Source organism: Bradyrhizobium sp. UFLA05-112, assembly GCF_053572325.1.
Genome location: NZ_JBANBK010000016.1, coordinates 17,284 through 74,954, shown reverse-complemented (window position 1 = coordinate 74,954; position 57,671 = coordinate 17,284). Strand labels below are relative to the sequence as shown.

Annotated in this window: 48 protein-coding genes and 1 pseudogene (1 of these 49 running past the window's edge); 24 read left to right on the top strand and 25 right to left on the bottom strand. The window is 62.4% G+C overall.

Annotated features, from left to right (window positions below; genetic code table 11):
- Positions 1 to 484 carry the 5' portion of a formyltetrahydrofolate deformylase gene (purU, locus tag SO180_RS12240; RefSeq protein ID WP_449379072.1) on the bottom strand. The gene continues 380 nt to the left of window position 1, outside the view, so the window shows 484 of its 864 coding nt (coding positions 1-484); its start codon is at positions 482 to 484; its stop codon lies off the left edge, out of view.
- A gap of 139 nt (positions 485 to 623) precedes the next feature.
- On the opposite strand from purU, the gene SO180_RS12235 reads away from it, so the two are divergent.
- Entirely contained in the window at positions 624 to 1,478 is an 855-nt protein-coding gene (locus tag SO180_RS12235) for a uroporphyrinogen-III synthase (RefSeq protein WP_449379071.1), read from the top strand.
- Here the strand turns inward: SO180_RS12235 and SO180_RS12230 are convergent.
- Together SO180_RS12230 and SO180_RS12225 are read right to left on the bottom strand one after the other, a co-directional pair.
- A complete protein-coding gene (locus SO180_RS12230; protein ID WP_449379070.1) occupies positions 1,475 to 2,155 on the bottom strand; it encodes a redoxin domain-containing protein in 681 nt (226 codons plus the stop codon). The genes SO180_RS12235 and SO180_RS12230 overlap by 4 nt on opposite strands.
- Positions 2,156 to 2,176: 21 nt before the next feature.
- A complete protein-coding gene (locus SO180_RS12225; protein WP_449379069.1) occupies positions 2,177 to 5,500 on the bottom strand; it encodes an adenylate/guanylate cyclase domain-containing protein in 3,324 nt (1,107 codons plus the stop codon).
- Between the two features lie 328 nt (positions 5,501 to 5,828).
- On the opposite strand from SO180_RS12225, the gene SO180_RS12220 reads away from it, so the two are divergent.
- Positions 5,829 to 7,091 (top strand): MFS transporter, encoded by a 1,263-nt coding sequence (locus SO180_RS12220; protein WP_449379068.1) that lies wholly within the window; start codon positions 5,829 to 5,831, stop codon positions 7,089 to 7,091.
- A gap of 19 nt (positions 7,092 to 7,110) precedes the next feature.
- Here the strand turns inward: SO180_RS12220 and SO180_RS12215 are convergent, their stop codons facing one another.
- Positions 7,111 to 7,785 (bottom strand): Crp/Fnr family transcriptional regulator, encoded by a 675-nt coding sequence (locus SO180_RS12215; RefSeq protein ID WP_449379067.1) that lies wholly within the window; start codon positions 7,783 to 7,785, stop codon positions 7,111 to 7,113.
- Positions 7,786 to 8,121: 336 nt separating this feature from the next.
- Between SO180_RS12215 and SO180_RS12210 the strand changes: the two genes are divergently transcribed.
- The 6 genes from SO180_RS12210 to SO180_RS12185 all read left to right on the top strand — a co-directional run bounded on the left by SO180_RS12210 (position 8,122) and on the right by SO180_RS12185 (position 15,415).
- Entirely contained in the window at positions 8,122 to 8,943 is an 822-nt protein-coding gene (locus SO180_RS12210; protein WP_449379066.1) for an ABC transporter ATP-binding protein, read from the top strand.
- Positions 8,940 to 10,871, top strand: coding sequence for a long-chain fatty acid--CoA ligase (locus tag SO180_RS12205; RefSeq protein ID WP_449379065.1), 1,932 nt, complete (start codon positions 8,940 to 8,942; stop codon positions 10,869 to 10,871). The genes SO180_RS12210 and SO180_RS12205 overlap by 4 nt, the downstream gene beginning before the upstream one ends.
- A 262-nt stretch (positions 10,872 to 11,133) precedes the next feature.
- Positions 11,134 to 12,027 (top strand): branched-chain amino acid ABC transporter permease, encoded by an 894-nt coding sequence (locus SO180_RS12200; RefSeq protein WP_449379064.1) that lies wholly within the window; start codon positions 11,134 to 11,136, stop codon positions 12,025 to 12,027.
- Positions 12,028 to 12,029: 2 nt separating this feature from the next.
- Complete coding sequence (locus tag SO180_RS12195; protein ID WP_449379063.1) at positions 12,030 to 13,103, top strand: branched-chain amino acid ABC transporter permease; 1,074 nt, start codon at positions 12,030 to 12,032, stop codon at positions 13,101 to 13,103.
- Positions 13,104 to 13,146: 43 nt separating this feature from the next.
- The gene (locus tag SO180_RS12190; RefSeq protein WP_449379062.1) at positions 13,147 to 14,430 is read left to right on the top strand and encodes an ABC transporter substrate-binding protein; all 1,284 of its coding nucleotides are present in this window, start codon (positions 13,147 to 13,149) and stop codon (positions 14,428 to 14,430) included.
- A 145-nt stretch (positions 14,431 to 14,575) separates the two neighbouring features.
- The gene (locus SO180_RS12185) at positions 14,576 to 15,415 is read left to right on the top strand and encodes an ABC transporter ATP-binding protein (RefSeq protein WP_449379061.1); all 840 of its coding nucleotides are present in this window, start codon (positions 14,576 to 14,578) and stop codon (positions 15,413 to 15,415) included.
- 60 nt (positions 15,416 to 15,475) lie between these two features.
- Here the strand turns inward: SO180_RS12185 and SO180_RS12180 are convergent, their stop codons facing one another.
- Complete coding sequence (locus SO180_RS12180) at positions 15,476 to 16,627, bottom strand: AGE family epimerase/isomerase (protein WP_449379060.1); 1,152 nt, start codon at positions 16,625 to 16,627, stop codon at positions 15,476 to 15,478.
- A gap of 84 nt (positions 16,628 to 16,711) precedes the next feature.
- On the opposite strand from SO180_RS12180, the gene SO180_RS12175 reads away from it, so the two are divergent.
- The 11 genes from SO180_RS12175 to pseF all read left to right on the top strand — a co-directional run bounded on the left by SO180_RS12175 (position 16,712) and on the right by pseF (position 28,269).
- On the top strand, positions 16,712 to 17,935 hold the full coding sequence (locus SO180_RS12175) for a phenylacetate--CoA ligase family protein (RefSeq protein ID WP_449379059.1): 1,224 nt from the start codon (positions 16,712 to 16,714) through the stop codon (positions 17,933 to 17,935).
- A gap of 205 nt (positions 17,936 to 18,140) precedes the next feature.
- A complete protein-coding gene (locus SO180_RS12170) occupies positions 18,141 to 19,523 on the top strand; it encodes a GHMP family kinase ATP-binding protein (protein WP_449379058.1) in 1,383 nt (460 codons plus the stop codon).
- Between the two features lie 13 nt (positions 19,524 to 19,536).
- Entirely contained in the window at positions 19,537 to 21,456 is a 1,920-nt protein-coding gene (locus tag SO180_RS12165) for an N-acetylneuraminate synthase family protein (RefSeq protein WP_449379057.1), read from the top strand.
- Positions 21,456 to 22,145, top strand: coding sequence for an acylneuraminate cytidylyltransferase family protein (locus SO180_RS12160; RefSeq protein ID WP_449379056.1), 690 nt, complete (start codon positions 21,456 to 21,458; stop codon positions 22,143 to 22,145). Before SO180_RS12165 ends, SO180_RS12160 begins: the two co-directional genes overlap by 1 nt.
- Positions 22,138 to 22,899 carry an SDR family oxidoreductase gene (locus SO180_RS12155; protein WP_449379055.1) on the top strand — a complete coding sequence of 254 codons (762 nt, stop codon included), beginning with the start codon at positions 22,138 to 22,140 and terminating at the stop codon, positions 22,897 to 22,899. Before SO180_RS12160 ends, SO180_RS12155 begins: the two co-directional genes overlap by 8 nt.
- Positions 22,896 to 23,744: a sugar phosphate isomerase/epimerase family protein gene (locus tag SO180_RS12150; RefSeq protein WP_449379054.1), complete on the top strand. Its 849-nt coding sequence runs from the start codon at positions 22,896 to 22,898 to the stop codon at positions 23,742 to 23,744. The genes SO180_RS12155 and SO180_RS12150 overlap by 4 nt, the downstream gene beginning before the upstream one ends.
- Complete coding sequence (locus SO180_RS12145) at positions 23,741 to 24,502, top strand: SDR family NAD(P)-dependent oxidoreductase (protein ID WP_449379053.1); 762 nt, start codon at positions 23,741 to 23,743, stop codon at positions 24,500 to 24,502. Before SO180_RS12150 ends, SO180_RS12145 begins: the two co-directional genes overlap by 4 nt.
- 14 nt (positions 24,503 to 24,516) lie before the next feature.
- Positions 24,517 to 25,356, top strand: a complete 840-nt coding sequence (locus SO180_RS12140; protein WP_449379052.1) for an SDR family oxidoreductase — start codon at positions 24,517 to 24,519, stop codon at positions 25,354 to 25,356.
- Positions 25,357 to 25,406: 50 nt separating this feature from the next.
- Complete coding sequence (gene pseB, locus SO180_RS12135) at positions 25,407 to 26,408, top strand: UDP-N-acetylglucosamine 4,6-dehydratase (inverting) (protein WP_449379051.1); 1,002 nt, start codon at positions 25,407 to 25,409, stop codon at positions 26,406 to 26,408.
- Entirely contained in the window at positions 26,405 to 27,583 is a 1,179-nt protein-coding gene (gene pseC / locus SO180_RS12130; RefSeq protein WP_449379050.1) for a UDP-4-amino-4,6-dideoxy-N-acetyl-beta-L-altrosamine transaminase, read from the top strand. Before pseB ends, pseC begins: the two co-directional genes overlap by 4 nt.
- Entirely contained in the window at positions 27,580 to 28,269 is a 690-nt protein-coding gene (pseF, locus tag SO180_RS12125; RefSeq protein ID WP_449379049.1) for a pseudaminic acid cytidylyltransferase, read from the top strand. The genes pseC and pseF overlap by 4 nt, the downstream gene beginning before the upstream one ends.
- Before the next feature lie 115 nt (positions 28,270 to 28,384).
- Here the strand turns inward: pseF and SO180_RS12120 are convergent, their stop codons facing one another.
- Complete coding sequence (locus tag SO180_RS12120; protein ID WP_449379113.1) at positions 28,385 to 29,572, bottom strand: HAD-IIIA family hydrolase; 1,188 nt, start codon at positions 29,570 to 29,572, stop codon at positions 28,385 to 28,387.
- A gap of 159 nt (positions 29,573 to 29,731) precedes the next feature.
- Here SO180_RS12120 and SO180_RS12115 point away from each other — a divergent pair, with 159 nt between their 5' ends.
- Positions 29,732 to 32,122 (top strand): hypothetical protein, encoded by a 2,391-nt coding sequence (locus tag SO180_RS12115; RefSeq protein WP_449379048.1) that lies wholly within the window; start codon positions 29,732 to 29,734, stop codon positions 32,120 to 32,122.
- 137 nt (positions 32,123 to 32,259) lie between these two features.
- Here the strand turns inward: SO180_RS12115 and SO180_RS12110 are convergent, their stop codons facing one another.
- The 9 genes from SO180_RS12110 to pseG all read right to left on the bottom strand — a co-directional run bounded on the left by SO180_RS12110 (position 32,260) and on the right by pseG (position 41,722).
- On the bottom strand, positions 32,260 to 33,006 hold the full coding sequence (locus tag SO180_RS12110) for a hypothetical protein (RefSeq protein WP_449379047.1): 747 nt from the start codon (positions 33,004 to 33,006) through the stop codon (positions 32,260 to 32,262).
- 187 nt (positions 33,007 to 33,193) lie between these two features.
- Complete coding sequence (locus SO180_RS12105) at positions 33,194 to 33,934, bottom strand: hypothetical protein (protein ID WP_449379046.1); 741 nt, start codon at positions 33,932 to 33,934, stop codon at positions 33,194 to 33,196.
- A 140-nt stretch (positions 33,935 to 34,074) separates the two neighbouring features.
- A complete protein-coding gene (locus tag SO180_RS12100) occupies positions 34,075 to 34,962 on the bottom strand; it encodes a class I SAM-dependent methyltransferase (protein ID WP_449379045.1) in 888 nt (295 codons plus the stop codon).
- Between the two features lie 34 nt (positions 34,963 to 34,996).
- Positions 34,997 to 35,881 (bottom strand): 2OG-Fe(II) oxygenase family protein, encoded by an 885-nt coding sequence (locus SO180_RS12095; protein ID WP_449379044.1) that lies wholly within the window; start codon positions 35,879 to 35,881, stop codon positions 34,997 to 34,999.
- A 121-nt stretch (positions 35,882 to 36,002) separates the two neighbouring features.
- Positions 36,003 to 37,511 (bottom strand): lipopolysaccharide biosynthesis protein, encoded by a 1,509-nt coding sequence (locus SO180_RS12090; RefSeq protein ID WP_449379043.1) that lies wholly within the window; start codon positions 37,509 to 37,511, stop codon positions 36,003 to 36,005.
- 3 nt (positions 37,512 to 37,514) lie between these two features.
- The gene (locus tag SO180_RS12085; protein WP_449379042.1) at positions 37,515 to 38,918 is read right to left on the bottom strand and encodes a surface carbohydrate biosynthesis protein; all 1,404 of its coding nucleotides are present in this window, start codon (positions 38,916 to 38,918) and stop codon (positions 37,515 to 37,517) included.
- On the bottom strand, positions 38,911 to 40,020 hold the full coding sequence (pseI, locus tag SO180_RS12080) for a pseudaminic acid synthase (protein WP_449379041.1): 1,110 nt from the start codon (positions 40,018 to 40,020) through the stop codon (positions 38,911 to 38,913). The genes SO180_RS12085 and pseI overlap by 8 nt, the downstream gene beginning before the upstream one ends.
- Positions 40,013 to 40,447 (bottom strand): GNAT family N-acetyltransferase, encoded by a 435-nt coding sequence (locus SO180_RS12075; protein ID WP_449379040.1) that lies wholly within the window; start codon positions 40,445 to 40,447, stop codon positions 40,013 to 40,015. Before SO180_RS12075 ends, pseI begins: the two co-directional genes overlap by 8 nt.
- Before the next feature lie 162 nt (positions 40,448 to 40,609).
- Positions 40,610 to 41,722 (bottom strand): UDP-2,4-diacetamido-2,4,6-trideoxy-beta-L-altropyranose hydrolase, encoded by a 1,113-nt coding sequence (pseG, locus tag SO180_RS12070; RefSeq protein ID WP_449379039.1) that lies wholly within the window; start codon positions 41,720 to 41,722, stop codon positions 40,610 to 40,612.
- A 128-nt stretch (positions 41,723 to 41,850) separates the two neighbouring features.
- Between pseG and SO180_RS12065 the strand changes: the two genes are divergently transcribed.
- From SO180_RS12065 to SO180_RS12050, 4 genes are all read left to right on the top strand, one after another.
- Complete coding sequence (locus tag SO180_RS12065; protein ID WP_449379038.1) at positions 41,851 to 43,251, top strand: capsular polysaccharide export protein, LipB/KpsS family; 1,401 nt, start codon at positions 41,851 to 41,853, stop codon at positions 43,249 to 43,251.
- A 15-nt stretch (positions 43,252 to 43,266) separates the two neighbouring features.
- Positions 43,267 to 44,016, top strand: coding sequence for a glycosyltransferase family 2 protein (locus tag SO180_RS12060; protein ID WP_449379037.1), 750 nt, complete (start codon positions 43,267 to 43,269; stop codon positions 44,014 to 44,016).
- Positions 44,017 to 44,168: 152 nt separating this feature from the next.
- Positions 44,169 to 45,131, top strand: a complete 963-nt coding sequence (locus tag SO180_RS12055) for a UDP-glucuronic acid decarboxylase family protein (protein WP_449379036.1) — start codon at positions 44,169 to 44,171, stop codon at positions 45,129 to 45,131.
- 102 nt (positions 45,132 to 45,233) lie between these two features.
- Entirely contained in the window at positions 45,234 to 46,466 is a 1,233-nt protein-coding gene (locus tag SO180_RS12050; protein WP_449379112.1) for a hypothetical protein, read from the top strand.
- 21 nt (positions 46,467 to 46,487) lie between these two features.
- Here SO180_RS12050 and SO180_RS12045 read toward each other — a convergent pair whose 3' ends face one another.
- The 10 genes and pseudogenes from SO180_RS12045 to SO180_RS12000 all read right to left on the bottom strand — a co-directional run.
- The gene (locus tag SO180_RS12045; protein ID WP_449379035.1) at positions 46,488 to 47,591 is read right to left on the bottom strand and encodes a DegT/DnrJ/EryC1/StrS family aminotransferase; all 1,104 of its coding nucleotides are present in this window, start codon (positions 47,589 to 47,591) and stop codon (positions 46,488 to 46,490) included.
- Between the two features lie 8 nt (positions 47,592 to 47,599).
- Positions 47,600 to 48,061 (bottom strand): acyltransferase, encoded by a 462-nt coding sequence (locus tag SO180_RS12040; RefSeq protein ID WP_449379034.1) that lies wholly within the window; start codon positions 48,059 to 48,061, stop codon positions 47,600 to 47,602.
- The gene (locus tag SO180_RS12035; RefSeq protein ID WP_449379033.1) at positions 48,058 to 49,119 is read right to left on the bottom strand and encodes a Gfo/Idh/MocA family protein; all 1,062 of its coding nucleotides are present in this window, start codon (positions 49,117 to 49,119) and stop codon (positions 48,058 to 48,060) included. Before SO180_RS12035 ends, SO180_RS12040 begins: the two co-directional genes overlap by 4 nt.
- Before the next feature lie 148 nt (positions 49,120 to 49,267).
- Positions 49,268 to 50,446, bottom strand: a complete 1,179-nt coding sequence (locus SO180_RS12030; RefSeq protein ID WP_449379032.1) for a glycosyltransferase family 4 protein — start codon at positions 50,444 to 50,446, stop codon at positions 49,268 to 49,270.
- A complete protein-coding gene (locus SO180_RS12025) occupies positions 50,439 to 51,371 on the bottom strand; it encodes an NAD-dependent epimerase/dehydratase family protein (protein WP_449379031.1) in 933 nt (310 codons plus the stop codon). Before SO180_RS12025 ends, SO180_RS12030 begins: the two co-directional genes overlap by 8 nt.
- Before the next feature lie 74 nt (positions 51,372 to 51,445).
- Positions 51,446 to 52,066 carry an acyltransferase gene (locus tag SO180_RS12020; protein WP_449379030.1) on the bottom strand — a complete coding sequence of 207 codons (621 nt, stop codon included), beginning with the start codon at positions 52,064 to 52,066 and terminating at the stop codon, positions 51,446 to 51,448.
- A 112-nt stretch (positions 52,067 to 52,178) separates the two neighbouring features.
- The gene (locus tag SO180_RS12015) at positions 52,179 to 53,267 is read right to left on the bottom strand and encodes a glycosyltransferase family protein (protein ID WP_449379029.1); all 1,089 of its coding nucleotides are present in this window, start codon (positions 53,265 to 53,267) and stop codon (positions 52,179 to 52,181) included.
- 2 nt (positions 53,268 to 53,269) lie between these two features.
- Positions 53,270 to 55,108: an asparagine synthase (glutamine-hydrolyzing) gene (gene asnB, locus SO180_RS12010; RefSeq protein WP_449379028.1), complete on the bottom strand. Its 1,839-nt coding sequence runs from the start codon at positions 55,106 to 55,108 to the stop codon at positions 53,270 to 53,272.
- A 3-nt stretch (positions 55,109 to 55,111) separates the two neighbouring features.
- On the bottom strand, positions 55,112 to 56,659 hold the full coding sequence (locus tag SO180_RS12005) for a lipopolysaccharide biosynthesis protein (RefSeq protein ID WP_449379027.1): 1,548 nt from the start codon (positions 56,657 to 56,659) through the stop codon (positions 55,112 to 55,114).
- A gap of 420 nt (positions 56,660 to 57,079) precedes the next feature.
- Positions 57,080 to 57,671: pseudogene (locus SO180_RS12000) on the bottom strand (hypothetical protein); the annotation flags it as partial.

Genomic DNA, 57,671 nt, shown 5'->3' with positions numbered 1-57,671 from the left:
CGACGAGATCGAGGATCTGCCCCTCCTGCTCGCGCTTGGTTTCCCTGGTGATCGGCAGATGGTGGAACGGGACCTCGCCGAAATCGAGCCCGGCATAGGCCTCGCGCGGATGGTTGGAGACGATCGCGGTCGGGCTCATCGGCAATTCGCCGGTGCGCCAGCGATAGAGGATGTCGACCAGGCAGTGGTCGGACTTCGATACCAGCAGCATCACGCGGCGATGCGCGGCGCGGTCGCGCATCTGCCATTCCATGCCGAAGCGCTCCGCGATCGCGGCAAAGCCGGTCTGCAAGGCCGACAGTTCGACGGCGAGATCGGCCGCCGTGAACACGACTCGCATGAAGAACTTCTTGGTCTCCACGTCGTCGAACTGCTGGGCGTCGAGAATGTTCTGACCGTTATGGGCAAGGAAGGTCGACACTGCCGAGACGATGCCGGGGCGATCCGGACAGGAAAGCGTCAGAACGTATTGATGGTCGGGCATGAGCTTGATGAAGGTTTGGGCAAACGATACGGAACAGGCCGATTTGCGTCCTGCTCTATCACCGGAGCCCGCCTTGCGCCAATCCCAAGAGCGGAGTCAGGATGAACGTAACATTGCAATTGCAAAGCGAGGCTCGACCATGGCCGACCGGCTGAACGGCTACCGCATCCTGATCCTGGAAACGCGCGAGGAGGCCCAATTTTCCAAGCTTCTCGCCGAACAAGGCGCCGACGTCGTGCAATGCCCGATGTTCGCCATTCACGACGCGCCGGATCCCGCGCCGGTCGAGGCCTGGATCCGACGCTGTATCGACAAGCCGTTCGACGACCTCGTGCTGATGACCGGCGAAGGCCTGCGACGGATGATGAAGCTCGCGCGCGAGCGCGGGATCGATCAGGCGTTTGTCGCAGCGCTCGCCAAATCGCGAAAATTCACCCGCGGGCCGAAGCCGGGGCGCGCCCTGCGCGAGGTCGGGCTGGAGGCGCAGCAGACCACGGAAAAGCCGACCACCGAGGGCGTCATCGAGATGCTGGCAAAGACCGATCTCGGGGGGCACAGCCTCGGCCTGCAGGTCTATCCGGACAAGGATCACAGCGCGCTGATCGGCTCGCTCGAGGCGCAAGGCGCCGAAGTCGATACCGTGTTGCCCTATGTCTACGATCCGAAGGCGGCGGATGCGAATATCGTCACCGCGATCGACGACATGGCGGAAGGGCGGATCGATGCCATCGCGCTCACCAATCTCGGCCAGGTGCGCCGCCTGATCGAAGCCGCGAGGGCGCATGGCAGTGAGGCGCGCCTGCGCGCTGGGTTCGAGCGGACGCTGATTGCATCGGTGGGGCCGGCGGTCTCGAGCGAGCTCGCGGCGCACGGCTTGCGCACCGACGTCTCACCGGTGGAAGACCACTACTTCATGCGCCCGCTCATCTCGGCGGTGGCGGCGGCGCTCGCAGAGAAACGGCCGAACGTGGCGGGTCAATCGCCAGGTACCTAGCCCGCCACCTGCGAGGCGGCCGACATCAACTCCTGTGGGCTCGGCGCTCCGAACATGCGTTGGCCGCCGTCAGGAACCTCCGTAAACGTCCAGCGCACGATCCCTTCCCGATCGAGCAGGAACTGGCCGAACAGCTGGCCTTGGCCGGTCGCCGCCATGCGCTGATCGGCTTCCATCATCTCGTAGCCGTCCTTGTTGTTGAGGTACTCGGCCGCCGCCGGCCGATTCATCGGCCCGGGCAATTCGCCTGGCATCGCGACCGGCATGCTCATGACCACATCCATGCCCACCTTACGCGGCCACTCGGTTTCGTTTTCCGTGAACTCGAGATTGGGCAGGCCGAACGCGCGATGCGAGACCCGCTCGGGGTCGGACGCGGCGAGCAGGTTGGGCAATGGATGATAGCGGAAGTAGAGCCGCGCGCGATCGATCGGCGTATTGACCACCGTGAGACTTTCGATGCCCTTCCCGCGCAGCGCGCCGTCAAGCTGCGCCTGCGCCGCGATATGGCGCCGGCAGAACGGGCAGTGCAGGCCACGAAACAAGCCGACCAATATTGGACTGTGCCCGCGATAATCCTCGAGCGCGATCTTTCCTTCGCGCGTGATGGCGTCCAGCACGATGTTCGGTGCGCGATCGCCCGGTTGAAGTGGTCCATCGAGATGGCGGTCTGACATCATTGAACTCCCTCACATTGGCTAGTCAAGAAACGGCAGTACGATCAGTCCAGCAGGATCAAGCCCGTGCCGGTCGCAGACGTCCTGGGCTAGCGCGAAATATCGCTCGGCCTCGGGCATGTCGCCGCGATCAAGGTTCAGCGTCGCAAGACCATCATAGCACGGAAACAGCTGCTGCGGCTCGCCGGTTTCGTTCGCCACCTCGATGGCCTCGTTGTAGCAGCGGACGGCGAGGTCGGGACGGAAATGGCATTGATGGATCTGCCCAAGAACGATCAGCGGCACCGGGAGATGCTCGCGCTGGTCGAGCGCACGATCGATCTCGACCGCCTTTTCGGCAGCCGGCACTCCCTCGTCGGTACATCTGTCCGTGAAAGTGCAACAGGCGACGGCAAAGTTGGCGAGGAGTCGCGCCTGGAAGCCGAGATCGCCTATGCGACGCGCCACCCCGAGTCCGCGCCGGCAAACCTCCATGGCTTGCGCCGGATCGACGATCGTATAGAGCACGCTGAGGTTGGTGTAGCCGCGACACGCCGCGTTGAGCAGGCCGGCGGCTTCCGCTGCCGCGACACTTTGCTCCACCTCGCCCACGGCCTCCTGGTGCCGTCCAAGCCGGGCCAGCGCGACCCCCTTGGTGTTGAGCGCCTCCGCAATAGCGCGCGCCGCCTCGAGCCCGGCCTGCCCGTCCGCGTCCGCCGGCACGGACCTCGCATAGCCGAGTGCCTCCTCCGCCCATCTTGCGGCAGCGACGTGATCACCCACGCGAAACGCAAGTCGGCCGCGTTCTTGCAGGAGGTGCGCCCACTCGATCGGCGCCTCGATGCCGCCAAGCCGGTCAGCCGCTTCAGCATAGTGCGCCTCTGCCTTGATGCGCTTGCCGGCGTCCCACAACAATCGGCCGAGCTTGCGAAGAATTCGCGCTTCACCGATGCTGTCCCGTGCGATGCGGTGCCCCTCCAGGGCACTCTGGTAGTGCTCCTCGGCAGCACTTCGGCGGCCGGCCACGCGACACAGGTCCGCGATGCGCTCGCACAAGACCAGGCACTCCGGCTCCCGTTCACTACCGGTCGACAGCACGGAAAGGGACTGCTGGTAGAAACGCAGGGCATCGTCGTTGGCATAGCTCGCGCGCGCGCGATCGCCGGCCGCGCCCAGATAACGCGCTCCTTTCGACTTGCTTGCGCTCAGACTGAAGTGGTGTCCAAGCAAGATGAGATCTTCGAGCCGCTCGGGCTCGTTGCCATAGAGCCGCTCCAGAGCGGCACCAATGCGACCATGGAGCTCGATCCGTCGCTGCATTAGCAGGTTCTGATAGATCACGTCCTGGAGCATGGTTTGCGTGAAGCGATAGCTCCGCAGCGAAATCGTGTTCGAGCCTGCGACCTCCTCGATGATCTCGGCGTCGCACAGAAGTTCGAGCCCTGCCTCGACCCTCGCCCGCTCGGTTGCTGTCGCACCGAGAACAGCCGCATCAAAGCGCGGACCGATCACCGCAGCCTCCTGAGCCAGGCGGCGCACCTCGTGCGGCAACCGGTCCAGGCGCGCCAGCAAAAGCGCCTGAACGCTTGCCGGAATATCGGTAGCGGCTTCATCCGACTTCATCCGCCACTGCGCACCATCACGCTCGACGGCGCCGGCTTCGATGAGGCCGCGAATGATCTCCTCGAGGAAAAGCGGGTTGCCGCTCGCGCGCTCGAGGATTCGACTGAACAGCTGTCCCGGTGCCTCACGCCAACCATGACTGAAGTAGGCCGCGAGCAGTTTTTGTCCGTCAGCATCGCCAAGCGGAGACAGCCGAAGGGTCGTGTGACTGATCCGACTCGAACCGAACTGATCAAGCTCGAGCATTGGCCGATGGGTGAACAGCAGCATCAGCCGCGTCCGCTCCAGCCGATCCATAAGGAATCGCAGTGCTTCAAGCGACACCGCATCGGCCCAGTGCAGGTCCTCGACGATGATCAGAAGCGGTGACAAGGCGAGGCGGCGTTCGAAGACGGTGCGGATCGCGAAAAAGATCTGTCGACGGAGCTGTTCGGGCTCGACATGCCTGAGCACGGCGCTGGGGTCGCCGAGGCCAAGAACGTGCAGATAGAGGGGCATCAAGCGGTCGGTCTCCTCGGCCGCGAGGCCAAGCTCCGACAGCGCTTCGGCAAGCTTCGCCTCCGCCTCTGCGGCGCTGGCCTTCTGCGCGATGCCATAGGCGCTGCGCAACACCGCGGCGAGTGTGCCGTAGGATTGTTCGCCCAGAGGCGAGCAGACGGCCTGCCGGATCGCCACACCCGCGAAGCGATCCTCATCGCGGATGCGAGCGACGAATTCGTTCACCAGGCGCGTTTTCCCGATTCCTGCTTCGCCGACCAGCCGCACCAGTTGAGCCGCGCCGCTGCACGCGCGATCAAGGCTGCCGATCACGCGGGCAAGCTCGGTGTCGCGCCCGATCAGGGGCGCGCTGAGGCCTAGCGTGTCGAGGCCTCTTGCTGCACGGGGCGTGTCGAGCGCCCCCTTCAGACGATGGACCAGGACGCTGCCCATCTTGCCCTTGAGCGAGACCTCGCCAAGCGAGTCATAGGAGAAAGCATGCCGGGTCAGACGGTGGGTCAGCGGCCCGACCAGGACCTCGCCCGGAGGCGCCATGGACTGCAATCGCTGTGCGGTATTCACCGTGTCGCCGGTTACCGAATAGGATTTGGCAACACCCACACCCAACCCTCCCGCAACGACATGCCCGGTGTTGATACCGACATGGAGCAGCAGCGGTGAGCCGGCATACGCCTTCGCGCGTTCGCTGAGGCGCGCCGTCCGGCTGATCATGTCCAGAGCCGCGCGGATCGCCCGCTCAGGGTCGTCCTCGTGCGCGGCTGGCGCACCAAAAAGAGCAAGCAGCGCATCGCCGATGAATTTGTCCACGAAGCCGCCAAAGCTCTGCACCGCGGCCGTCAGTTCCTCGAATAGTTCGTTCTGAAGCGTCTGCATGACCTCGGGGTCGAGCCGCTCGGTCATCGCAGTGAAGCCGCTGAGGTCGGCAAACAGCACGGTGATGGTACGACGATTTGCCTCGCTATCGATCTTCTCGGGCTGCGGTCGAAACGCGTGTTGAGCCTCAACCGTCGGCGCGAGCGGCGGCGAGGAGGACCTGATCGGGATGATCGTCGGGCTCGTCCGCACCGATGCCTGCCCGCCGCCTTGGGGGGCCTCACAGACGAGAGCGCCGCATTTCGGGCAATATGCGAAATCCGGCGCACATGGAAAGCCGCAGCCAGGGCACGCGCGCGGCTGCTTCGTGCCGCACTTCGGGCAGAAGGCAAAGCCACTCTGAACCTCGAAACCGCAACCCGAGCAGTTCATGGCCCAAGACCCTGTCCAAGACCTTTCATGGCCCAAGACCTTTCATGGCCCAAGACCTCGTGTACGCCGCGATGGCGCGATCCCCTGGCTCCTGCCGAATGGGTCCGGGGTGTGGACCAGAATGGGCTCGACGCGCCGGAAGAGCAAGCGGCGGCTCGTCTATCCCTCCACGAAACGGGTTGCGCAACGCATGGCACATCGCCTGATGTCGGCTAGCATGGCGGCATGCGGTAGCGTCAATTGACACGCGTATCGCCGGCACTACGCTGACGAACAGAAAAAGCAAATAATAAGGGCAGGGAATCGCCGTGAAACCCGTCATCACATCTTGAGCACAGCCACACGACCTTCCGCGCTCGCGCCGTTCCGCATCCGCAACTATCGCTTTCAATGGCCATCCGATCTGCTCACCTCCTGGGCATTCGAGGTGGAAACGCTGGTGCTCGGCTGGTACATCATGGTGGAGACCGGCTCGGTGCTGCTGCTCACGATCCTGGCATCGCTGCAATATGTCGGGACACTGACCGCACCGGTGTTCGGGATGATCGGAGACCGCATGGGTCACCGGGATCTTCTCGTCGCCATGCGTCTTGCCTATACGGCGCTGTCCTCGACCATCATGGCGCTGGCCCTAAGCGGCCATCTGGCACCGCTCAATGTGATGATCATCGTCGCGGTCATGGGCCTGATCCGTCCTTCGGATCTCGGGATTCGCGGTGCGCTGCTCGCCAGCATCATGCCGGCCGAACAACTGGTTGGTGCCATCAGCCTGTCGCGCACGACCCAGGATAGTGCACGCATCGCGGGCGCCTTGACCGGCGCCGGTCTGTTTGCCGCGCTTGGTATCGGCCTCGTTTATGTGGCGATCGCCTGTCTCTACTTCGTGGCCGCGATCCTGATGCTCTGCCTGACCCGGCCGCCAAAGTCCTCTGCCGCAAGCCATCGCCCGGTGGACGACCGCACCGGCGCGAGACTGATGCGCGACCTGAAAGAGGGCATCGTTTACGCCTGGAATGGCCCAGGGATGAGAGCGGCGCTCTGCGTCGCGTTTTTGGCCAATCTGACGGCATTTCCGCTGACGAACGGACTATTGCCTTTCGTCGCGCGCGACATCTTTCATACCGATCAGACCGGTCTCGGCTATCTGTCGGCGAGTTTCGCCGTGGGCTCGCTGATCGGTTCGATCACGCTCAGCCTTGTGGGCGGCTTGCGCATCGCCCGGCTTCTGATCGGCGCGACACTCGCCTGGTACGCGATGCTGCTGGTGTTCGTCGGACTGAGGACCATGCCGGTCGCCATGGCCTGCCTCGTGCTCGCCGGCATCGCCCAGAGCATGTCGATGATATCAGCCGCAGTGATCCTGATGCGTGCGGCGAGCGCGCACCTCCGGGGCCGCGTGATGGGGGTGCGCATGATGGTGATCTACGGCTTGCCGCTCGGGCTGCTCGCGGCGGGCAGCTTGATCGATCGCATCGGCTATTCGGCGACGGGCTCGCTGTATGCGATCTCTGGGTTCATCGCGATGATGGCGATTGCGGTGCGCTGGCGCGACGATCTGTGGCCGGCACACGCGCCAGCCAATGCGCGATGAAGGATTGGCGCCGCCAGCCCTAATCCCCATATCCGCGCAACCGCTCGACATCGAGGATGGTGATGCCACCATATTCGAGCCGCAGCAGCCCCTCCTTCTCGAGCCGGTTCAGCGCGCGGTTCGCGTTCTGCCGCGACATGCCCGAGAGTGCGCCGATCTCCTCCTGCGTGATCTCCAGATGCGTCTTGGAATCCGGATAGAGGATCGGGTTGAACAGCGAAGCGATGCTGCGAGCAAGGCGTGCGGTGGCGTCCAGCGTGCGGTTGACCTCGAGCATGCCGATGAACTGGCCGAGCCGCTCGTTGAGCTGGCGCACCAGGAAGCGGTTGAAGCCGACGCTGTTCTCGAACAGCCACAGGAAGGCACTGCGCTCCATGAGAGCGAGACGGCTGTCGCGGAGCGCGACCACTTCGTAACGCCGCGGCTCGTTCTTGAGCACGCTGCCCTCGCCGAACCAGGCTCCCGCGGTGAGCCCCGCCAAACTCGTCTCCTTGCCGTCGCGCGATACCCCGCCCATCCGCGCGAGCCCACTGACCACGCCGGCCCAATAGTCGAACTTGTCGCCGCGCATGAAGACGGTCTCGCCGTTGACATAGGATTTTTCGATAATCCCGGCGCGGGCAACCTCAATCTCGCGCATCGTGAGCTCGCGCGACCAGGCGGCGACGCGCTTCAACTGATCCTCCGAAATCATGATCCCAAGGCCAACCGCACCGTAACGTCACCCCGCCCGATTGCTGCACCGCAGCAAGTTCGCATCGCTCGCCCTGCGGCAAAAGAAGCAGTCCCCACCCCCGCGAAAAACTTTGCCGACGAATTGTCAGGCGCAAGACATTTCAAAATAGCGCTTTACCCTATTGAGGACCACCTCTCGCGGTGCGGCTTTTGTTCCCAATGGGGACAACGCCGCATCGCGTGATCGGGCCGGGACCATCGGCTGCATGGTTTCGTCCGAACGGCCGATATAGGATCGGCCCAAGGAAATGGACGAAAGAGCGCAAAAGCGCCGTCGCCGGGGAGGGAATTATTGGTGGCAACCAGTCTTGAAGTGCGCGGCGTGTCCTTGCGGTTCGGCGGCGTCCGCGCGCTGACCGACGTCAGCTTTTCCATCAAGGACGGCGAACTGTTCTCGATCATCGGCCCCAACGGCGCCGGCAAAACCTCGATCGTGAACTGTATTTCCGGTCGATACAGGCCGACCGAAGGCCAACTGTTCTACCAGGACCGCGACATCACTGGATTGACGCCGAACGCCCGCGCCTCGCTCGGCATTGGGCGCACCTTCCAGAATCTCGCGCTGTTCCATCATATGAGCGTGCTCGACAACATCATGGTCGGCCGCCATCACCTGCTGAAGAACAATTTCATCACGGGCTCACTGTACTGGCTGACCGGCGCGCGCAAGGAGGAGCTCGCGCACCGCCGCAAGGTCGAGGAGATCATCGACTTTCTCGACCTGCAATCGGTTCGAAAAGCGCAAGCCGGCACCCTGCCCTACGGCTTGCGCAAACGCGTCGAGCTGGCACGCGCGATGGCGCTGGAGCCGCGCCTTATTCTCCTCGATGAACCGATGGCCGGCATGAACTTCGAGGAAAAGGAGGACATGGCCCGCTACATCGTCGATCTCAACGAGGAGTTCGGGATGACGGTGGTGATGATCGAGCACGACATGGGTGTGGTGATGGATATTTCCCACCGGGTCATGGTGCTGGATTTCGGCCGCAAGATCGCCGAGGGCGATCCGGCCGCGGTGCTGGCCGATCCCCATGTCAAGCGCGCCTATCTTGGCGAAGAGGACGAGGTGCTGGTCGATCCCGACGACAAGCCCGCGGCCCCGGAGTGCGCGGCATGATGGACTATGCGGGACGCGTCGCGCAGGCCGACACCTATCCGAAACTGCTGCGGCTGAATGCGAAGGAGCATGGCAGCGAGATCGCGCTGCGCGAGAAGGATTTCGGGCTCTGGCGTCTCTTCACCTGGAGAGACTACCAGAGCCGGGTGCGCGATTTCGCGCTCGGCCTCGTCGAGCTCGGCCTTGGGCGCGGCGACGTCATCGGCATCATCGGCGACAACCGGCCGGACTGGGTCGCCGCCGAAGTGGCGACCCATGCGATCGGCGGTCTGAGCCTCGGACTCTATCGCGACGTGCTGGATGAGGAGGCGTCCTATCTCCTCAACTACGGCGAGGCGCAGCTCGTCTTCGCCGAGGACGAGGAGCAGGTCGACAAGCTGTTGGGGCTAGCCGATCGCGTGCCGAAACTGAAGCACATCATCTATTCCGATCCGCGCGGGATGCGGAAATATGACGATCCGCGGCTGATGCCGGCCGAAAAGCTCGCCGAGCTCGGCCGCGCACGCGCGGCGCGCGAGCCGGGGCTTTACGACAAGCTGGTGGACGAAACCAAGGGCGAGGACGTCGCGATTCTCTGCACCACCTCGGGCACCACGTCCCATCCGAAGCTCGCGATGCTCGCCGCCGGCCGCGTGCTCGGCCACTGCGCGACCTATCTCGCCTTCGATCCGAAGGGGCCGGACGACGAGTACGTCTCGGTGCTGCCGCTGCCGTGGATCATGGAACAAGTCTATGTGCTCGGCAAAGGCCTGCTCTGCCGGATGAAGATCAATTTCGTCGAAGAGCCCGACACCATGATGAACGATCTGCGTGAGATCGCGCCGACGTTCGTGCTCTTTGCGCCACGCGTATGGGAATCGATCGCTGCCGACGTCCGCGCCAAGGTGATGGACGCGACGCCATTCAAGCAGCGGCTGTTCGATCTTGGCATGAAGACCGGGCTTGCCGCGCTCGCGCAAGGCAAGCATTCGGGCCTCGCCGACATGATCCTGTTCCGCGTGTTGCGCGACCGCCTCGGCTTCACGCGGCTGCGCTCGGCTGCCACCGGTGGTGCCGCGCTCGGGCCTGATACCTTCAAGTTCTTCCAGGCGATGGGCGTGCCGCTGCGCACGCTCTACGGCCAGACCGAGCTGCTAGGGGCCTACACACTGCATCCCGACGGCAAGGTCGATCCTGACACCACCGGCGTGCCGATGGCCGACAGCGTCGAGATCCGCATCGACAACGCCGACGTCCACGGTGTCGGCGAGATCGTGGTGCGGCATCCCAACATGTTCCTGGGCTACTACAAGAACCCCGAGGCGAGCGTCGCCGACATCAGGGATGGCTGGATGCTGTCGGGTGATGCCGGCTATTTCAACGATAACAGGCAGCTCGTCGTCATCGACCGCATCAGGGACCTCGCAGAGACTTCGCGCGGTGAACGCTTCTCGCCGCAATTCATCGAGAACAAGCTGAAGTTCTCGCCCTATATCGCGGAAGCCGTAGTGTTGGGTGCCGGCCGCGACGCGCTCGCGACCATGATCTGCATCCGTTACTCCATCATCTCGAAATGGGCGGAGAAGAACCGGCTCTCATTCACGACCTATAGCGACCTCGCCTCGCGGCCGGAGGTCTATGCGCTGCTCCAGAAGGAAGTCGAGACCGTGAACGCGACGCTGCCGCCGGCACAGCGCATCTCGCGCTTCCTCCTGCTCTACAAGGAGCTCGACGCCGACGACGGCGAGCTCACCCGCACCCGAAAAGTGCGCCGCGGCGTCATCAACGAGAAGTATGCGGATATCATCGACGCCATCTATCGCAGCGACGCCAACATCCCCGTCGACGCCGTGATCCGCTTCCAGGACGGCACCACCCAGCGCGTCCGCACCACGCTGCGCGTGGTGGATCTGGACGCCGGCGCGCATATGGCGGAGGCCGCGGAGTGAGCCAGGACGCGCGCACCGCAGCCCCTCGCCTCTCCCCGCTTGCGGGGGGAGGCCGGAGCGCGTCAGCGATCCGGGTGAGGGGGAGCCTCTCCGAGGGCGGTCGCGATGGTCTCGAGAACGCCCGCCAAATTGTGCGAGACCTCATTAGCACCTCGCATGCGGAAGCTTCCCCTCACCCGCCGCGCTCCGGACGATGCTTCGCATCGCTCGGCGCACGTCGACCTCTCCCCGCAAGCGGGGAGAGGCGAAAGGTCCAACGTACATGAACACCGCCTTCCTCTTCCAGCTTCTGGTCAACGGCCTCGTGGTGGGCACGCTCTATGGCGTCGTCGCGATGTCGTTTGTGCTGATCTACAAGGCGACGCAGGTCGTCAACTTCGCGCAAGGTGAGCTCTTGCTGGTCGGCGCCTGGGTGTGCTGGGCGCTGCTGGCGAAATATCAGGTACCGTTCTGGATCGGCATGCCGATGACGCTCGTCTTCATGTTCGTGTTCGGCATCGCAATCCAGGTGCTGATTCTCAGGCCCATGATCGGCGAGCCGATCATTTCGGTGATCATGGTGACCATTGGCCTCTCCACGGTGTTCCAGGCCGCACTGAAATGGATGTTCGGCGTCAACCCGCAGCCGTTCCCGCGGGTGTTCGAAAGCCAATCGGTGAACCTGTTCGGGCTTCAGATCCAGACTGTCTACATCATGAGCCTCGTGGTCTCGGTCGCGATGATGATCGGCATGGCCTGGTTCTTCCGCGCCTCCAAATACGGCCTTGCGATGCGGGCCACCGCGTTCAATCAGCAGGTGGCGCAGTCGCTCGGCATTTCCGTCAAAAGCGTGTTCGCGATGGCCTGGGCAATCTCGGCGACGGTGTCGGCGGTCGCCGGCGTCGTCGTCGCCGTGGTGAACGGCGTGTCGTCGGGGCTGGCGGCCTACGGCATCAAGGTGTTTCCGGCGGCGATCCTCGGCGGGCTCGACTCCGTCGGCGGCGCCGTGCTCGGCGGCATCATCATCGGGCTGCTCGAGAACATCGCGCAATATGTCGACAGCCAGTATCTGCACTGGGGCAATCTCTACGAAATCGCGCCGTTCTACGTCCTGATCATCGTGCTGATGATCAAGCCTTACGGCCTGTTCGGCACCCGTGACATCGAGCGGATTTGACCATGGCCGGCCCCGCCCTCATCCCTGCTGGTGATTTCCGCACGACCTACGCGGCCGACACCACGATTTTCCCGACCAGGACCAGCCGCAACTTTGCGATTGCCGGTGTGCTCCTTCTCTGTCTCGCACCGCAATTTTTCTCCGGCTACTGGCTCAGCATCCTGATTCAGATCGGCATCTTCTCGATCGCGGCTCTCGGCCTCAATATCCTGGTCGGATTCACCGGCCAGATCTCGATCGGGCACGCCGCCTTCTTCCTGCTTGGCGCCTTCACCTCGGCCTATATCTCCAACAACGCGCCGATCCCGGTGTTCTTCGCCATCCCGCTCGCCGGCATCGTTACTGCGCTCGTTGGCCTGATCTTCGGCATTCCGGCGGCACGGCTGAAGGGGCTCTATCTCGTCATCGCGACGCTCGCGGCGCAATATATCCTGCTCGACTTCTTCTCGCGCGCTGAATGGTTCTCCGGCGGCTCGGTGCCGGCCAGCGCCGAGCCGTTCTCGATCTTCGGCTATACGCTGCGCGGCGATAAGCAATATTTCTACGTCGTGCTGGCTTACGTGCTCGCGAGCTACATCCTCGTCACCAATCTGATGCGCACGCGCGACGGCAGAGCGCTGGTCGCGATCCGCGACCACTATCTCTCCGCGGAGATCATGGGCATCAACCTGACGAAATACCGCACGCTATCGTTTGCGCTCGCGGCCTTCTTCGCCGGCATCGCGGGCGCACTCTACGCTCATTACCAGCAGGTCGTCTCGCAGGAAGGTTTTGGCATCGAGCGTTCGATCTTGTTCCTCGCCATGATCATCATCGGCGGCACCGGCTCGATCATGGGCACATTGATGGGCACCGCCTTCGTCGTGCTGCTGCCGGAATCGATGGAATGGCTCAGCCTGCATCTGAAGGGCGGCGCGATCGACCATGCGCTGTCGCTCAACACCAACATCACCTTCCTGCGCGAGATCGCGATCGGGCTCATCATCATCGCGTTCCTGATGTTCGAGCCGGATGGGCTCGCGCATCGATGGCGACAGATCAAGGCCTATTGGAAGCTCTACCCGTTCTCGCACTGAGCGCGGGCAACTCGACCAAAACGATAACAGGAGGAACCAACCGATGAAGACAAAATCCCTTTTGAGCACCGCATCGCTCGCGCTTGCGCTCGCAGCCTTTTCGGCCGCCGCGCAGGCGCAGATCGCGATCGGTCACCTCGCCGACTATTCCGGCGGCACGTCCGACGTCGGCACTCCTTACGGCCAGGCTGTCGCCGACACGTTTGCGTGGATCAACAAGAACGGCGGGATCGGCGGCAAGCAGCTCAACCTCGACACCAACGACTACGGCTATCAGGTGCCACGCGCGATCGCGCTGTACAAGAAATGGTCGGCGCCCGACACCAAGGTCGCGGCGATCATGGGCTGGGGCACCGCCGACACCGAGGCGCTGACCGGCTTCCTCGCGCAGGACAAGATCCCCGACATGTCCGGTTCCTATGCCGCAGCGCTGACCGATCCGGAAGGCACCAGCGGCAAGGCCAAGGCTGCGCCTTACAATTTCTTCTACGGCCCGACCTATTCGGATGCGCTGCGCGCGATGCTGATGTGGGCGGCTGATGATTGGAAGGCCAAGGGCAAGACCGGCAAGCCGAAGTTCGTCCATATGGGTGCGAACCACCCCTACCCGAACGCTCCGAAGGCGGCCGGCGAGGCGCTGGCGCAGGAGCTCGGGTTCGAGGTGCTTCCGCCGCTGGTGTTTGCGCTGACGCCAGGCGACTACAGCGCGCAGTGCCTGAGCCTGAAGTCCTCGGGCGCCAACTACGCCTATCTCGGCAACACCGCGGCCTCCAACATCTCGGTGATGAAGGCCTGCAAGTCGGCCGGCATCGACATCCAGTTCCTCGGCAATGTCTGGGGCATGGACGAGAACGCCGCCAAGACCGCAGGCGACGCGGCCGATGGCGTGATCTTCCCCTTGCGCACTTCCGTGAGCTGGGGCGGCGACGCGCCCGGCATGAAGACGGTGATGGAAATCTCGAAGATGTCGGACCCGACCGGCAAGGTCTATCGCCCCGTGCATTACGTCGCGGCCGTGTGCTCGTCGCTGTACATGAGGGAGGCCCTGGACTGGGCCGCGAAGAACGGCGGTGCGACCGGCGAGAACGTCGCCAAGGGCTATTACCAGAAAAAGGACTGGGTGCCGGCAGGCATGGAGGGTGTCTGCAATCCCTCGACCTACACCGAGAAGGATCATCGCGGCACGATGAAGGTCGACCTCTATCGCGCCAAGGTGACGGGTGCGACCGACGGCGACCTCAACGACCTCATGGCCAAGGGCACGATCAAGCTCGAGAAGGTGAAGACCGTCGAGCTGCCGCGCAAGCCGGAATGGTTCGGGTGGTGAGCTGTACTGCTGCCATCCAAACAACTGTCATCCCCCGCGAAAGCGGGGGATCCAGTACGCCGCGGCTTCTCAGGAAGCGTCTGGCGTCTCTGGAATACTGGGTCGCCCGGTCAAGCCGGGCGACGACAGCGGAGAATGAAGAGACATGACCCAAACCATCGAAGCAGCGCACTCAACGCCAACCGTCGTCGCGCCCGCGCCGCTGCTCAGCGTGCGCAACATCGAGGTCGTCTACGACGACGTCATCCTGGTGCTGCGCGGCCTCAGCCTCGAGGTGCCCAAGGGCGCGATCGTGGCGCTGCTGGGCGCGAATGGCGCTGGCAAGTCGACGACGCTGAAAGCGATCTCCGGCCTGCTGAAGACCGAGGACGGTGAGGTCACGCGCGGCGAGATCATGTTCGACGGCGACCGGATCAACGGCATTGATCCCGACAAGATCGTCCGCCGCGGCATCTTCCAGGTGATGGAGGGCCGGCGCATCGTCGCCGACATGACCTCGCTTGAAAACCTCAAGCTCGGCGCCTTCACCCGCAGCGACCGCGAGGTCGATTCCGATCTCGACATGGTCTTCAGCTACTTCCCGCGCCTGAAGGAGCGCACGGGCCTCGCCGGCTATCTCTCCGGCGGCGAACAGCAGATGCTCGCGATCGGCCGCGCGCTAATGGCACGCCCGAAGATGATCTTGATGGACGAGCCGTCGATGGGGTTGTCGCCGCTCCTCGTGAAGGAAGTGTTCGCGATCATCAAGAAGATCAATCGCGACCTCGGCGTCACCATTCTGCTGGTCGAGCAGAATGCGCGCGCCGCGCTCTCGGTCGCGAGCCATGGCTACATCATGGAACAGGGCAAGGTCGTGCTCGACGGCACCGCCGACGAGCTGCGCGACAACGAGGACGTCAAGGAGTTCTACCTCGGCGGCGCCGGCGACCAACGCAAGAGCTTCAAAAACCTCAAGAGCTTCAAGCGGCGCAAGCGCTGGCTATAGCGTTTTCAAGCGAAGTGGGAACCGGTTCGCGTGAAGAAAACGCGTCAAAACAAAAGCGCTTCACCCCAGCACTTGCTCGGCTTCCGTCACCGCGCAGAGGACATGATAGAACGACGACGCAGGAATTGTCTCGACGAGCGAGTTGCCGTCTCGGTCGAACTGATCATACCAGCCACCCCTCACGGGATGGCTGAGATAGTGCCGTTCCAGCCGCACCAGCGCCGTGCGCGCCTTGTCCGCTGCACCAACCTCGCCGGATTCAGCCTGCGCGATCCACGCTTTCGCGATCTCGGTCTGCGGCCACAGCCGCCGGGAATGCCGGCGGATGTTGCCGTCGACGTCGGCTTCGTCGATGAGGCAGCCGGTCGCGATGTCGTGACCGCGCACCGCCGTCTCCAGCAGCTCACCGCGATAGCGCCCCGTCGGGCAGCCAGTGATGCGCTCGAACCCTTTCAGAAGCCAGACCCATTCGGCCTGGTGGCCGGGCTCGACGCTGACCGGCTCGATCTTCGACCAGTCCTCCTCGAAATATTCGCCAAGCGCACGCTTCTGCTTGTCGTAGAGATTGGCGAGGAACAGCGCGAAGAACTCGCCGGCGCGGTTCTGGAACGACAGGTCATGCGTCGCGTCAAAGCATGCGATCATCGCCTCGAACAAATGCATGTGCGGATTCTGCCGGCGCGGCATCGCCATCGGCAGGCTCTCGTGAACACCGCCATGCGGCGAGCGCAGATGCGCGTCGATGAAGGCGAGCAGCGCGTCGATCTCGGCGCGAACCTGCGCGTCCTTATCCAACGCGTAGACGGTCGCAAGCGCGAGCAGGACGAAGGCGTGGTCGTAGGCATCGCGCTTGCCGTCCAGCACGGTACCTTCCGGCATCAAGCGATGCACATAGCCCGGGCGGCCATCCGGCGCCTTGGCGCGCGCCAGCATGTACTCGAGACCCTTCAGCGCGATCGCTCGGCCTTCCGGATACCAGCCCATCTGCGCGGCCTTGGCATAGCAGTAGATCTGGCGGGCCTGCACGAACACCCGGCGCGGCGCGGCGCGATCCGCCGAGCCATTCTTGTGCAGACGGTCGATGAAGCCGCCCGAGGCCGCATCCCAGCCCTCGCCCGACCACAACGGCAGCGCCTCGTCGATAATCCGCCGCTTCAACCTGGCGACGACATCGGCGGCCTCGTCCGTCGTGATCCCCTGTTCGTTGGCCATTCCACTTTCTCCAGCTCCGGCTGCCGCCCTGATAGCGACGCGCGCGAGGCGGCGCAACGGATGCGAACCAATTGAGGACCAGCCATGACCACCCACTACGACGCCCTTGAGACGCGCGCACTTGACGAGCGCGAGGCCGAGCTGTTCTCGCGCCTGCCGGGCATCCTGCACCATGCCATGGCCGCACCAGCCTATGCCGAGCGCCTGAAGGGCTTCGAGCCGGCCTCCGTGACCTCACGGGCCGCGCTGGCGCGGCTGCCGGTGCTGCGCAAGTCGGAACTGCCCGCCCTGCACAAAGCCTCCCTGCCCTTCGGCGGCTTCGTGGCACACCCGCCCGGGGCATTCGCACGGCTCTTCACCTCGCCCGGACCAATCTTCGAGCCGGAGGGAACCCAGGCCGACCCCTGGCACGGCGCGCGAGCGCTATTCGCCGCGGGCTTTCGGCCCGGCGACATCGTGCTCAACACATTCGGCTACCATCTGACGCCCGGCGGCTTCATTTTCGACGCCTCCGCGCGGGCGCTCGGCTGCGCGGTAATCCCAGCGGGCCCGGGCAACACGGAGGCGCAATTCGAGCTGATCGAGGCCTACCGGCCGATCGGGTATAGCGGCACGCCGGACTTTCTGAAGATTTTGCTCGACGCCGCAGCGACTACGGGGCGCGACGTCTCCTCAATCAAGCGCGCGCTGGTCTCGGGCGCGGCGTTTCCGCCTTCGCTCCAGGCCGAGATCACAGCGCGCGGCATCGACGCCTACCAGGCGTTCGGGACCGCCGACCTCGGTCTCATCGCCTTCGAGACCGAGGCCCGCGACGGCATGGTCGTCAATGAGGACCTGATCATGGAGATCGTCAAGCCAGGCACCGGCGATCCCGTTGCGCCAGGAGATGTCGGCGAGATCGTGGTGACCTCGCTCGACCCGCATCATCCCTGGATCAGGCTCGCGCTCGGCGACCTCACCGCGGCGCTGCCGGGCAAGAGCTCCTGCGGCCGCACCAACATGCGCATCAAGGGCTGGATGGGTCGCGCCGACCAGACCACCAAGGTCAAGGGCATGTTCGTCCGCCCCGAGCAGATCGCCGAGATCGGCAAACGCCACCCCGCACTTGGCCGCCTGCGCCTCGTCGTCACCCGCGAGCGCGAGACGGACGCGATGACGTTGAAGGCCGAGACTGCGGCGGTAAGCGAGGCGCTGCGCGAGGAGATCGCCACCACGCTACGCGCCGTGACGAAGCTCGGCGGCAATGTCGAGCTGGTGAGCCCTGGCGCGCTGCCGAACGACGGCAAGGTGATCGCCGACGAGCGCTGACACTCGCTTGGCGCGATCACGGCGCGCGACAGGCCTCCTTAGCATATCGCTGTCCAGCACGTCAGCGCGGTGAATTCCTGAGCCCGATCATACCCCTAAGCCGGTCCGGCCTGGAACCTTGCATCGCCCCGAGGGCTACCGTATTAGCAGGTTGACCCGCGCCCCGGTTGCGGCTGCGGAATCGACCTTTTCCGGACCCAAGAACGTGCTTGAGCGAACACTCGTCACCATCGCCGAGACCGATACGATTGAGGAGGGCTTTCGCCGCCTCAACGCGAACATGCTCGGTATCCTCTTTGCGCAGGATGCCGGCGGGAAGATCGTCGGCGCGGTGACCGACGGTGACATCCGCAGGCGGATGTTGACCGGCATCACCATCCACGACAGCGTCGCAGCCTGCATCAATCGCAATTTCGTCTGGGCGCGTGCCGGCGGACCGCGCGAGCAAATCCTCAAACTGCTCGACCAGCGTGTCCACGTGGTTCCGATCCTCGACGCCGAGGGCCGGCTGGTCGACGTGTTCAGCCGCGATCTGTTCAACCTCTCGGAAGAGAGCGAGGTGTTCGCGCGCGCCCGTTCGCCAGTGCGAATCAGCTTTTCCGGCGGCGGCACGGACCTCACCCACTACTTCGTGGCGAACGACGGCGGCGCGGTCATCAACGCCACGATCAAGATGTACGCCCATGCGACGCTCAGGCGGCGCAGCGACGCCCAAATCCGGATCTACTCGCACGACTTCCGCTGCACGGTTGAAGCAAACAGTCTCGCCGAGCTCGGCGCGGGCGGCGATCTCGCCTTGATCAGATCGGTGATCCGGCTGATCAAGCCCACTTACGGATTTGAGCTCGAGGTCTCCGCCGATTTCCCGGTGGGCTCCGGGCTCGGCGGCTCCGCCGTGGTGTCGTCGGCCATCATTGGCTGCTTCAACGAATTCCGCAGCGATCAGTGGGACCGCCACGAGATCGCGGAGATGGCATTCCAGGCCGAGCGCCTGATGCTCAACATCCCCGGCGGCTGGCAGGATCAATACGCCACCGTGTTCGGCGGCTTCAATCACATGGAGTTCTCGTCAGACCAGAACACCATCGTGCCGCTGCGCCTCGATTCCAACATCATCGCCGAGCTCGAGGAGAGCCTGGTGCTCTGCTACACCGGCTCGGGTCATGACTCCGGCGCGATCCACCGCGATCAGAAGGCCCAGCACGAAACCTCGGATGCAGTCGCCGCCGCCGCCAAGCAGAAGGAAGTGACACGCGAGATCCGCAAGCATCTGCTGCGCGGCCGGCTTCTCGAATGCGGCCGGCTGATCGACGAGGCCTGGCACGCCAAGCGCAAGATGAGCTCCAAGATCTCCTCGAACGAGCTCGACGATATCTATGACTTCGCCAAGTCGCACGGTGCCGTAGGCGGAAAATTGCTCGGTGCCGGCGGTGGCGGTTATTTCATGTTCTTCGTGCGCCCGTTCGAGCGCTACCCGCTAATCTCCGCGCTGGAGCAGAAGGGCCTGCGCTGTGCACGCATCATGTTCGAGGAGAACGGCCTCAAGACCTGGAAATCACGCTTCCCGGCCCGGCCGGCCGACGAGTGAGACGAGATTGTTGATGACTTCGCCCCATAAGACCGCCCCGATCCGCATCGGCAAACGCCTCGTCGGCGATGGCGAGCCCTGTTATGTGATCGCCGAGATCGGCAACAACCACAACGGCGATTTCGACCGTGCCATCGCGCTGGTCGATGCTGCGGTCGCGGCCGGCGCAGATTGCGCCAAGTTCCAGATGCGCAAGCTCGACGAGGTCTACCGCGCCTCCTCGCTGTCGGGAAAGGACGACGACCTCGCCGTCGAATACACGCTCGACCTGCTCCGCCGGTTCGAGTTGACGACGGAGCAGCAAAAGAAGATCGCCGACTACTGCGCCTCGAAGGGCATTCAATATCTCTGCACGCCCTGGGACGCCAAGAGCGTGGCCGTGCTCGAAGGTTTTGGCGTTGCGGCCTACAAGGTCGCCTCCGCCGACCTCACCAACCTTCCGCTGCTCGCGAAACTGATCGCGACCGGCAAGACGCTGATCGTCTCGACCGGCATGAGCACGACGGACGAGATCAAGACCGCGGCAAAATTCCTCGACGAGCGCAAGGCGAGCTATGTGCTCCTGCATTGCCAGAGCACCTATCCGGCGGCGCTGCACAACATCCATCTGCGCTTTATGGAGACGCTGCGCGAAATCCATCCGATCGTGGGCTACTCCGGGCATGAACGCGGCACAGCGGTGTCGACGGCAGCGGTGGCACTCGGCGCCATCGTGATCGAGCGCCACATCACCCTCGACCGCGAGATGGAAGGCCCGGACCATGCTGCAAGCCTCGAGCCGGAGGAATTCAAGGCGCTCGTCGCCGGCATCCGCGAGGTGGAAGCGGCGCGCGGCGAAAAGCTCGCCGAGCGCGCCCTGAGCCAGGGTGAATTGATCAACCGCGAGAATCTCGCCAAAAGCCTCGTAGCCGCGCGCGACATCGCGCCTGGCACCGTCATTTCCGACGATGATATTGCCGTGAAGAGCCCGGGCCAGGGTCTGTCGCCGCTGAAAATGCCCGCGCTGATCGGCAAGGTTCTCAAGCGGAAGATGGCAGCAGACGATTATTTCTTTCAGAGCGACCTCGACGAGGGCGCCGCGAAAGCGCGGCGCTACCGCTTCGACCGCCCGTGGGGTGTCCCGGTGCGCTATCACGACACCGAGCGCTTCCTCGAAATCTGCGAGCCTGACATCATCGAGTTCCACCTCAGCTATAGCGACATGGAGCGCGATCCGGCGGCCTACCTGTCCGGCACCTACGATCTCGGCTTCGTCGTGCACGCGCCGGAGCTGTTCGCCGGCTCCAAGCTGATGGATCTGGCGACGCCCGACGAGACGCTGCGGCGCTACTCGCTCGAGCAGACACAGGCGGTGATCGACATCACCCGCAACCTGAAGAAATTCTTCCCGAAGACGAAGCGCCCGCCAATCGTCGCCAATATCGGCGGCTTCACGATGGACGAGCCGCTGCCGCCAGAAGAGAAGGCCGAACGCTACCGCATCTTTGCGCAGAGCCTGAAGGAGCTGGACATGGAGGGTGTCGAGCTGACGCCGCAGACCATGGCGCCCTTCCCCTGGCATTTCGGCGGACAGCGGCACCAGAACATTTTCATCTTCCCGGAAGAGTCCGCCGCATTCTGCGCCAAACATGATCTGCGGATGTGCGTCGACATCTCCCACACGAAGCTCGCCGCCAATCATTTCGGCTTCGACTTTGCGCAAGGCCTGGCGCAGCTCGGCCCGCACACCGCGCATCTGCATTTCGGCGACGCCAAGGGACTGGACGGCGAAGGTCTCCAGGTCGGCGAAGGCGAAATCGACTTCAACGAGATCGGAAAAGTGCTGCGCGAGCACGCGCCTACCGCTTCTTTCATTCCCGAGATCTGGCAGGGCCACAAAAACATGGGCGAAGGCTTCTGGACGGCGCTCGAGCGGCTCGAGGGGCACATCTGATGGCGCGCAAGACGCTGGCCGTGATCGCCGCGCGTGGCGGCTCCAAGGGTATTCCGCACAAGAACCTGCTCGATCTCTGCGGCAAGCCGCTGATCGCCTGGACAGTCGAACAGGCGCGCGCGGCCCGCGGCGTCGACGTGGTGGCAGTGTCCTCCGACAGCGACCAGATCCTCGCCGCGGCCGAAGCCGCAGGCGCCGTCGGCGTGCGCCGCCCGGACGACATCTCCGGCGATCTCGCCTCGTCCGAATCCGCCTGGCTGCACGCGCTCAATGCGATTGACGAGCGGGCGGGCCGCTTCGAGCGCATCGTCGCGCTCCAGGCAACCTCTCCGATCCGCGAGCCTCGAGATATCGAACAGGCGCTCGATACCTTCGAGCGGGAAAATCTCGACAGCCTGCTCTCGGTCTGCGAGGTCGAGGACTATTTCAACTGGCGGATCGGCACGGGCGGACCGGAGCCGATCAACTACGACTTCCGCAACCGCCGTATGCGGCAGCAGATCGAGAAGCGCTATCTCGAAAACGGCTCGTTCTACGTCCTGATCCCGTCGCTCCTGCGCGAGCAGAACAACCGCCTGGGCGGCAAGATCGGCTTTCACGTGATGGAGCGTCACAAGATGTTCCAGATCGACCGCCCCGAGGACGTCAAGCTCTGCGCCGCGATCATCCAGGCTTACGGCTATGCCTGACCTCAGCGCCTTCTCGCTTGCCGACAAGATTGCGGTCGTCGCCGGCGCATCGCGCGGCATCGGGGCCGCGATCGCGGCTGGCTTGAAGGATGCCGGCGCCGACGTCTTCGGGCTCAGCCGTTCCGGCACCGCGCCGCAGGGCGTGACGGCAATCGCTTGCGATCTCTCGGACGATGCCGCGATCGCGCACGCGTTCGGCATTGTCGGCGCGCAGCACCGACGACTCGACGTGCTGGTTAACGCGGCCGGCATCAGCCTTCCCGCCCAAAGCGCCGAGAGCGAGCTCGCCCGCTTCCGCGCGACGGTTGCAACCGATCTTACCGGCGTCTATGCGACCATTCTCGCAGCCCATCCGCTGATGAAGGCGTCGGGTGGCTCGATCATCAACGTCACCAGCATCAATTCGGTGCGCGGTTTCCCGGGGAATCCCGGCTATGTCGCGGCAAAAGCTGGCCTTGCCGGGCTGACGCGCGCGCTTGCGGCCGACTACGCTGCCGACGGCATCCGCGTCAATGCGCTGGCGCCCGGCTACGTCGCGACGGAGATGACCGCAAAGAGCTTCGCCGATCCGGCCATGCATGAAGACCGTCGCCGCCACACCATTCTCGGGCGCTGGGGCCAACCCGCCGATATGGTCGGCGCGGCGGTATTTCTGGCCTCGCAGGCGTCTGCCTATGTGACCGGCCAGGAGATCTTCGTCGACGGCGGCTGGACTGCCAAAGGCCTCGCTATCAGCCCGGACAGGACAACGTGACCGCAACGCTCGAACGCATCGGCTTCATGCAAGGCAGGCTGTCGACGCTGGTCGACGGCAAGATCCAGGCATTTCCCTGGGACGAATGGCGCGAGGAATTTTCACGCGCGAAAGCTCTCGGCTTGACGCGAATGGAATGGACCATCGACCAGGAGCGGTTACGCGAAAATCCGCTGATGACCGAAAAAGGTCAGAACGAGATCATCGCATTGTCGCGCGAGAATGGCCTGCGCATCCCGAGCCTGACCGGAGACTGCTTCATGCAGGCGCCGTTCTGGAAGGTCGATGCCGTGGTGCGCGACGTGCTTGTCGCCGACCTCGACCTCCTGCTCGCCGCCTGCAGCCGGCTCGGCATCGAATTCGTGGTGATCCCGCTGGTCGACAACGGCAAGATCGAGCGCGAGAGCGAGAGCGATACGCTCAAGCGGGTGCTGCTTGCCCGCCGCGAGGCGCTCGCACGGCAGAACGTCAAGATCGTCTTCGAATCCGATTTGCCGCCGCGCGAGCTCGCCCGGTTCATGGAGGCCTTTCCGGCCGAAATGTTCGGCGTCAACTACGACAGCGGCAACAGCGCCTCGCTCGGATATGACAGCGACGAGGAGATCGCTGCCTATGCGCCGCGCATTCTCAATGTGCACGTGAAGGATCGCATTCGCGGCGGCACTACGGTGCCGCTCGGCACCGGCAACGCGGACCTCGCCAAGACGATCCGGCTGATCGAGCGTGCCGGCTACAAGGGTCAGTATATCCTGCAAACCGCACGCGCCGCCGACGGCGACCACGCCGGAGCGCTTGCTAGATATCGCGACATGACGATCGGCTGGATCGAGGACGCCGCGCGATGAAGCTCGAGCTGAACGATCGTGTCGCGCTCGTCACCGGCGCCAGCCGGGGGATCGGGCTTGCGATCGCGACGACGCTCGCGTCCGAAGGCGCAAAAGTCGCGCTTGCCGCACGCGGGGCGGACGCGCTGCATGCGGCGCGCGCGACGATCGCCGGCAGCACGTCAATTCATGTGGCCGACGTCGCCGACCCTGCCGCCGCGCGTGCGCTGGTGCACGATGTCGAACGGCAATGGGGCCAAATCGACATCCTCATTTGCAACGTCGGCAATGGCGCTTCCGTCCCACCCGGCCAGGAAACGGCGTCGGAATGGTCGCGGGTGATGGACCTCAATCTGTTCGCCACGACGAACATGATCGAAGCAGCGCGCCCCTCGATGGCGCGCGGCAGCGGCGACCGCGCCATCATCTGCATCTCCTCGATCGCCGGCATGGCCGCGATCGGTGCACCCGTCACCTATTACGCCGCAAAGGCAGCATTGAACGCGACGGTTCGTGGGCTTTCGCGGCCGCTCGCGCTTGAAGGCATCCGCATCAACGCCGTGGCGCCCGGCAACATTCTGGCAGCCGACGGCACCTGGGCTCGCAGGATTGCAGAGAACAAGCAGGCGGTCGACGACATGCTCCAACGCGAGGTGGCGCTGCGCCGACTCGGCAGACCCGAGGAGATCGCAGACCTCGTCGCCTTCCTCGCCTCGCCGCGCGCCGCATTCATCACGGGCAGCGTGATGGTGGTCGATGGCGGCCAGTTGCGGAGTTGAACAGGAGCATTTTCATGGCAAGCCCCTCCTCCCGCTACGACTTGACCGGACGGACGGCGCTCGTGACTGGCGCCGGTGGACTGCTGGGCAAGCAGCATGTCGCAGCGCTTGCCGAGGCCGGCGCGCGCGTCGTCGTCACAGACGTCAGCGTGACACAGGCTGAAGCCGCCATCGCGGCTCTGAAGCAGAACCTGCCCAAAGCCGATCTGATTGCGGGCGAGATCAACGTGACGTCGCACGACTCGGTGCGCGCCGCACACGAACAGATTGCGAGCCGCGGTATCACCGTCGACATCCTCGTCAACAACGCCGCAATCGATCCCAAGGTGACGTCGGCGCCCGGCGTAATGCATTCCTCGCGCTTCGAAGCGTTCCCGGTGCCGCAATGGCAGACGGAGATCGCCGTCGGCCTCACCGGCGCAATGCTGTGCGCCCAGGTGTTCGGCGGCGAGATGGCCAGGCTCGGCCGCGGCGTGATCCTCAACATCGCCTCCGATCTCGGCGTGATTGCGCCGGACCAGCGGCTCTATCGCCAGCCGGGCGTCACGCGCGAGGAGGAACAGCCGGTCAAGCCCGTGACCTATTCGGTAATCAAGCACGGCCTGATCGGGTTGACGAAATACCTTGCGACCTACTGGGCCGACCACGGCGTCCGCGTCAACGCGATCTCGCCCGGCGGCGTCTTCAACAACCAGGATCCCGCTTTCGTCGAGCGGCTCACGCGTCTGATCCCGATGGGCCGCATGGCCGACGTCGACGAATACCGTGCAGCGGTGCAGTTCCTCTGCTCGGACGCATCGAGCTACATGACCGGACAGAACCTGGTGATGGACGGCGGCAGGAGCGTGTGGTAACCAGCCCCATTCCCATTTCATTCAAACGACGATCCGGCGCGGAAACGAGCATGTTCAACGATAAGTCCATTCTGATCACCGGCGGCACGGGATCGTTCGGAAAGAAGTTTGTCGGCTGCCTCCTGAAAAACTTCAAGCCGCGTCGCGTCGTGGTCTATTCGCGCGACGAGCTGAAGCAATATGAGATGCAGCAGGACTTCAATCAGCCTGCGATGCGCTACTTCATCGGCGACGTGCGCGACGGCGAGCGCCTGCGCGCGGCCATGAAGGGTATCGACTTCGTGGTGCACGCAGCCGCGCTAAAGCAGGTACCGGCCGCCGAATACAATCCCATGGAGTGCATCAAGACCAACGTCCACGGGGCAGAAAACGTCATCCAGGCCGCGCTTGATGCGGACATCGACAAGGTCATCGCGTTGTCCACCGACAAGGCGGCACAGCCGATCAACCTCTACGGCGCGACCAAGCTCGCCTCCGACAAGCTGTTCATCGCGGCCAACAACATGGCGGGCGGCCATCGCACCGCGTTCAGCGTGGTCCGCTATGGCAATGTCGTCGGCTCGCGCGGTTCGATCGTGCCGTTGTTCAACAAGATGATCGCCGAGGGCGCCGATCATCTGCCGATCACAGATCCGCGTATGACGCGGTTCTGGATCTCGCTGCAGCAGGGCGTCGACTTCGTGATCAAGAGCTTCGAGCGCATGTCCGGCGGCGAGATCTTCGTTCCGATGATACCTTCGGTGCGTATTCCCGATCTCGCGGCAGCAATGGCTCCGACGCTGCCGACCAGGGTGATCGGCATCCGGCCGGGCGAGAAGCTCCACGAAGTCATGTGCCCGACCGACGATTCGCATTTGACGCTCAAATTCCGCGATCACTTCGTGATCAAACCGACGATCAAGTTCTATCGTCGCGACGTCGACTACCTCACGAACCAGATCGGCGAGCGAGGCGAAGCGGTGTCTGACGGCTTCGAGTACAATTCCGGAAGGAACGACCACTTTCTCGACGTGGCCGAGATCAGAGAATTCAACAAAATTGCGGTCCAATGATCCCGTATGGTCGCCAGGATATTTCCGCTGAGGACATCGACGCGGTCAAGGACGTCCTGCAATCGGACTGGCTGACCCAGGGGCAGGCCGGCCCCCGGTTCGAACAGGCGCTCGCCAGGTACTGCGGCGCGGCCAACGCGGTCGCGGTGTCGAATGCGACCGCCGCGCTTCATATCGCCTGTCTCGCGCTTGATCTGGGTCCCGGCGACATTCTGTGGACCGTGCCGAACACCTTCGTGGCGTCGGCCAATTGCGCGCTCTACTGCGGCGCGAGCGTCGACTTCGTCGACATCGATCCGCGCACCTACAACATGAGCGTCGCGGCATTGCGTGAGAAGCTCGAGCGCGCGAGCGCGCAGGGCCGGCTGCCGAAGGTCGTGATCCCCGTGCATTTCGCCGGACAATCCTGCGAGATGACCGAGATCCGCGCCCTGTCGGATCGCTACGGCTTTCGCATCATTGAGGACGCCTCTCACGCGGTCGGCGGCGACTATCGCGGGCAGAAGGTCGGCTCCGGTCATCTCAGCGACATCGTGGTTTTCAGCTTCCACCCAGTCAAGATCATTACGACCGGCGAAGGCGGCATGGCGCTGACCAATGAGCCGAAGCTTGCCGAACGCCTTTCCTACCTGCGCACCCACGGCATCGTCCGTCCCGTACAGACCGATCCGGTCGACGAGCGACGCTCCAACGAGGACCGCTTTGGTCCCTGGATCTACGAACAGGTCGAGCTCGGCCTGAACTACCGCATGACCGACATCCAGGCTGCGCTCGGCGCCAGCCAGCTCGGCCGGCTCGACGCCTTTGTCGCGCGCCGGCGGGAGCTGGCGGCGCGCTACGACGCGCTGCTTGCGAAGCTGCCGGTGATCTGCCCGTGGCAACACCCGGACACGAATTCGGCCTGGCACCTCTACGTGATCCGACTGCGGCGGAACGAGATCAAGCTCAGCCGGCGGCAGGTCTTCGAGGCGTTGCGCGCCGCGGGCATCGGCGTCAACGTGCACTATATCCCGGTGCACACTCAGCCCTATTATCAACGCCTCGGCTTCAGCGTCGGCATGTTCCCTGAGGCCGAGAGCTACTACCAGGACGCCATCACGCTGCCGCTGTTCTCGAAGATGACGGATGCCCAGCAGGATACCGTCGTCGCAGCGCTTGCGAAGATCCTCGCGTGAAGATCGCCGTCATCCCAGCGCGCGGCGGAAGCAAGCGGATTCCCCGCAAGAACATCCGGCCGTTCTGCGGCAAACCGATCATCGCCTATTCGATCGAAGCGGCGCGCGACAGCAGCCTCTTCGACGAGATCATCGTGTCCACGGATGATGATGAGATCGCCGCCGTGGCCCGTCAATTCGGCGCGGCGACGCCGTTTGTCCGGCCGAAGGAGATTTCGGACGATCACACCGGGACCAACGCCGTTGTCAAACATGCCATCGCCTGGCTCACCGAACGCGGTGACGACATCAGCCACGCCTGCTGCATTTACGCCACCGCGCCGCTGATCCAGCCGCGATATCTGCGGCAGGCCCACGACGCCCTCACGGGCTCGGATGCCGCCTTCGCATTTTCAGTCACGAGCTACGCGTTTCCGATCCAGCGAGCCGTGCGCATCACGGCGTCCGGTCGAGTCGATCCCTTCTATCCCGAACACCGCCTGACGCGTTCGCAAGACCTGCAGCCGGCCTATCACGACGCAGGCCAGTTCTACTGGGGCACCGCTGCGGCATTTCTCGAAGCCGTGCCGGTGTTCTCGGATCGATCCATCGGAGTTGTCCTGCCACGGCACCTCGTCCAGGACATCGACACTATCGAGGACTGGGAGCAGGCCGAATACATGTTCCGCGCGATCAGCCGGAGTTAGAGCCTGATCCGGAACAGTGCGAAGCGGTTTTCTCTCGCGACAAACGCGGAACGCGTTTGCGTGGAGATCATGGCTCGAACAACAACCTAAAGCGCGACGACGATTCGTCCTGATCTCATCGCGCTTTAGATCCGGACTCGAGCAGCGGGCGAAGGAACGCGACCAAGTCACCCTCTTTATAGAGGTGACCCGGTATCCCTGCAGCGATGGCCGCTTCGAGATCGCGACCATTGTCGCCAACGAGCAGGCTTCCTTCGACCCGGACAGGCCATGCCTTCATGCAGTCGAGAATCATGCCCGGCGCCGGCTTGCGCCGGTCGCTGAGGCGACGATATGCCTCGACCGTGCCGTCCTCGTGGAACGGACAATATTGGTAGTCGTCGACATGTGCACCTACCGCGGCGAGTTCGCCGGTCATCCAGGCGTGCAGCCGGTGGACATCGTCGATGCCGTAGTAGCCGCGCGCGACTCCTGACTGATTGGTGACAACAAAGGCGTAGTAGCCGAGATCGTTGCAGAGTTTGATCGCCTCGCGCGCACCACTGACCCACTCGAAGTCTTCGATCCGGTGTACATAGGCCTTGTCGACGTTCAGCACGCCGTCGCGGTCGAAGAAAACTGCGGGCCGCTTCAGCCTGCAGGGTAATTCTTCCTGTGCGCGCTCAAAATCGGTGGGAATGCCGATATCGATGAAGAAGCCGTCATACGGAAACGCCTCTATCTGTCCCTTCGCGACCAGCTGCGGAAATACGCTCTGTTCCAGCGAGCATGGAATTTCCTCAATCAGGGAGATGACGCTTCGATCGAGGCAATAGATGCCTGCGTTAATCGCCCCGCCTGGCTGCGAGCCAGCTGCGAGGAACTTCACGACTTTTCGGCCATCCAGTACAAGCCTGCCGTAGCGATCTCCGGGCTGATCACGCTTCAGCGCCATATGAACCAGCGCAGACGAACCTTCCGCCTGCCGGGCGAGATCGAGCAGGTTGAAGTCGAAAAACGAATCGCCGTTCAGAAGGAAAAACTGCTCCCGCAACCTCGACGAGGCATATTTCAACGCCCCGGCGGTTCCGGATGGCACAGGTTCGCACAAGACCGAAATGGACGCACCTCGCCGCTTCCGACCGTCATAAGCTCCCACCACCTGTTGCGCTCGATATCCCGCCAGCAGAAGGATCTCTTCAATGCTTGGATAGCGGGCCAACTCATCCAGGATATGGTCGAGAAACGGCTTCCCGGCGATCTCAAGCATCGGCTTGGGCAACGACCGAGTTTTTTCTCCGAGGCGAGATCCGAGCCCGCCCACCAGAACGACAGCTTGCTTTGGCACTAGCTCTTTTCCGACCCCAGATACGGACGAAACATTAGATGGCTACTAACTCACTGGTTGTGCAAGAAACAAGAGAGATATCAAGCTTGCTTCTTTGGCGTAGTCATGCATGTTCGCGCATGTGCCCAAAGCACGATGACTGGTCATTCCTGGAACTTCCGCACTAATCCGATCATCGAGTTGAACGTGATCTCAATTCTGGTCTCCCCGCTTTTTTATCTGATTCCCCTGGGCACCATGCTTTGCCTTCTCCGTGGCATGCTGGGCAAACTACCACTTTCCCTCGTATTGGCCAGCGCATGCTGTGCCGGTTTTGTCGTGTTGACCATTTTGCTGCAGTACGCCGAAGCACTTGGTATCCTGCGCGGAAGCTTTCGCGGCTTGTGCTTGCTCGTCATGGTCGCAACGGCCTTGGGTCTGTGGTTGCTGATACGACACAAAGCGAACTGGCACATTGCCTCCCCAGCCCTCCTGATTTCGATCAGCACCGTTCTGATCGTTTATCTCTATACATACTTTGTTCTGTATCACTACCCGACCGGCGACCTGTTCCAGGACGTGCATTCCATGAAGGGAGCCGAAGAGCTCGGGCGGTTCGGCATTCTCAGTCCATACGTCACCGATTCGTACATTCCGATTAAACAAGCGATTGCCGGAATACTCGTCAGGACCTTTGGCTTCGATCAACTCGTCGGATACTGGGCACTCGGGCCCTCGACGATGCTCTTCAAGCTCGTTGTGGTATTTGCAGCGTCTTCGATCGTGTCCAGCCCTCACCACCGTGCCGTCGTTTTCGTCATCGTCTCTGCCGTGGTGGTAAATGGTGAGTTCAGCAACGGGATTCTCTGCTTTTTTTCCAGCTTGCTGCTGATGACGACTACCAACAAGTGGATGCAGCGCGCAGCGGGAACCACTGAGATCAGAAACTCGTCGCTGCTGCTCCTAGCTCTGGTGGCGGCCGAATTGTTCTTGGCGTTCCGATGGACGCATCTGGCTCAGACCTACTTCCTGATCGCCGTCGCTGGCGCGTCGCAGATTCCCTTTGTTCAGTTATCATTCGAGATGTCCCCTCCAGGCGGCACCGTGACTCTCCGCAAGAGCGTCGATCCGGTCTTGTTGCTTATCTTGCTGATGACCGGCTCGATGTTGCCGATGCACCGTTCGAGCATCATCTTGATCCCGATTGCAATGGGTGTCGGCTGGGCGCTTGCCGTGCCGATACCCCTCGTACTACGGCGATACCTGATAGTGCCGGGAGTGATACTTCCCCTGTGCAGCTTAGTCCCGGTAGGCATGGCCGTGGCACAGCTGCTCAATATTCCGACTTTCTCGAATCTATCCGACCCGATCGTTTCATGGACCGCACTGATCCTGGGCAGCAACCCTGGTGATGACTTTGAACTCGGAACGGGCCTTCGAAATGCGCTCGTGGAATGGACCAGGACGATCGGACTGAACCTTGCGCTCCTGCTCGCCGCGACGTTCCTGTACACGACCCTGAGCCGATCGGGACGGTCTCTTTGGCAAGACCAGAGATTTTCGGTATCCTGGATTATCGGCTGGTCTCTGACGCTATTGATCCTTGTCGGCACCCCGTTCGCATATCGCGCCTCCTTTTACGTGGTGCTGCTGTTCTCGGTGTCCCTATCAATCGCGCTGCTCCAGATATGGAAATCCGTGCGGAGCGCGCTTCCGTTCGCCACGATTGTGGTCCTGCTCACCTCGGGCACCTATCTTCTAGCCGCGCACACGCTGGCGCTTTATCGACCATACCTTGAATTCGTATGGCCGATCACGATCATGTTCTCGCTGCTCGCCGTGATGGCCATCTCCGCATTCTTTTGCTCGGGCAGGATGGAATACGTTTTACTGGCTACCCTGGCGGCGTTCGCCCTATCTCTGGATCGCGTTGGCTCGAAATTCGTTTCACTGCCGCACTCTTATGGACGGCCGACCTCTCAAGTTCACGTAGTTGCTCACTACACCGAAGACGACCTGGCGGTCGCACAAGCTTTACGCAGCTTTCAACCCGACACAGCCGTTATCTCGGACTTGTATACGATGTCGATCGTACGTGCCCGTACCGGAATTGGCGGCATCGTTCCATTCTCCAACCTTGACACTATCGCCACGGACAAGAGAGAGCTGCTTCAGCAGGCAATTGGGGCGGCGCGAAGAGCGGACAGGATGGGCTACTGTAAGGCCGTGAGGCAGCTGGTCGACGGCGGCGCTTCTGAATATTGGTACACGATCCGCAGGATCAACAACTTCAAAAGCGACTACGACAAGCCGAGTGAAATTCGCACTCTCTTTGTGTTCTCCTCCAAGACGGCTGACTGGGCGACAACTATCGATGGGGAGCGGACAAGTTATTTCCCCAATACGCTACCTCTTGGGGAGGAGCAGATCGCGTCCATTGCTGAATTGGGACCGATCGTTGCCAACAGCAGCGGAAAGACGATCGCAAGTTTCATCACCTGTCCCGCGGTTGAAGAGTCGTCACGCGATCCGCTCTTGACCCCTTAACGCGCGATGAGATTAGGATGAATCGTCATCGCGCTGTGGGTTATCGTTTGAGCGTGATCTCCGCGCAAACGCGTTCCGCGCTTGTCGCGAGGGAAAAGCGCTTCACACTTTTCGGGATCATGCTTTGGTGAGCGATATCAGTGCTGCATGATACCCGTCAGGTTCATGTGCGCGGGCCGAGAGTGTTCGATCCCGAGCAGCGTTCGGCGATTGTCGGTGGATCGATGAAGATGCAGACTCGCCAGCGTAACGCCCAGGCACGTCGTAACCGTTGTGCCTCGACCGCCGAAGGGTTTTAGGAAGTCGAATACCTTGCTGCCGAAGATGTCCACGACTGACATTTCGCGCGCTCCGAGTGGCGGAATTCGACCGAAATCACCTTCAAGGCGCTCGCCGTCGTCGCGGATCAACACCGACGTCGGATGCGCTTCGTGCGCATACTCGGGATCCGAGGAGTGATTGATCAGCATCACGCTGCTGACGCACTCGCCGTTGGCAATCACCTTCGGATTGATGCCCGTGAAACCGACATGGCTCTTCAATCGTCCCTCGTTCAGCGGACGTGCGAACGCGCCGGTGCGATAGATCGCAACATTGTCCAGGTCGACATAGGTCATCGAGAAGCTGCCCGGCGACGAGCGGAAGGCATCCATCCGCCCGCGATTCATCACCGCCACGACGAGATAATCTTTCGGCGGCAAGCCTAGCTGCTTTATGATGTCCGTGAGGTTGACCTCAAACGAACTTCCTGGCCCGAAGCTCGCCGAAACCTCCCGAGTGGCAAGATAGTCACCATTGCGCGTGAGGACAAGAAGCTTGAAGCGAAGCTTGTTACTAAACCCCGATAACATCAGGCTGGTCAGCTCGGGACCGAGATCCTTCACGCCTTCCCAGAAGTTCTTCTTCAGGACGCCTGCAACCAGACTTTTGGCATATTTGACATCAAGGGCTCGAAACCACACGGGGATCGAGAGCCCAAGTCTACACTCCAGGCCATCGAAGGTCGGCAGGAGGAATCTTGGCTCATGCGGCTTCCACGGAGTGCTCGGAAATCGGCTCACGGTCACGCCCTCAAAAATGGTGCAGGCTGAATTTGCCGTTAGCAAACTGATAGTAGCTGAACGGGCTGGCGAGGTTGTTGCCCGTGAATTCGAGAGCAAAGCACTCGGCTCCGCCGACTAGCTGCTTCGCATTCGGGAAGAGCTCAAGCGTGCCTATCCGAAGAGCTCCCATTGAAGGGATCGCCGGCAGCGCACGCTCCCCGAGGATCGAGCCGTCCAGCGAACGTAATCTCGCATGGCCGTGTGTCGTTCCCTCCCGCGAAAGGCAGCAATTCAAAAGAATTGCGCCACTCTCATCCATGAACCGCGAGAGATAGGTTTGCGACCACTCGGGCATGTGGAAAGCTTTTCCCGAAACCGCCTCACGCTCATGCGACAACGTGATCGCACCGTGGCGCGAGTAGTACTGTCCATAATATCCGGTGGTCACCCTCTTCCCGGGCCGCACCTCTGCTCCGTGCTTCGGTAGCAAAGTCATTGCAACAGTTCCGGAAACGTTCGGGCAAAGCGTCGAAGTCCGCAGCTGCAACTGGTCGTTGAAGTCGAGGTCTTTGCGAAAATAGTTCGCCTGCTTGCCGGCTCCGTCAAAGAACCAAACATGAACTTCGGCGTCGGGTCTATCCTTTAGGAAGATCGAGAAATAGTTGAATGCGCACACTTCGGTTTCGACAATGTCATCATTGCGCAAGTACAGAACGGCGGGTGGGTAACCCCGCGCGACGGCATCCTCGATCTTCAATTCGCCAGACATGCGACCCTCTCACTCCCCATCGGGGCTTCAGCGCCGAGCACACCGTGGTTCACCGGCCGAGCTTTACGCAGTAGGTCGGCCAAAATCAACCGGATTGCGGCCGGCTTCTGCGCTCGGAGAAGGCGCCAGCAGCCGGACATTTAGCGCGCGCCAACGAGGTTTTCGAGCGGCTCCCAAACGTAGAGAAGTCCATCGTTGTGCAGTGTCGGCGCAAAATTCATCCGCTCTCGCGCAATGACGCGAATGCGGCCCTTCGCATCCAACTCATCGAGTAATCCGAACAGACGAGTCTGATAATCCATCGAACGGATGTACACTCGGCTCGCAATATCGCGCGGATCGAGGCGGTTCAGCATACTCGTCGCCGGCTCGATGTTGATGACCCGGCGCGGTCGCGCCCGAATGATGTTCTCGAGAACGGCATCCACGGCGTAGGGAATCTGCTCGATGCAGAAATAGGTCAAAAGCGTTTCGTCGTGGAGTTCGGCGAAATGCGGATCCTCTGCATTGGTCAGATCTATGCGATCGAAGCTGACGCGATCGGCGACCTTGAAATGACTTGCAATCTGCCGACCGGCCTCAATCGCATTGGGTGCGATGTCGAGCCCCCGCAACTTGACCCAGTGTGGGTCACGGCTAAGACAGAATAGGTTGTATCCAAATCCGGCACCGAGTTCGACCAGTGAAACCGCGTCGCTGGCGTGCCGAGATACCAGTTCGGCTAGCGCTCCAAGGCGGTACCGATAGTAGTCGCTGGTCGAGAGTCTAACAATGCCGCCGTCGACTTTGGCAAGGCGCTCGGTGTGGTTGTGGCCGACCAGAAAATCTTCCGCCGTTCTCTCTCGCAACCAAGCTTTTTCGGCGAGGACTCGCCCCCACTGCCCGACATTGTATTCGGAATCGACGACGTCGTGTGTACGCTTGATGTTCTTGAATAGGATCCTATTGAGGCTGCGCGCGGTGTCGATCGCGTACGCCGCCGATAGGTCTAGCCAGGATACCGGCTTCGTGGCGGGCTTTGCTGTCACCGAACTTCCTTCCGAAACCTGACGCCGACGTGGCTCAAAGACCCATCACGAGCTTTTGCAGCTCTGTGGTGTTGGGCGTCGCCAGGAAAGGCCGCTGCTTGGTGCCGGGGAACATCCGTGGGAAGGACAAGAACGTCGCCGTGTAAAGTAGGCGCCCGTGCCCCGGCCCCATCCGGCTTCCCATATGCAGGCATCTGGTCGTCTCGACCATGAACGCGCAAAGCCTTGGAGCCTTCATCACCTTCACGTCGCTGCGCAACACCTTCGCGAACACTCGCTCATCCGAAAAGTGGCTTTCACGGAGCGGGTATCCGAACTTTTCCGTAGCCTGCCGGGGCAGGAAGGTGAACGGACCATCGGCATCCTCGTTGACGTCCGTGAGGTAGACGAACAGCTTAATGACCCTTACGTCATCGTGGTCCCGGTGCCACAACTGCGATGACGCAAGCGCGTCTTCGGTGTAGCGGGAGTAGGACAATAGTACGTAGTCGAGCCAGGGGATCTCACCCAACGCCGCTGCAACAATATTGATGACGGACTTTTGCAGCGCGTACTGAACAAAGATGTTGTCGGCACTAAGTTTGCCGTTCTCCATCTCCGCATCAAGTAGCCGCACCCAGAACTTCTTCCAAGTCGAAGTCTGCTTGCCCTCTGCAACATCGACATTGGCCAGCTTCGCCCGACCAGTCTCCTCGAACTTCTGCTGAATTGCGGGGTCTATGACCTCGGTGACGACGGCATAGCCGTCGCGGTTCAGCGCGTCGGCCTTGGATTTTTCTACCGCGGTTGGTTGCAGAAGCTCAGCCCGCCGTCGCCGGTCGCGCTTGTCGCTGAGGTGCCAGGTATTGACGCCTGTCTTTACAGCCCAGCGGAGAGGCGATCGATTCACATGCCAAAGCGCTCTGGAAACAAATCCCATTTTGCTACCCAATTGAATGCCAGTCCGCAGCCGCCCATCCTGGTGCGCTGCCCGCTCTTAGCAAAGGCGTCCGGCTGTAGCAACCCGAAGCTGCGGGAACCTAGCACGCACAGTTCTCGATCTACCGCTGCGTTACTGTCCGTGCGAACCGGCCGAACATCGCGCGGTCGGTCGGCGAGAGGATCAACGCGGCACTCAACGTCCACGCGGCAATACAACCCAGCGATCCGACAACCACAAGAGCAGTCAACGTATCAGGATGCCAGTACATCTTGGAGCTGAGCACCAGGATACACAGCATGAGTGCTACCACTATCTGCCGAGCGACCTGTTCCCAGAACAATGCCGGAGACAACTCCATGAAGGTCAGTTGGAGATGCGCAAGAATGGGGGCAAATACCACGTAGGATACTGCCCATCCGAGCACGAAAGCCCGCTCGCGCAACAACAGAAGCAAGACGCCGGTGATGACGTACTGCGTTACGACCTGGAAGTACAACAATCGGGTGCTGATGCGGAGAAAGTCGGACCTTACCATCAACGCCGTTTGCCCGGGCCCCAGCATCACGGTGGTGGCGGGCACGGCCAAAGAGATCGCAAGCCAGAGCCACTCATCCGAGTACTGGGCACCGATCCATAGCCGCAATATGTCCCGCGAGAACAGGGCAACCACGACCAAGACGGGGATGATGATCGCGGCCGGAAGCACAAGGCCATTGCGCGCCAGCATTTGGCCCCGACGAACATCGGTCCGCTCCTCGATGTGAGCGGCAATGGGAAGGATGGCTGAATACAGCGGGCTCATCGTTGTCTTGAGAAATCGGGGTAGCCGGGTGAGCACGTCGAACGTACCTACTCCGACAGGACCATAGAGCGCCCCGACCGCGAGAGGCATCAGCGTCTGCTGCGCCGCAGCGGCGATCCGGCTGTTGAACATAAGCCAGCTCCGGTACAGAACGTCATCACGGCTCGAGCGGCTCCACCAGGAAAATCGGAGGCCGACGTCGCGCGTGAGCAGATATGTCGCGACCGCGAGTATGATGTATTTGGCCAGAACCGTTGCCAGGAACGAATAGACGAGCCATTCGTAGGGAGCATGTTGCCAGACGCAGACATAGATCGAGGCAACATAGAGAATGCTCCCCCCGACCTCGGTCAGCCGCAGCCAGGCATATTGCTCAAATCCCTTCAGCGCTCCCTCCGCGACGAGGCCAACGAAGGCCACGGGCACCACGATCGAGGTCAGCTTGAGGGCCATGACGAATCCCCCAAGATGCTCAGGCGCAACCCTGAAGAGAACGGCAAGCCCGTCCGCGACGAACCAGAGGACAACCGCCGAAGCAATCCCGGTTGTGCCCGCAATCAGGGTGACAATCGTGAATTTTTCACTCGCAACTTTCCAGTCGCCAATTCGCCCTCTAGCCACCATTTGGGTGGTTGTTTCGGATACCCCAAAATCGATCATCGCCAGGAAGCCGATTGGCAGAAAGCCGCGGAGCAAGACCGTCAGTCCCAGGATCGTCACCCCGTACGACTTCACGATCAACCCGACCGCGAACAGGCCCAGCACACCGGCAAGGGCGTAAGCGACGGCCGAAATGGCCGTATTGTGCAGGAACCGTCGCAGCACAGATCAGCTCACTGGAGCAAGTTCGAGGCTTGCACCGCTCATCATCCTCGCCCTTGTCGATTTTACCGTGGCGACCTGTGCGACAAACCGCCGAGCATCGCCTGAAGCTGAATCGAGGCGCAGCAAAATGGTATTTACGAGCTCAGACGAAAACGTCTTGCCGAGGCGCCGGCGCTGCTCGTCCTTGCTGCCATAACTGCGCCGAACGGCTGCGCTGAGCCGATAGCCCAGCGCGCCCCGGATCGCGCCGGCCGCCATCCCCCTCGCCGACGGGCGCGGAGTCAGTCCTCTCGATCCGTTGCCCTTTCCCCGAGCATTGGCGATCGTTTGCAAGACTGCGTCGGAGACGCGCCCTGAGCTCACGCCATCCACGGAAGTGAAGAGATCCCTGATGATCTTGCTCCGAAATTCAACCGTATGAGCAGCGGGTGGCTGTAGCCCGCCGTTCAGCGCCCCGCGAACCAGATCGGCAAGCTCGGCGCTGGACGCGGCCGGCCGGCTCACCATGGTTGCGGCGTCAAGCCGCAGTGCCGGCGTATTGAACCATTCCATGCTGAGTGGCTCGACGCGCAGCATGGTCGCTTCGATCGCAGTCGAACAATTCTGATGAATGAGCAGGCGCGCCCCACTGATCCATTCTAGCGATGTCCCACTCTGAATGACGTCTGCGTTCGGTAACTCGGCGAACGCGTCGTAGGCATGGATGTTCTCGAACGGATGCGGCCGAAGGACAAATCGCTGATCCGCAAATATGCGCGCCAGCTCGATCGAAGTTTCAAGCGCCTGCCGATAGGCCTCGCGGGCATCGATGATGAACTGACGGGCAAACTCACGTGAGAAACCGGCCTGCACCATCGATTGCTCCTCGTCCGAGGAGTTGTTGGAGAAGCGCGGATTGACGACAGGGAAATTGGTGTTGATCAGCACGTAGCCAGGCGCAACCGATGGCTTCGAAAGCGCAGAACGCCAAGGCGGTGCGCAGAAGTCATACCGGGGACACCCCGTAGCAAACAGCAACGTATCGGGAACGGCGGCCTGCCGGAGAAATGCGGCGCGCTGCGCCTCGCCCCAAACGCAATAGAGATCCACAAGATCGGGGCAGCCCGCGCTCTTCACCATGCTCGCGAACTGGTCCGCATCCTTGCCGCCAATTCCCTCCGTATCCAGGACGCCAACCAGGATTCCGGCACGCTTGTAAGACTTGATCAGGTCGGCATTGTTGGGACGGGTGTAGTTCACCAGCACGAGATCCGGCCGCAGGGCCGGAACGTCGAATCCCTGCTCGTACATGGGCACCAGCGTGACGCGCGCGCCGCGCGTTGCCAGTTGCCGGCCCAGGAGCACCAACCCTTCGAGGTCACGAAGCGGGTTGTCGACGATCAGGCAGATATGCGGCCGGTCAGCCACGGGCGCTCCTCGCTGTATCCTGCGGTGCGGAGGCAGCATCGTCTGCGGAGGACAACAGGTCCCAGCTCATGGGGGTTCCGCGGCGGACGTCCCGTCCGACACGCTTGCCAATGAGGGTCTCGAAATATTTCGGCGACAGGCCGAGACCAGGCCGGACGATGCGCAAATTGCTTTCGGTAAGGACGTCGCCGGCCGCCAGATCCTCAGCCACGTAAAGCGAGCGCCGGAAGACCGACGATCTGCGCTCCTTCTCGGTCAAGCCGTAGTGCACTTGTCCCAGCGCCATCCACGCCCGCTCCGTCTCTATCACCAGCGCCGCCATTTCGGGCGGCTCCATGGAGAAGGTCGAATCCACGCCGCCATCGGCGCGCGCCAGCGTGAAGTGCTTCTCGATCACGGTCGCGCCCAACGCGACGCTTGCCACGGAGGCTCCGATCCCGAACGTATGATCCGACAGTCCGACCTCGCAACCGAACAGCGCGCGCATGTGGGGGATCGTCAGGAGATTCGTGTCAGATGGCGTCGCAGGGTAGGTGCTTGTGCATTTCAGCAAGACGAGTTGCCTGCAGCCGGCCTCCCTCGCCGCCCGCACCGTCTCGTCGATGTCGGCCACGGTCGCCATGCCCGTGGAGACGATCATGGGCTTGCCGGTCGCCGCAACCTTGCGAATAAGCGGCAGATCGGTGTTTTCGAAGGACGCAATCTTGTAGCAGGGAACGTCGAGGCTCTCGAGAAAATCAACGGCGGTGGCATCGAATGGCGTCGAGAACGGAATCATGCCCAACGACCGGGCCCGCTCGAATATGGGGGCATGCCACTCCCAGGGCGTATAGGCCTCCTGATAGAGGTTGTGCAGCGACCGGCCCTTCCAGAGGCTGCCGGGATCATCGATGAAGAACTCGTCTCGCGCGAGGTCGAGCGTCATCGTATCCGCCGTATAGGTCTGCAGCTTGAGCGCGTGAGCCCCGGACTGGGCCGCTGCATCGACGATCGCCAGCGCCCGCTCCAGAGACTGATTGTGATTGCCGGACATCTCCGCGATGACGAACGGTCGATGTGCCTGCCCGATCGAGCGGCCCGCAATTGTTATGCCCTCAGTCATCGATCGATCCTTGTCCTGTCAAATCCCGTTCGTCATCCAGTATCATGACCTCTAGATCGGCCTTTTGTGCAACCCTGATGGACGCGGCGTTGCGGGCATAGATTTGGGCGCGCAGGCGACCGAATCGCGATCGGACCTCGCTCAACATGATCCCCGCAATTCCCTGGCCTCGACGGTCAGGGGCGACTGTGTAGGACACGTCCTGGTCGTCTATCCTGAACGTAGCGACCGGCTCTCCGCCCATCTCAAAAACGAAGAGGTTGGGCTGGTCCAGCCTCAGCCGTCTATCGAGCCACGCAACATGATCGTCCCAACCTACCAGCTCTCTCGACTTGGACATCCGGCGCGTCGAATCGTTGTTCCTCCACTCGTAGAGGAGCTGAGCATCACTCATCGTTGCTGATCGTATTCGGAAGCGATCCGACATCCGGAAACTGCACAGTTTGCCCTTCCCCCGGCGTATCCTGAGGAACGCGGAGCCTTTAGCACAAAAAGACCTCAAGCCAGCAAGGGAACTCCGCCTCTTTTCGCGCATGCGGGTGCCCCGCACCAGCCGAGTAGCCAATTCCGGGCACAGAAGTAAGGCGGCCTACCCGGGGGCCTCCGACCGCATGCTGGCCGCCACCCTGTGGCTGCCTTGTCCATCCACCAGCGCCAGGGCAGCCTCGCCCAAGGCCCTTGTCCGGGCCGGATCGTCCAGCAGCGCGCGAATGGCGCCGCCAAGGCGGTGTCCTGTGACCGAAGCGGCCGGCCCGAGATAAATCGCCGCCCCCGCCTTTTCCAACGCGACGAGCCCACCGATCTGGTTTGCGGCGATATCGACCGCGACCACCGGCAAGCCCAGGCAGCAGCGCTCCCAGCTCATGACACCGCCTGCCCCAATCGAAAGATCCGCCCGCCGCATGAGCTCGGCGACGTTGTCCGCACCCCGGTACAGGTCTGCACCTGGCAGCTTCCCGCAAAGCTGCGCAACCGAATCGGCGTGCGGGTTGCTCGAGCCGATGACGACATCCATAGCAAGTCGCGATTCGACAAGGCCCGCGATCGCCTCCAGCGCCTTCGACGTCTCGTTGGTCGGATCGGAACCGCCAAAGCAGACCAGGATGCGGCCGACCTCGCCGTTGCGCGCAACCAGCAACCGACGCTGTGCGGCAAACTCCGGACGAAGCAAGGCGTAGCGCGGACCGAGCAATTGGACGCAGGCTGTGGATACGCGATCCCGATAGCGCGTATCCATCTGTGCAACGAGGTTCTGATCGAGCAGGATGTCGCAGTCATGCAGGCGGTCGGCGAGATCGTCGATCGCGAGAATTCGCACACCCTTTCGCCGGCATGCGCTCTCCCAATCGGCATCAAGGGCGTAGTGATCGACGATGAGCCAGTCGACCGGGCCGATCTCGTCCATGGCCTCAAACGTCTGTTCCGCGTCATGCTGCCACGTCGTCGGCAACCAGTGCGCATACGAGCGTACGGAATTGGAGATCATCCGATTGCTCGCCGGCGGGTCGGGCAGAAGCCGCACCGCATGCCCATTGCTTTCGACCAACGCGACGAGCGAGGCGGCGTGGCCACGCATGAGAAAGCAGGACTTTGTGCCGCCTTCGGCGAGCACGTTTGCCAGCGTTAGACACCGCGTCAAGTGGCCCATCCCCATCTGGACCGAGGCGTCGACGCGAATGATGACCCGCTGCATATCGTTCATGGGAGCCATGTTAGCCCAGGAGGACTGTTGGCCAGCACAATTCGGAGCTGGAACAGCCCGAATCGGCGCTTGAGCTATTGCATTGGGTTCTATATGCGGAAGCCGCAACCAGGCAACTCTACCGAAGCATGAGCTCTTCCAAAACCATCCTGATCACGACGCTCGCTGAATACCAGACCCGGTTCTGGATTCCGGTGGCGCAGCGGCTGCGCGCTGCAGGACATGACGTCGCGCTGCTCGCCTTCGACGATCGCAGCGCCGAGATGTCGGAAGCGGAAGGCGTGCCGGTCACCAACATGTTTCGCGAGGGCCTCAAGGTCGGGCCTGCGCCCGAAGACGGGGCGGCCTTTGACGCACGCGTTGCTCTTTACGGACTTGACGGCACTAACTTCCTGTTCAGCCACGAGCGCTTCACCTTCGGCATTCGCGACACTGCGGCGCTGCGCCGCCGGTTCATGATCTACGCCAACGCGATGGAGGCCGTGCTCGACCGGCTGAACGCGCAAGGCCGTCGCACCGAGCTGGTGCAGGAGCTCGGCGGTTTTCTTTCCGTCATCGCGAGCTTCTACGCTGCGAAGCGCCGCGGCATCCGCAACTGGTTCATCGAGCCGTCGTTCTTTCGCGGCCGCATGTATTTCACGCCCGACAGCCTCGCCGCGCCCGACGTGATGGCGAAGCCCTCTGACACCGTGTCATCCGAGGTCCAGGTCTATCTCGACGATACGCTGAAACAGCGTGCGATCGTCATCCCAAAGAAAGACCAGCATCACTATTCGGCGGCCTTCAAGAAGGTCGCGAACCTGCGCAATGCGCAGCGCCTCACTGAGAAGCTCTGGGACCAGTTCGCACTCGGCAAGCATCAGGAGTTCGGACACAATCTGCGCCACGCCCGCGTGCACGCGGCGATGGCACTCAATGCGACGCGATTGCGCAAGCTCTACAAGCCGATACCGGAAACGTCTTTCGTCTACTATCCCTTCCACGTTCCCGCCGACATGGCACTGACGCTGCGCTCGCCCGACTATCTGGACCAGGTCGCGACCGTCGATTTCCTTTTGCGAACCATCCCGGACTCGCATCTGCTGGTGGTGAAGGAGCATCCGGCCCAGATCGGCGCGATCTCGGCCGAACGCCTGTTCGAGTTGGCGCGCCGGTTCGACAACTTCGTCCTGCTGCCGCCGCAAACCAATAATTACACGGTGCTGAACCGCTCCGATGCCGTCATCTCCGTCAACAGCAAGTCGGGCGCCGAGGCGCTCCTGCTCGGTAAGCCGGTTGTGGTGATGGGCGATGCCTTCTACCGTTCCTGCCCGCTGGTCTACGCGGTTGATCGCCTCGCTGACGTGCCCGCGCGGCTGCGTGAGGCCTTGCGCGCCGGCCCGTTCGATCCGGCCAAGGTCGCGCCCTATCTCGAAGCGGCCTGGCGGCGGTCGTTTCCGGGCGAACTCTATATCAGCGATCCAAGACTGCTCGACACGTTCGCGGCGTCCCTGCGCGCCGCGATCACCGAGCCCGTCAGTGCGACTTGAACGGAATCAGGGCCCATGCCGCTCGTTTCGATTATCACGCCCTCCTGGAACGTCGAGCGCTTCATCGAGGAAACGATCGCATCGGTCCAGGCCCAGACCTTTGCCGATTGGGAACTCCTGATCGCCGACGACTGCTCGACCGACAAGACACCCGAACTGATCGAGGCGATCTCCGCACGCGATCCGCGTGTCAAGCTGATCCGCCAGGCGAAGAACGGCGGCCCGGCGCTGGCGCGCCAAGCTTCGATCGACCACGCGCAGGGCCGCTATCTCGCCTTCCTCGACAGTGACGATCTGTGGCTGCCGAACAAGCTCGAGCGGCAGCTGGCCTTTGCTCGCGAAAAGCGTGCCGCGCTCAGCTACACCGCCTTCCGCCGCATCGACGAGAGCAATACGACCACCGGCCGCCTGATCGAGGTGCCGGCCTCGCTCACCTATGAGCAACTGCTCAAGAACACCTCGATTGCGACATTGACGGCATTGGTGGACCGCGAGATCGCAGGCCCCGTCGCCATGAAGAACGAGGGTTACGACGATTTCTGCCTGTGGCTCTCGATCCTGAGGCCCGGCCACTCCGCCTTCGGCCTCAATGAGGATCTGGCACGCTATCGCGTCAGGGGCGCCTCGGTCTCCAGCCGTCCCGTCCGCTCCGCCAAATGGGTCTGGCAGATCTATCGGAATGTCGAGCATCTGCCCTTGCTCAAATCGGCCTGGTGCTTCGCCCATTGGGGTGCGCGTGCGTGGCTGAAGCGCCGGGAGTTCTAGTCGCCCGCCCCCAAAAATGTTGAAAACAACCCCATGCAAAGTAGGGGTATTATAATACCTTAAGTTCTCAAAAGCACTTCGCTATTGGCGAGCCCGGCCGTTGCCGATACCACTCAGCCGGCCACTCCGCGCGAACAAATCTGGAACCGATCATGCCGTTTCAAAGCTACAAAAACAGCCGCATCCTCGTGACCGGGGGCGCCGGATTCATCGGATCGCATCTCTGCGAGCGGCTACTCAAGACGGGCGCCGAGGTGGTCTCGGTGGACAATTATTTCACCGGCAGCCGGCGCAACATCGCCCATTTGATCGCCAACCCGCTGTTCGAGGCGGTCAGGCACGACGTCACCTTCCCGCTCTATATCGAGGTCGACGCCATCTTCAACCTGGCCTGCCCGGCCTCCCCGATCCACTACCAGCGCGACCCCGTGCAGACCACCAAGACCTCCGTGCACGGCGCCATCAACATGCTGGGGCTCGCCAAGCGGCTCAAGGCGCGGATCTTCCAGGCCTCCACCAGCGAGGTCTATGGCGACCCCCTGATCCATCCACAGACCGAGGACTACTGGGGTAACGTCAACCCGATCGGAATCCGCTCCTGCTACGACGAAGGCAAGCGCTGCGCCGAGACGCTGTTCTTCGACTATTGGCGCCAGCACGGCCTGCCGATCAAGGTCGCGCGCATCTTCAACACCTACGGCCCGCGCATGCAGCCGAACGACGGACGCGTGGTGTCGTCGTTCATCGTCCAGGCGCTCGGGGGCGAGCCGATCACCGTGTTCGGCGATGGCGGGCAGACCCGCTCGTTCTGCTATGTCGACGATCTCGTCGAAGCCATCACCCGTTTGATGGTGACTGAAGAGGCCGTGACCGGGCCGATCAACCTCGGCAACAATTCGGAGTTCACCATCCGTGAGCTCGCCGAGAAGGTCATCAAGCTCACGGGCTCGCGCTCACAGCTGATCTTCAAGCCGCTGCCGCAGGACGACCCGCGACAGCGCCAGCCCGACCTGACCAAGGCAAAGGCACTTTTGGATTGGCAGCCGAAGGTCGCGCTCGAGGATGGTTTGAAGGAGACCATCGCCTATTTCAAGCACACGCTCGAACTGGCCTGATCGGACACGCGACATTCCCCATTGTCCACGATGGCTTCCCTTTACGACACCGTCGTCGGTCTGCGATCCCGACTTGAGTCGCGGCACGGGTTCGCCTTGCTCGTGCTCCTTCACGGCGCCGTCACCTGCCTGTCGCTGATCAAGGTCGCCAACTATCAGTCTTACATTTTGTTCAGCGAAGAGCGGCTGTGGATCGCAGCGTCAATCGCGCTCGCCTTTTCGACGGTGTCGCTGCTCTTCGTGGTCGCCCGATTCAGCTTCGGCTATTTCGTCGGCTTCTATCTCTACACCATGATCCTCGGCTTCCTGTGGATCGACACGTTCTCGAAATACAATTACGACCACAGGACCGCCGGAATATCGGCCGCGCTCTCGCTGGTGCTGTTCCTGATCCCGGTCCTGTTCATCAGGTCGCCGATCAGGCAGATCGTCGTCCTGTCAGACGCGAATTTCGAGCGCCTCTTGAACTTGATCCTGGCGCTGTGTGTGGCGGTCATTGCGGTAGCGTCGACCTACAATTTCAGGCTGGTGTCGATCGCCCACATCTACGACTATCGCGACGAGATCCAGTTTCCGGGCCCGGTCCGCTACCTGATCGGCATGACGTCCAGCACGCTCCTGCCGTTCGCCTTCACCTGCTACTGGATGCGTGGCTGCTACTGGCGCGTCGCCGCTGTACTTGTCCTGCTGCTTTTGCTTTACCCGATAACGCTGACCAAATTTGCCTTTTTCGCGCCGGCCTGGCTGATCGCGCTCACGATCCTCACGCGACTGTTTGCGGCGCGGACATCCGTCATTCTGTCGCTGCTCATTCCCATGGCGGTCGGGCTTGTCGCAATCGCGATCACCAATGCGGCAATTGACCATCCCGTCGGCAAGTACTTCGACGTCGTGAACATCCGCATGATGGCAACGGCATCGAGCGCGCTGGACATCTACAACGATTTCTTTTCCTATCACCCCCTCACCTGGTTCTGTCACATCTCGCTTCTGAAGACGGTGACGCATTGCCCGTATCAGGACCCGCTGTCGGTCGTGATGCAGAACACCTACGGCTTCGGAAATCTCAATGCGTCCCTGTTTGCAACCGAGGGAATCGCTTCGGTCGGCCCCTATTTCGCACCACTGACGGCGCTGATATCGGGCCTGGTGTTTGCGTTCGGCAACCGCGTCTCCGCCGGCCTGCCATCCCGCTTCATCGTCGTCTCCGCCAGCGCGCTGCCGCAGGTTCTGCTCAACGTCCCGCTCACGGTCGCCCTGCTCTCGCACGGCATGATGTTCCTGTTCCTCCTCTGGTACGTGGCGCCGCGGAGGTTTTTCGAAGACAGGTCGTAAATGGCGCCTGGCCGAAAATTGTCAGGCCGAGAACTCGCGCACCGCACGCACCACCTCTTCCAGCTGCGAAGGGGTGATTTCCGCGAACATCGGTAACGACAGGATGCTCTGCTGGTCGGCATAGGCATTCGGAAACTGCGCCGGACTGTGCTCGAAACGCCGGTAGGCCGGAAGCAGCGGCAGCGCCGTCGGATAGTTGATGGCGGTCTGGATTCCCCTGGCGTTCAGATGGGCGGCCAGCTGATCGCGCTTGGCGTGCCTGATGGTATAGAGGTGATAGACGTGGCTTCGCCCTGGCGCCATTTGAGGGACGTGCATGCCCTCGATCTGGTTCAGCGCGGCATCATAGAACTTCGCGGCCTCCTGGCGCGCCCGCGTCCAATCAGCCAGATGCGGCAGCTTGGCCGACAGGATCGCCGCCTGCATGCCATCCAGCCGGCTGTTGATCCCCTCGATCTGGTGCTGGTGCTTCACGATTCCGCCGTGGCGGGCGAGCATCGCGATATGCTCGGCGAGCGCCGCATTGTTGGTGACGACCGCACCGGCATCGCCCATCGCACCGAGATTCTTGCCGGGATAGAACGAATAGGTCGCTGCGTCGCCGAAAGTTCCGACCATCCGGCCTTTGTAGCTTGCCAGATGCGCCTGCGCGCAATCCTCGATCACCCACAATCCATGCTTCTTCGCGATCGCCATGATCGCGTCCATGTCGGCGGCCTGCCCGTAAAGGTGCACCGGAATGATGCCGACGGTGCGGGACGTGATCGCCGCCTCGATTGCTGCCGGGTCGATCGTGAAGGTCGCCCCATCGGTGTCGCAGAACTTCACGGTTGCCCCGGCATGCGTGATCATCGCGGAGGTCGAAATCCAGGAATGCGCCGTCGTGATCACCTCGTCGCCTGGCTTCACCTTCAGCGCGCTCATCGCGAGGTACAGCGCATCCGTCCCGTTGGCACACGAGACGCAATGCTCGGCGGCCGCAACCTTGGCGAACTCCCGCTCGAACCTCTCGACATAGGGCCCGCGGATGAACGCGTTGTCGCGGATCACGGCCGCGATCGCTGCGTCGATTTCGCCTTTGATGGTCTGATACTGGAGCTGAAGATCAGCGAAAGGAACCGCCATGCAAGCCTCTACGTCCGAAGCCGGCGCGCTGGATTGCCGGCGTACGTGCCGGCGACGGTGATGTCCTTGGTGACCACCGCACCCGCACCGATCACGACGTCGTCGACGATTTGCACCGGCATGATCGTCGCGTTCGAGCCGATGGACACCCGATTGCCGATCCTGGTTTCGCGCCACAATTCCTTGCGGCCACGTGCCGGACCGCCGCTCGCAAAAGTATCGTTGATGAACATCACGCCGTGGCCGATGAAACAATCCTCACCGATCGTGACCAGCTCGCAAATGAAACTGTGCGATTGCACACGCGTGCGAGCACCAATGACGACTCCCTTCTGAATCTCGTTGAACGGCCCGATGAAGCAGTCGTCGCCGATCGCGCAGCCATAGAGGTTGCAGGGCTCAACGACCTTCACGCCGGCGCCGAACGCGACGTCGCGGATACCGACTGAATGCAGCTCGGGCTGGTTCACGAGGCGACACCCAGGCGGCTGCGACGCGGCATGAAGCGGAGCGACACCTCCTGCCCTGTCTCGATCGACTCGTAGAGCGCCGAGATCAGCTCCAGGCTCTTGCGGCCCTGGAGCCCATCGACCAGCGCGGCGCCACGGTCGACGATGCAATCGACGACATGCTGATAATAAGCCTGGTGGCCGAAGCCGTAGACGTTCGGCGGGTTGACCGAGAATTTCTCGATCACTTCCTTATCCGACGGCAGTTCGCTCTCGAAACGCCAGTGCCGGATCTGATTCATGGCGAAACCTCCGACCTCCACGGTCCCCCTTTCGCCAAGAATGGACAGAGAGCCTTCAAGGTCGGCTGGACGCGCCGCGGTGGTTGCTTCAATGATACCAAGAGCGCCATTGCGGAACTTCAGCGTCGCCACCGCCGTGTCCTCAGTCTCGATCTTCACAAGCGCAGTGGTGCTGCGGGCATGGACGCTGACGACGTCGCCAAAAAACCATTCCAGCATGTCGATGTGGTGGCTGGCCTGGTTGGTGAGCACGCCGCCATCATACGCCCAGGTACCGCGCCAGGAGTCCTGATCGTAATAGCTCTGATCGCGGCACCAGCGCACGCGCACGGTGCCGAGCACGAGCTTGCCGAACCGGCCGGCATCGAGCGCCTCGCGTGCCTTGACGATCGGAACGTTAAAGCGGTTTTGCTTGACCACGAAGAGCTTGACACCTGCCTCGTCGCAGGCGCGGATCATGTCATCGGCGTCCTGGAGACGCAGCGCCATGGGTTTTTCGACCACGACGTGCTTGCCGGCACGCGCGCATGCGATCGCGTGCCGAGGGTGCAGCCCGCTCGGCGTGAGCACGGCAACGGCGTCGATGTCGTCGCGCGACAGGAACTCATCGATGTCACCGTACGCGGCGACGGCGAATTTGGCGGCGATCGCATCGGCGCGCGCTCGATCGGAATCGCAGACGGCAACGAGCTTCGCCCCCACGATATGGTTGCCGCCCAACAGGTCGGAATGCCGCCTGGCAATACGCCCGCATCCGAGCAGGCCAAATCTGATCATCAAGACTTCCCCGCCGTCGTCGGAGCGAAGGCCCCTGGAGGGCTTGAAAGCCCCAAAACGCGCGTTTTCCGGTGAACCCGCACCTGTTTCTATCCAAACAACGCGACAAATCAAGGCACAAGGCAGGCCTCCCTGCGCGAGCCGACCGTTACCTTGTTCCTGCGCCGCGCATCACATCGGTCACAAGCTGGACGAAATCCGCCACGAACGCGCGAACCCGGTCGTCCAGATCCGGCTGCAGCTGCCGAACGACCATGTCTGGCGCGGTCCCGGCAACATCCTGGATGTGACCGGCCAGCGCCTCGGGATCGTCAACGCTGAAATATCGCGCCGCGCCACCGGTCTGTTCGCGGTGAACATCGAGGCCAGATAGAAGCATCGGGACGCCGAACGATTTGGCTTCCTCGACCGTCGTGCTCCACCCCTCGCAGCGCGACGGATTGATGAGTGCCGTCGACGAACGCAGCAGTGCATAGACATGATCCAGCGGGATCATGCCGAGATGACGAAAGTTCGCGCCCAGACCGCGCGATTTGACCTGCGCCATGACGCTATCGAAATACTCGGGCTCGCGCGGATCGTAGGTGCTGCCGGAAGCAGCGACGACGGCATCGAAGCCGCGTCGCTTGAGCAGATCGAGCGCATCTACGACGAGCTGATGGTTCTTGTGCCGCCAGAACTGGTTCGGCAAGTAGAAGAATCGCCGGGGCAGCTCATGTTGCGCGAGAACATCGAGCGGGTTCGTTGCCAGCAGACTTGGCGGCGGCTCGGTGGCGAAGCGAACCACCGAGACCCCGTTTCGCAGGCCGGGATAGAATTTTCTGAGATCGCCAAGCGCGCTCGTGCTGCTCAGCATGATGTGCCGGCCCGACGCGATCTGGACCCGGAAACCGAGATCGCGCCGCCAATATGCGGCGCGCGAGAAGAGATGCGGCAGCAGCCGGTGCTGAAAATCGGGGAACCAGGCGATCGCCGGAAACGGCAAGCGCCAACCGAAGAACCGCGCGGACTCGAACACCATGTCGATCTTGCGATTGCGGAACAAAGCGGAAGCGGGCGTATCGAGTCCGAAGGCGAGTGCACGGAAGAGATGGCCGCCGGCGCGATCGAACACCGGCGAGCGGACCACCTCAACGCCCGGAATCCGCGTGAAGGCAGCGATCTCGTCGTCATCATCCGTTGCGCCTGCGAACAGGACCGGCGCGATCGCACCGGGACGATGCCGGTTCAAGACCTCGAACAGATTACGCTGATAATTATATCCCCCCGCCCACAGACGCCTGGGAATATTGGTGAAAGCGACCCGCAGCGTCGCTTGTTCAGTCACGATCCTGACCCTTGAACCATTCCACGTAGTCGGCGAGACCGCGCTCGAGCGGAGTGTGCCAATCGAATTTCATCTCGCCGAGACGTCGGTGATCGGCGAGCAGGCTTGCAGGATCGCCCGGTCGCGCGATGCCGGAATAGCGGACGACGGTGCCGCTTCCCCAATTCTTGACGAGGTGACCTGCAATTTCGGCCACGCTCGCTCCCATCCCGGAGCCGCCATTGACCACGAAGAGGCCGTCCGGTTGCGGGCCTTGTCCGATCCACGCCAGCAATCGAACGACGTCGCGCACGTCGGTCCAGTCCCGGATTTCGGCTCCCGTGCCGCCGAGCGTCAGCACAGGCTCGCCAGCCCTCAACCGTGAGCAGATGTCCCAAAGCAATTGCTTGCGCAGGTTCGGTCCGTAGACCGAGAACAAGCGCACGACGGCACAGCCGATCCCATAGCTGCGCGCGTAGCTTCTGCACAGCTGCTCCATCATCAGCTTGTGCTCGCCATAGGGCGACATCGGCGTCAAGGTCGCGTCCTCGGAGATCGGACCTGCATGGTTCGCACCATAGACCGCCGCGCTCGAGGCCACGATCAGCCGGCACCGGGGCGCAAAACCGCGCAGCCATTCCAGCAGGCGGGCCGTGCTGGTCACGGTTCGGGAAAAGTCCTCGAAGGGCCGCTCGATCGACAGCCCAACGGAAGAACCGCCCGCGAGGTGAAAGACCTGCGAGGGCAGCCCATGCGCAGCCGCAAGCATGTTGAGATTGGCCGCATCGACCTCGCCATTGATCCAGGTCTGCAGGCCGAGCCGGCGCGCGTCGGATGGGTCGAGCGCACCGTGCCCGACCCCATGAATGGCATTGCCGGTCAGCGCCAGCTCACGAACGAGATGGCGGCCGATGAACCCGTTAGCGCCTGTGACCCAGATGGACATCGAACTATCTTGTGCTCAACTAGCTGCATTCCGCGGGCCGAATCGGCGGCCGATCTGACGCCTTGCTGATTGTCTCATCGCTCATCCGGAGACAACTCCCTGACGACGGTTGCCGGGTTTCCAGCAACAATCGCGTAGGCCGGAACGTCCTTGGTCACAACCGCTCCTGCGGCTACGATCCCGCCCTCCCCAATCGTAACGCCGCGCATGACCATCGCGCCGGCGCCGATCCAGGCGTCATCACTGATCTTAATCGGACGATCATCCAGAAATACCGCCCTGGGGTGGCCTGTCGAAAAAATCTGCCTGGCCTGCTCGTGCCGCTCGGCGGCCCTGATGGGATGCGAGAGATTGTCGAATATGTTCACGGCATGTGAGATCAGGACGCGATTTCCAATTTCGATCGACGCCCCCGACCAAATCCGCGTCCCCACGCCCACATAACACCATTCTCCAATCGAGATCCGGCCGCCGTGACCGAGCACCATCAATTCGCCCCTGATATGCGAATAGCGACCAATGACGATCTGATCGCTGTCGCCAAGCGCGTTCCTGATCCTTGCGCAGTGGGCCAGAAAAGCGCCCTCTTGCAAGCGGCAGGTGGCACGCCCGATGAGCCGTTGGGCGAGCAAATGGAGATTAATCCCGTCTATGAACCTTGCACAATGGCGCGCAAGCTCGGCAAGGCTGGGCATCAACGTTTCCTCTTGTATGGCGCCGACGCCTCGGTCCGAAAGTGCACGGGACACATCCCAAAAATCTGGCTCGATCTCCAATGGACGACATTCGGCGCGGCGCGTCAAATGGCTAGAGACCCGCTACGATCGCCTGAAAGAGGCCCCACTGACGCGCCTTGGTGTGGATATCATTGACTCGAATTCGTCCGTTCGTGGCTATTTGCCGTACATCTGTCCAGTCGGTGATAGCTCGCTCGATCTGTTCAAGACAACTCGTCTCATCGTGATAGACCAGCATCGTTTCGTCGGCGACCATTCCCTCGGGATAGTTGCCAGCGTCCGACACCAGCAGCGCACCACACCCCATGGCTTCGAAACAGCGCATGTTGCCGCGATCTTCGCCTGCCATGTCGATCGCCCCGTTGAGGACGACCTTGGATCGTCCGATCAATTCATAGAGCTCTCTTCCAAAGACCGGCGGCCTGGCAATTCCTGCAACCATCTTGGGGCGCCGATGCCTCTGGAGCGGCAGCAAATGGCCGATCGAGCTCTCCGCGAGCCTCGTCAATCGCGACGCGTCAAGACAATAGACGATATGTCGGCTTCCGGCGAGGGCAGCAACCTTCTCCAGCGTTCTTGCACGCGCCGAATGATGCCGTGTGTAGCCACCCACAAACAGAACATCGATGGGGCGTTCATCCCGCACGTACTCGCTCATAGCGGAATCGATCGCGGGAGAAAACCATTCCGCCCGGCACCCCTTGTCGCGCCATGACTGCAGAATCGACGGGAAATTTCCGAGCACAGCACCATAGGCCGTCAGGTCTGCGTTTCCCGACGGCGCCGCGCGCCAACAGAGCGTCTTCCTCACGCAACCGGGCAGCCTGCGAACGAAGGTGCTCGGAAACGCGACTGGATCGAGGTTGTAAAGCACTTCGGTTCTGTGGTGCTCGATCTGCGCGAGCAGAATGTCTTCCAGTGCGGCTCCTTGACGAATACCATGTTCGCGTGCCCACCGGCCTTGTAGACGACTATCGTTGGCGCAGGTCAGAAAGGCACTCGTATCACCGTCGAGCACAGGTTGCAGAAAGTGAAGCGCGCCAAACCGATCGTTGAGAAACGCGTTGCGCCGTTCCTGAAAACTCAGACCTTCTGGTGCCAGGCGATCCAGGCGCGCGAGGTAGGACGTCGTAAGACCGCAATTCTGAAAAACTCGCATGTCTAAGCGTACCTTGCCAGCGTCCACTTCATATTGAGATACGGCCAGATCCGGCCGGCCGCCTCCCAGTCCCACGCCTTGGCCGCGGTCAAGCGGCCGACCGTCGCGGACAGGCTGGCTTCATCGACCAGCTCGGCGAATGCCGGCACCTTGCGCTCGAGCAAGGCTGCGATCCAGCCGGCAAGCGGGCCGTTGAGCCACTCCGGCATCGGCGAATTGAAGCCGACCTTGCGGCGCGCGGTCCGGATCTGCTCCGGCATCAGGTTGGCCATCGCCCGTCGCGCGACGGCCTTGGTGTAGCCGTCCGACAGCTTGCTCGATTCCGGCAGAGCCATCGTATAGGTCACCAGGCGCCAGTCCATGAACGGCATGCGAACCTCGATGCCGTGCGCCATCGAAAGGCGATCGAAGTTGCGCAGAATGGTAGGCAGCACCGTGCTGTGGAACATGCGGTAGAGCCGGCGATTCAAGGCGCCCCATTCGCGCGGCAGCTCGTGGTCTTCGGCGACCAGCGGCAGCTCCGCAGGAACGTTCAACAGACCGCCGCGCAGGAAGTAGTGTCCGCGGGCCCTGATCGTCAACGCCCGCACGAGATCGACGCCGCGCCGCGCCAGCGCCGAGCGGGAAGCAAGGTCGGCCGCAGCATTGCGAATTCGGAAGGCGCCCACTTGTCCGTCCTGCAAATAGGCGCCCATCAGCTCGTCCGCGCCGTGACCATCCAGCGACACCGTCACGTTGTGGCGTCTCAGCTCGCGGTAGATCAGCCACGCGGCGCTGGGCAGCCCGATATAGACGTCGTCATTGTCGTCCAGGATCTGGTCGATATCGGTCAACGCATCTCCGCGCCCGATTTCAAGGAACGTGGGCGTGACGCTGGCCCAGGCGGCCGCGACCTCGGCCATCGGCCGTTCGTCGTTCGCGGCGCCCGGGAACGTCGCCACGAAGGCGTGCCGCCATGCGGTGCTGTCGCGCGGCCCCATGCCGGCCCTCTCATGCGCCGCCATCGCACAAATCACCGCCGAGGAATCGAAGCCTCCGGACAAGCAGGTTCCGATCGGGACATCGCTGCGCATCCGCAAGGCCACCGCGTCCTGGAACAACTCGCGAAAGCGCTCCACGCGCCCGGCTTCGGTGCGCGGTATGTCCGGCAGATGGTCAACGGTCCGCCACCAGCGCCGGACGTCCACCTTGCCGTGGCGCAGCCACATGCAGTGACCGGCCTGGAGCCGGCGGACGTTGCGGAACAGCGTCCGCTCGCTACCCTCGACGCCGAACGCATCGAGCAGCATGCGCGGTGCCACATCGGTGTCGATCGACGCATCGATCAATCCGCTCCGCGCCAGCGCACGCTGCTCGGACGCGAAGACGAAGCGTTCGGGCGACAGGGCATACAACAGCGGCTTGATGCCGAAGCGATCACGCGCCAGAAACAACTCGCCGCTGATGGTGTCGAAGATCGCCAGCGCCCACATGCCGTTGAAACGCAGCAGCATATCCTCGCGCCAGGCCTGCCACGCCGCGAGGATGACCTCGGTGTCGGACCGGCTGCGGAAGGCGGCGCCCCGTTCCTCGAGCTCGCGGCGCAACTCGAGGAAATTGTAGATCTCGCCGTTGTAGACGATGACGTGGCGACCATCGGCGGACATCATCGGCTGATAACCGCCCTGGCCGGGATCGATGATCGCCAAGCGACGGTGGCCGAACGCGAGGCTTCCGTCTGCGCTCGACCAGATACCCTCCCCGAAGGGCCCTCGATGCGCGAGCAGCTCCGTCAACCGCTTGATGTCGGCCGGCGCGACGGCATTGCCGCGAAAGTCCAATATGCCGGCAATTCCGCACATTCCCTAGACCGCCTTGATCGGAATGAAACGGCCGACGACGGCGCGAAGGTCGCGCCAGCAGACGGCGCGATAGGGACCAAGCTGCGATGCGCCGACCGCGGCGACAAAGATGGTCGCAGCCGATAGTGACGCCACGCCGCCGACATACCACCATGCCGGCGCGGACTCGAAGGCGATGCGATCGACCCCATGGCGAAGCACCAGCGCCACCAGAATTCCGACACCGAGCGGCATCAGCATGAAGTGGAGCACGCGTGACCACATACCGGCAATCTTGATACTGGAGCGCACCACAAGCACCGTCGTGATCATCTGCGCGATCATACCGACGCAGGCACTCCAGCCCGCGGCTTGCCAGCCGAAACGCGGCAGCGCGATCAGGCTGGTCGTCAGCGTAACGACGCCGGTGCAGAGCGCGATCAACGCATTGGCGCGGGATCGTCCCTGCGCCAGCAAATAAAATGCAAGGACGTTTGCGCTCGATCCCAAAATTCCGGCGACCGACAGCACCACGAGCACCCTCTCGCCTTCGGCCGCGACCTCGGCCCCCGTCCACAGGTGCAGCAGCGGTCCGGCGACGGGAATGAGCCCGCCGAGCGCGCTCGCGGCCAGTACGTTGAGGATCCAGGACGAGCGGAGCAGCAGATCGACCTTGCGGTCTTCCGCCTCCTTGTGCAGCGAGCTGAAGAACGGAAACAGGGTTTCGCCGATTTTCAGGACCCCGATGTAGACAGCCTCCTCGAGGCGCTGAGCGACGCCATAGAACCCCACGAATTGCGGCTGCAGAAGTGCGCCGAGGAGATAGCGGTCTGCCTGCGCGGCAAATAATGCACCGCCCTGGGCCACCAATTGCCAGCCCCCGAGACGGACCAGCTTTCGCAGCGCACCGCGATGAATCGCAGGTCGCGCCAACCAATTCCCGATCGCCTGCCGGGACCAGCCGAGCGTCGCGAGCAGGCTGGCCGCAAAGCCCAGTGCCTGACAGCCTAGAAATGTCGACGCATGCGGCGCGGATGGGACGAGGAGCAGCATGGATGCGGTCGCGGTAACCGTACTGACGATACTGATCGACGCAATCCGCCGATAATCCTGGCGGGCGGTGAACAGTGTGAGAAGGATCGCCGACAAACATTGGCACAGCCAGCCGAAGCTCGCCAACGCGAAGGCGCGCTCGAGATCGTCGGCGACCGGTCCGCTGAGATGGAATCCGAGGCGCGCGAGCGGCGCGCCGGCGAAGCCATAGAACGCCGCAATCAGGGTGCCCGCACCGATTGCCAGTGCCATGGCGGTTGCAAACAACCTTCGCGCCTCGTCGCGATCGGACGGCGCCAATCGCTGCGCGAGTTCGCGCGCCGTCGACATCGCCAGCGAATTGCTGAACACGAGCGCCGGCGCGATGGAGGCCGTGACCAGCCCCGCGACGCCGAAAGAAGCTGGGCCAAGGCGGAGCACGACGAACGGCAGGATGGCCAGATTGAGCGCCACCGCCACCACGAACGCAATTGCGTTCCAAGCCGAATTTCCGAGCAGATCGGGCGGACTTTTACTCACACGATTTCCAACCATTAGGCCATGCCTGGCCGTCCTCGATCGCTAGTCGATTGCGGCAACGGAACACACGTTTTCGGGCGACTTGATAGGCCTCGCAGGCGCGTCTTAAGGCGGTTGAGCAGCTTAGGCAATGCCGTGGAGCCGGGGACCAGATCTGCCAGGCCGCGAGCACGTCGCCGGTCCAGAAGCGCAGGAACGCCGAATGAGCAGCAGTCGCTGGGTCAGGCCGGGCAAGATCTTGGCCGACCACGTGGACGAGGCGGCGCAAACGGCCGGTTCCGCCCGGCATGGACGCGGCTGGTGAACATGAGCGGCGGCACGATGCGTGAGCCCGCACCACCGTCACTCCCCAGATTACGAACCTTCACCAAGGGGTCCGGTCCAGCGGCGCAAAGGGGCTCGACGTGTGCACGCGTCAGCCTAGTGGATGAGGAAGCTTCGCATCAGAACGTCGGTCATATGAGATAGGCCTGAACCATCAAAATGGGACACGGCCGGATCACTCTGATGGTTTGCCCAGATTCCATGATCAAAGGAGGACGCTTGCGTCTCGAAGTGAAATCCGATGCTTCGAAGCCCGCTCGAAAGATCCGGCGATCCGATGTTGGCAGGACCAGTAGCCTCGATCTGCCCAATGGGCTGGATCTCAGATCGGAAAACAAACGCTTCGTCATGTCGCAGGAGAAAATTCGTCGCAGATGACGCGTCGGCCGTGGCACCCGCCGAAGGAATACCGATCGTGCCGTCGCCGTTGAGGTCCTGTTGAAAGGTGGTCTCAAGCGACTCAAATGACACATTCGTCCCGGTCACCTCGGGAACGATATTGCCGGTATAGTTGCCGTTGCTGTCAGTGCTCCAGGCCGTGAAGTGACCCGTCGCAGAGTCCTTCCACGCAACATCGTATCCGCTCGCCGTCTTCTCGGCTGCGATTGGCGCCCAGGTGCCGTAGGCCTGGGCGCTGACCGACGAGCCGGAAATCTTCAGGAGAGGCCCACTGCCGGTGCTGATAGCG

Excerpts from the sequence above, each read along its gene's own strand:
- SO180_RS12235 (WP_449379071.1), top strand. The coding sequence starts at position 624 with ATGGCCGACCGGCTGAACGGCTACCGCATCCTGATCCTGGAAACGCGC.
- SO180_RS12230 (WP_449379070.1), bottom strand. The coding sequence starts at position 2,155 with ATGTCAGACCGCCATCTCGATGGACCACTTCAACCGGGCGATCGCGCA.
- SO180_RS12225 (WP_449379069.1), bottom strand. The coding sequence starts at position 5,500 with ATGAACTGCTCGGGTTGCGGTTTCGAGGTTCAGAGTGGCTTTGCCTTC.
- SO180_RS12215 (WP_449379067.1), bottom strand. The coding sequence starts at position 7,785 with ATGATTTCGGAGGATCAGTTGAAGCGCGTCGCCGCCTGGTCGCGCGAG.
- SO180_RS12205 (WP_449379065.1), top strand. The coding sequence starts at position 8,940 with ATGATGGACTATGCGGGACGCGTCGCGCAGGCCGACACCTATCCGAAA.
- SO180_RS12200 (WP_449379064.1), top strand. The coding sequence starts at position 11,134 with ATGAACACCGCCTTCCTCTTCCAGCTTCTGGTCAACGGCCTCGTGGTG.
- SO180_RS12195 (WP_449379063.1), top strand. The coding sequence starts at position 12,030 with ATGGCCGGCCCCGCCCTCATCCCTGCTGGTGATTTCCGCACGACCTAC.
- SO180_RS12190 (WP_449379062.1), top strand. The coding sequence starts at position 13,147 with ATGAAGACAAAATCCCTTTTGAGCACCGCATCGCTCGCGCTTGCGCTC.
- SO180_RS12185 (WP_449379061.1), top strand. The coding sequence starts at position 14,576 with ATGACCCAAACCATCGAAGCAGCGCACTCAACGCCAACCGTCGTCGCG.
- SO180_RS12180 (WP_449379060.1), bottom strand. The coding sequence starts at position 16,627 with ATGGCCAACGAACAGGGGATCACGACGGACGAGGCCGCCGATGTCGTC.
- SO180_RS12175 (WP_449379059.1), top strand. The coding sequence starts at position 16,712 with ATGACCACCCACTACGACGCCCTTGAGACGCGCGCACTTGACGAGCGC.
- SO180_RS12165 (WP_449379057.1), top strand. The coding sequence starts at position 19,537 with ATGACTTCGCCCCATAAGACCGCCCCGATCCGCATCGGCAAACGCCTC.
- SO180_RS12160 (WP_449379056.1), top strand. The coding sequence starts at position 21,456 with ATGGCGCGCAAGACGCTGGCCGTGATCGCCGCGCGTGGCGGCTCCAAG.
- SO180_RS12155 (WP_449379055.1), top strand. The coding sequence starts at position 22,138 with ATGCCTGACCTCAGCGCCTTCTCGCTTGCCGACAAGATTGCGGTCGTC.
- SO180_RS12145 (WP_449379053.1), top strand. The coding sequence starts at position 23,741 with ATGAAGCTCGAGCTGAACGATCGTGTCGCGCTCGTCACCGGCGCCAGC.
- SO180_RS12140 (WP_449379052.1), top strand. The coding sequence starts at position 24,517 with ATGGCAAGCCCCTCCTCCCGCTACGACTTGACCGGACGGACGGCGCTC.
- pseB (WP_449379051.1), top strand. The coding sequence starts at position 25,407 with ATGTTCAACGATAAGTCCATTCTGATCACCGGCGGCACGGGATCGTTC.
- pseC (WP_449379050.1), top strand. The coding sequence starts at position 26,405 with ATGATCCCGTATGGTCGCCAGGATATTTCCGCTGAGGACATCGACGCG.
- SO180_RS12115 (WP_449379048.1), top strand. The coding sequence starts at position 29,732 with ATGACTGGTCATTCCTGGAACTTCCGCACTAATCCGATCATCGAGTTG.
- SO180_RS12105 (WP_449379046.1), bottom strand. The coding sequence starts at position 33,934 with ATGTCTGGCGAATTGAAGATCGAGGATGCCGTCGCGCGGGGTTACCCA.
- SO180_RS12095 (WP_449379044.1), bottom strand. The coding sequence starts at position 35,881 with ATGGGATTTGTTTCCAGAGCGCTTTGGCATGTGAATCGATCGCCTCTC.
- pseI (WP_449379041.1), bottom strand. The coding sequence starts at position 40,020 with ATGACTGAGGGCATAACAATTGCGGGCCGCTCGATCGGGCAGGCACAT.
- SO180_RS12075 (WP_449379040.1), bottom strand. The coding sequence starts at position 40,447 with ATGTCGGATCGCTTCCGAATACGATCAGCAACGATGAGTGATGCTCAG.
- pseG (WP_449379039.1), bottom strand. The coding sequence starts at position 41,722 with ATGAACGATATGCAGCGGGTCATCATTCGCGTCGACGCCTCGGTCCAG.
- SO180_RS12065 (WP_449379038.1), top strand. The coding sequence starts at position 41,851 with ATGAGCTCTTCCAAAACCATCCTGATCACGACGCTCGCTGAATACCAG.
- SO180_RS12060 (WP_449379037.1), top strand. The coding sequence starts at position 43,267 with ATGCCGCTCGTTTCGATTATCACGCCCTCCTGGAACGTCGAGCGCTTC.
- SO180_RS12055 (WP_449379036.1), top strand. The coding sequence starts at position 44,169 with ATGCCGTTTCAAAGCTACAAAAACAGCCGCATCCTCGTGACCGGGGGC.
- SO180_RS12045 (WP_449379035.1), bottom strand. The coding sequence starts at position 47,591 with ATGGCGGTTCCTTTCGCTGATCTTCAGCTCCAGTATCAGACCATCAAA.
- SO180_RS12035 (WP_449379033.1), bottom strand. The coding sequence starts at position 49,119 with ATGATCAGATTTGGCCTGCTCGGATGCGGGCGTATTGCCAGGCGGCAT.
- SO180_RS12025 (WP_449379031.1), bottom strand. The coding sequence starts at position 51,371 with ATGTCCATCTGGGTCACAGGCGCTAACGGGTTCATCGGCCGCCATCTC.
- SO180_RS12020 (WP_449379030.1), bottom strand. The coding sequence starts at position 52,066 with ATGCCCAGCCTTGCCGAGCTTGCGCGCCATTGTGCAAGGTTCATAGAC.
- SO180_RS12015 (WP_449379029.1), bottom strand. The coding sequence starts at position 53,267 with ATGCGAGTTTTTCAGAATTGCGGTCTTACGACGTCCTACCTCGCGCGC.
- asnB (WP_449379028.1), bottom strand. The coding sequence starts at position 55,108 with ATGTGCGGAATTGCCGGCATATTGGACTTTCGCGGCAATGCCGTCGCG.